Below are 57,059 nucleotides of genomic sequence, written 5' to 3'. Positions count from 1 at the left end.
GAGGTAATATGGAAAATTTCATTAAAGAGGCTAAATTAGATTTTTTCATGGATACAGCCTCTCATACAACCTTTACTGCTAACGCAGTCAAGACAATTATTAAAGCGTTAGCTTATAGCATTATAAATATTATGAAAAGATCAGTCCTGCCTAAAGATATGGAAAAAAGCAGGCTTCTTTCTATTAGAGCTAACCTAATAAAAATAGCTTGTCGCTGTGTAAATTCAGGAAGAAAAACTATTTTCAAATTATGCAAAAGTAGTCCTTATAAAAAGATTTTCGATAGCATAATGGAAAATATAGATTCTATAAGATTTTAATAGTATAAAATCAAAAATTTAAAATTAGAGTTTTCAACCAAGGGATAAGTCTATCCATTTTTAAAAACAAAATTATTTTAATTTGTTTCTGAAATTGAAAAAGCTAATATTATTTGAAATTCATTTGAGTAGAAAACTAAAATTAAGAACTTTTATTGTGGAATTTTCTAATTTCTGAATTAAGAGCCTAAATTATTTTTTTATGAATAATTCGGGTATAATTTTATTTTTATTAAATTTATAGTGTAGCGTTTAATTTATGAGGTATATGTAAAAAAGAAACTAATAGAAAGGATGTGCAAAGTGGAGAATTTAAAATTCAACCCCCAAAATATAGATAAGCTTATTAGTGAAAAAAGGAAAAAAGAGCTTCCTCCTCTTGAAACTCTTGAAAAATTCATGAAAGGAAAAACCTATAAAGGAACCTTTGTGGACTTTGGATGCGGAGTTGGATACTTTACATTTCCTGCTGAAAAATATTTCGAAACAGTGATTGGCGTTGATATAGAGCCAAAGATGATAGATTATGCACTAAAGAATATTCATGAAGGCTCTAGTGCAAAGTTCATATTGTCCCATGAAAATTCCACAGCTCTGCCAAGCAGTATAGCAAATGTTGTATTTATGTCCAATGTTTTTCACGAAGTATATAATCCAAAACTTGTTGTAAATGAACTAAAAAGACTATTAAAAGAAGAAGGAGAGCTTTGGGTATTAGAGTGGAGCAAAAAAGAAATGGAAGAAGGTCCACCACTTGATCATAGAATATCCAGAGATGAGCTTATAGAAATGATTGCAGATGATGAAATCAAATTCATAGGAGATATTCACATAAGCGATAAATTTTATGGAGCTAAGTTCACCATGAATGAAGAACTTTATCTAAAATTTTATAAAAACGAAAAATTGTAATTTAATTTTAATTTTATTTTTTCTCTTATTTAGGTTAAAATAAATTTATACTTAAATAAAGAGAGGTTTTAAAATGAAAAAATATATAGCTATACTTGGCAGTATAATAATAGCTTGCACCTCAAGCTATAGTGTATCCTATGGAGCTTCCCCTATAAAAATAGAAATTAATAATATTCCTATGAATATAGAGGTTGCTCCTGAAATTGTAAATGGAAGAACTATGGTTCCATTTAGGTCTATATTTGAAGGTCTGGGAGCAAAAGTGGAGTGGAACGAAACTACAAGAGAAGGAAAGGGCATACTCCAAAATGGAAAATGGGTTTCTTTTTCAAATGGAAGAAGATTTGCAAACAGTAATAAAGGCTCTATTGAGATAGATTCTCCAGCCATTATAAGAAATGGAAGGCTTCTTATCCCTGTAAAGGCTGCCTCAGAAGCTCTTGGTGCAGATATTTCTTGGAATCAAAGCAAAAGACTGGTTTCTATCGTTACCCCAAACAATCAAACTGCTCCAGCTTTTAAATCTTTAAATCCTAGGGAAACAACTCAAACTCCAGCGCTATCACCAGAAAAATCATTGGTTTCATCTACAGGGAAGACCGTATTTATTGGACAAAGTAAGAGTGATTTGATTTCAGTCCTTGGAAGTCCAAATCGAATAGACACTTCTGAAAAAGGATATGAGGTATATATCTATAACTCAGATTACTCAAAATACATCCAGCTTGGAGTCCATAACGGAAATGTTATTGAGATATATACAAATGCTAAAGATTGGATGGGAGATAGCTCTAAGATAGGAGTGAAGCTATCTGACGACTCTAAAAGCTTTAATAGAGCATATACTCAAAACGTAATTAATGGTTTTGAAAGACAGGTATTTGACCTTACCAATAGCTATAGAGTGTCTAATGGATTAAAGCCCTTTGAATACTGTGAAACTGCTAGTACAGCTTCAAGGCTTCATAGTCTTGATATGGCGAATTTAAAATACTTTTCTCACACATCACTAAGTGGCACTGAGCCTTGGGACAGAATGGCTCTTCAGGGAATTAGATATTCTTCTGCAGGTGAAAATCTAGCCATGGGTCAGCAAAATGCAGCTGATGTTGTGGAAGCTTGGATAAACTCAAGCGGTCATAGGAAAAATTTACTTGGAGATTTCAAAGCTCTAGGAGTAGGAATATATAGCCAAGGAAATGCTTCTGGTACATATTATACTCAAAATTTTTATACAGCTAGATAACATTATTAATGCCCCTCGGAAATCCGAGGGGCATTTTGTGATTTGGTTTTTATATTAGTTTGGACTAGCTAGTTTTTAGACTTTAATCTTACTAGGCTCTTATTTTCCTAAAAATCCCATAAGTATTCCACCATATTGAACAAATATAGGAGCAAATACTAGTGAAACTATAGTCATAAGTTTGATAAGGATGTTTATTGAAGGTCCAGAAGTATCCTTAAATGGATCACCCACTGTATCTCCAACAACTGCAGCTTTGTGAGCTTCTGAACCTTTTCCGCCATGTGCACCTGATTCGATGTACTTTTTAGCATTATCCCAAGCTCCACCTGCGTTAGCCATCATTATTGCCATAAGAACTCCAGTTACAAGAGCTCCACCTAAAAGTCCTCCAAGAGCTTCTGTTCCAAGAAGCAGACCAACAACTATTGGAGAAAGAACTGCAAGAACTCCTGGAAGTACCATTTCTCTAAGTGCCGCTGCTGTAGATATATCAACACACTTAGCATAATCTGGCTTTCCAGTACCTTCCATGATTCCAGGTATTGTCTTAAACTGTCTTCTAACCTCTTCTATCATTTCAAATGCAGCTTTACCAACCGCTTCCATTGTAAGAGCAGAGAATAAGAAAGGAAGCATTCCACCTATAAACATCCCTGATATAACTTCTGGGTTTGTTAAACTGATTGAAGTAAGACCTGTCGCAGCGGTATAAGATGCAAATAGTGCAAGTGCTGTAAGAGCAGCAGAACCTATTGCAAATCCTTTACCTATAGCTGCAGTAGTATTTCCTACTGAGTCAAGCTTATCAGTTATAGCTCTTACTTCTTTAGGAAGTTCGCACATCTCTGCTATTCCACCTGCATTATCAGCAATTGGTCCATATGCATCAACAGCTACAGTCATACCTGTAGTTGCAAGCATTCCAACAGCAGCAAGAGCAATTCCATAAAGACCAGCAGCAATATAAGCTCCAAGTATACCCACAGCGATTATGATAAGAGGCCATAAAGTAGACTCCATACCAACAGCAAGACCAGAAATTATAGTTGTAGCTGGTCCAGTTTCTGATTGCTGAGCAATTTTCTTAACATGCTTGAAATCAGCTGAAGTGTATACCTCTGTAATTTGTCCTATTGAAAGACCTACAGCAAGACCTATAATTATAGCCCAGAAACCTGAAAGATTTCCAAGGAACATATTTGAAAGAACAAAAGAAGCTAATATTGTGATTCCTGTAGCTACATAAGTACCCATTTTAAGTGCTTTATGAGGATCTGAATTGTCATCACCTTTAACAAAAAAAGTTCCTATTATCGATGCTATTGTTCCTACTCCTGCTACCGCTAGAGGGAATATAGCTCCAGCGACTCCATATGCAGTTCCTGCAGTTGAAGTAGCTAAAAGTCCTAAAGTAATTGCAGCTATAAGAGAACCTACATATGACTCGAAAAGGTCAGCTCCCATACCAGCAACGTCCCCAACATTATCTCCAACGTTATCAGCTATAACAGCTGGGTTTCTTGGATCATCTTCAGGGATTCCTGCTTCTACTTTACCAACAAGGTCAGCTCCAACGTCAGCTGCTTTAGTGTATATACCTCCGCCCACACGACCAAATAGAGCTAGAGATGATGCACCAAGTCCAAATCCAGTAAGAATTTCTGCTGTTTGAGAAGGATCATTTCCAAGTGCAGTAAGTACAATATAAAGTCCGCTTACTCCTAAGATACCAAGACCAACAACAGACATTCCCATTACTGCTCCACCTGAGAAAGCTACTGAAAGAGCCTTGTTCATTCCGCCTTCTTTGGCTGCATTAGCTGTTCTTACGTTAGCCTTTGTTGCAACCTGCATTCCAAAGAATCCTGCAAGAGTTGAAAAAATAGCCCCTACTAGGAAACAAATTGCTGTTAAAATGTTGATTCCAATAGCAAGCACTACAAATAATACCACAATGAAAATAGCAAGGGCTTTGTACTCCCTTGTAAGGAAAGCCATAGAACCCTCGTGTATATAGGATGAAATCTCCTTCATTCTTTCTGTACCGACATCAACTTTGTTGATTTTGCCAGCTAGAAGGAATGCAAATACAAGTGCCAAGACTCCTACGGCTGGAGCCCATATTAAGTTTTGCATTTCTTGTTACCTCCCAATTAAAAGATTAGTTATTGAATTGCTACTAAAATTATAGCCAAAATTATAAAAAGCACTGCACAAACTGTTGTCATTTTTCTTAAGATAACATCCATGCCTCTTGCTTTGTTACCCATAAGCTGTTCAGCTCCACCTGAAATCGTTCCAGAAAAACCTGCACTTCTTCCAGATTGAAGCAAAACACTAGCTATAAGTCCTAAGCTGACTATTATTTCTAAAATCATCAGAAAAGTCCTCAAATCAAGCACCTCCTCACTAAGTATACACTCTAACCATACTTTCATATTTTATCATACGAGTTATTATAAAGCAACAAATTAACTGTGTTGTAATAATTGAAAAATAGAATATTAGTTCTGCCTTTAATATAACAAAAAATACCTCCAAGTAAATAGTATAATTTTAAATAATTACACTTTTCACTTGGAGGTATTTTTTCAATAAAGTTCTATTATTATAATAAAATATTTATTTCGCTATCCGCTTTCAGAGTTTCAATTATTGTTCTAAATTCTGCATTTTGCTTTTCCTGCATAATTTCAAACTCAAGATCATTTTTTATCTCTTCGTATGAAGGGAAATCCTCTTCAGCTTCGGTTCCTTGTATTTCTTCAAAGTATCTGTCATATGCCTCTTTGCTTTCTGCTTCTGATACCTCTACATTTTCTGTAGCTTCGTTAAAGAAACGCTCTATATGCATCTCTGTCTTTAGCATTTTTTTAAGTCTTTCTTCTGTAAGAAGATTCATCTCTAAAATCTCTTCAAAATCCTCCTGTGAAGAAAACTGCCCCTTTAGGCTTTCAAATTCCTCTTCTACCTCTTCGTCAGTCACAGAGTGTCCATTTTTGATAGCTTCTTGAAGAAGTATTCTTTCCTCAACAAGTATATCAATCGCTTCTTCTCTTATCCCTTCAAGAACTGCTTCCTCCTGTTCACCCTCAAGAGATAGTCCTTGCTGCTCATAATTCATGCTGATTCTTTGTACTGTATAATCAAAATCTTCTTTAGATATTTCTTCTCCGTTTACAATAGCTGCTGCTTCCCCTGCTTCAACGTTCTCATTTCCCTCAGGTGCTGACTCTTGACTACATCCTATTGCAAAGATTGAAACCATAGCCGCAAGCATCAATACACCAATAATTTTTTTCTTTAAAATCATAATTAAATTCTCCTTTTTATTATGGCATTTAGCCATTTTTCTTCATGTCCTTCTCTTTTGTCCATTGTAAGCCACATATGCTCAAGATCGAACCCCCTATTTTGTTCGATTAGTTCCTTGAACATAGATTCAGTATAGCAGGAAAAAAGCCGTTTTCCAACCATAGTTTCCCCAGTTCCATACTTAAAGGATAAATAACAAACTCCTTCATCTTTTAAAGCTCTTCTTATCTTTTCTAGGATTTTAGACATTTGTTTGGATGGAAGATGCAAAAGTGAAGCACATGCCCATATCCCATCAAACTCCTTGTTAAAATCTATTTCCTTAAAACTCAAATTGAGTACTTCCTGCCCTATATAATCAGATGCAAGTTTGCAAAGTTCCTTTGAGCCATCCATAGACGTAACTCTATATCCTTTTTCTATAAAATACTTACTATCTCTCCCTGAGCCGCATCCAAGGTCAAGAACACTATCTCCTTCTTCAAGATATTTCTCAAATTCTTCATATACATCAGACATATCTATATGTGCAGTTTTATCAAAGAAGCTTGATGTGTTTTCATCATAATATCCAATGCTTTCTTTCTCTCTTTTCCAGATTTGATAACTATCTAAATCAGAGCCAATCTTTCTAAGCAGAAATCCAAGGACCACAACATCATCAATAAATCCCCCAGGCAAAAAATCAGGAATGGTATCAATAGGAGTCACAAGATAAATAAATCCTATCACTATTATTACAAGTGAAGCCTTTGGAATCTCCTTGTATTCCCCTTTAATCCAATCCTTCATAAGTGAAAAAACTAGCTGTAATTTCTCCCAAATTTCATCAAGAGCTCCTCTTCTATTTGATTTCGCAGTTTCCATTGCAGAATCAAGAAGTTTTATTGCTTTATTTTTGTCTTTAAGTATCTCTTCCGCCTTAGTTGTATTAGTCTTGTAAAATGTGGATTTGAATTTAGACAATATAGTATCTACAGTGCTGTTGCTTATTCTCAATTTCTTCATCTCCATCTTCTATTTTAAATTTCTTAAAGCATAATACTATGTATCTTAAAGTATTATACTATATACCATGGTAAAACAAAAATCTTTATACTGTCAAATCCCGATTTTAAAATGAAGCTTTCTATTAGTTCATTTTGATATATACTATGTATAATGGGTATATTAGTACTTAAAAATATTCTTTTTATGATTTTATTTTTTGACTATAAAAATCACTATAAACACATTGGGAGGTATGTTATGTTTAAAGATTTTGAAAAGCAAAGCCCTACTATAGATGTAAAAACTTTTGTGGCAGAGGGCTGTCATATTATAGGTAAGGTTACTATGCTGGAGTATAGCAGCGTATGGTTTAACTCAGTGGTAAGAGGAGATGTAAATTCCATAACAATCGGACGATATAGTAATGTGCAGGACAATAGTACTGTCCACGTAGGAGACAATCATCCAACTATAATAGGGGATTTTGTTACAATTGGACACAGAGCCATAATTCATGGATGCACAATAGAAGACCATGTTTTAATAGGTATGGGAGCGACAGTATTAAATGGAGCAAAAATTGGAAGAGGAAGCATCATAGCCGCTGGAGCTGTTGTAAAGGAAAATTTTGAAGTGCCTGAGTTTTCTTTAGTTGCGGGAGTTCCTGCAAAGATAATCAAACAACTTCCAGAAGATATATCGAAAATTCATTCTCAAGCAGTGAAGTATAAGACTCTGTGGTCAGAAAGATACGGCACTACTCCAGATATAGATGGAGAAAGATATAATGGAGAAGAGATTGTATAGAAAAATCAAATCACTAATATATTAAATCTTGTTTTATTCACAAAAAGCTGAAGAAATATATCCTTCAGCTTTTTGCTATTTATCTAATTTAATTCACGCCCCTATGGGCTGATTTTGAAGTTCTCTTTTATTGTGTTCTTCTTTGTAATCTCCCCACATATCAGTAGCTTTAATCATCATCTGTCTTGGGACTGCACTCCTAAGAGCAAATAAATCTCCATACCATCTTCTGGCATCCTCAAAATAATCAAGTCTTCTGCTAAGATCTGCAATAGTATATATTATAAAATACTTTTGATATCCCACCGATTCAAAATCTTCATTTGAATATGTGAACTTATAGTTTTGATAGCTTATTTCCAAGAATTTTCTCTCCATAGCAGCCTCTTCTAACTCTCTATATAGCCAAGCTACCTTGAGTGCTAGTCCCGCAATCACATACTTGGGTTCAGATATTTGACTCGCTATGTGAAGTGCTAACTTGAATACCCTAATTCCATCCTCCATAGACCTTTCAGAAGTATATTTGTTAAAATCATTGATATTCATAAAATAATCCAGTATTTTTCTTATTTTATCTTCGTTGAGCTTTGTATTCGCTTTTTCTCCAAATGCCATTCCGCACTGAGGGCAAACATTTATTTCATAAATATATGGATTTATATTTTTATAAATCTTATGATTGTCAGATTCTATTTTATCTACTTTTAGCCTAGTGCTGAAGGGCTTTTTAGTTGTAAAATCAATTTTGCAATTTGGACAAGAAACTTTTTTATCATATAGTAAATTCATTTTACCCCCTCCTTATATTACTATAATATAACACCTATATATTTTAGTCAATAGGTACTATTTAAAAGAAGGGACAAAGTATCATATAAATTTATTTTTAGGCAAATATAATTAGAAAAAATCTATTTACAACTAGATATTTCTGTTTTACACCTAAATTTTTGATTTTAAAAGCTCGGCAAAATCCTTCAAGCCTTGTTCATCATCAAAGACTCCTTGAGCCTTGTCTTTAGGTCCTCCCCCTTTTCCCCTATAATTATTTATATTTTCTTTAAAAAATCTTCCCATATTAAAATCTATATCTTTAGTATTTGCGGTAACCCTCTTGTCAATAAGGCTTCCAAGAACTAGACTATCTGTCTTTTCTTTTAGGATATCTTCCATCAAAAGGAGAGTTTCAAAATCTAGGTCATCATATATAAAGAAGTACTTATTGTCTTTTATATCCGCTGATCGAGCTATTATTTCCGCAATTTTTTTCTTCATCAGGGATAGAGATTTTTTTACTTCATCTAGCTCAGACTTTTGTCTTAGTGCCTTGTCTATGATTAGGTCTTCCTCAGATGAATATATTTTCTTTAGAGTTTTAATTATATTGTTCTTTTGCTCATAGTCCTTTAGAGCTCTTTCTCCGCAATTGAAGTATACTCTAGTCATTCCTTTGTATGCCTCTGTCTTTAGGATTTTTATTATTCCTATTTCGCCTGTTCTTTTTACATGGGTACCTCCGCAGGCACAACAGTCAACATCACCCATCTTTATTACCCTTATATTCTTATCAACAGATACTTCTTTCCTTACAGGAATACCTTCTATATTTCCATTTTCGCTAAATATAGCCTCTACTTCTATATCTTCGTATATACTTTTATTTGCTTCTCTTTCAGCCTCTTCTATTATCTCATCCGTCATAACCTTTATATCTATATCAATAGTTACATAGTTTTCCCCTAGTCTAAATCCTTTGTTGTTGCCCTTAAAAAGTCTGTAAAAAGTACCTGCAAGGACATGCTCTCCTGAGTGCTGCTGCATATGGTCAAATCTTCTTTTAAAATCCAGCTTGCAGATCACTTCTTTAGTTTCAGGTTTTTCAGTCACCTCATGATATATTACAGAATCTTTTATCCTTACATGAACCACAGGAATATCATCTATATATCCCATGTCTGAAGGCTGCCCTCCACCCTCTGGATAAAAAATAGTCCTATCTAAAACAATCTCTATTTTTCCATTTTCTTCAATAATATCAATTATATTTGCTTTTGCTTCTTTTATATACGGGTCACTATAATATAGCTTTTCAGTCAATTAAGCCACTCCCTTTTATTTCTTAAATTAATAAAATTATTTTATTTAATACAACTATTTTGTTATTTCCCTCAGTTTTAAAAATCTATATCCAGTTTTTAAATTTTAATATAGCTAACTTATATCTCAATTTCTAAAACTACAGGGCAGTGGTCAGATCCCATCACCTCAGGATGAATCTCAGCACCCTTTATATTGTCTTTGAGTTTTTTTGAAACTACAAAATAATCGATTCTCCATCCAGCATTGTTTGCCCTTGCGTTGAATCTATATGACCACCAAGTATATGCCCCTTCAACTTCAGGATGAAGGTATCTAAAAGAATCTATAAAATCAGACTCCAAAAGCTCTGTAAATTTGCCCCTTTCTTCATCTGTAAAACCAGCATTTTTTCTATTTGTCTTTGGATTTTTAAGGTCAATTTCCGTATGTGCTACATTTAAGTCTCCGCAAAGTATGACAGGCTTTTTCTCATCAAGCCTTAGAAGATATTCCCTAAAATCATCCTCCCACTGCATTCTATACTCAAGCCTTGCAAGCTCAGGCTGAGAATTTGGGGTATATACATTTACAAGATAAAACTTTTCATACTCAGCTGTGATGACTCTCCCTTCTGTGTCATGATGCTCTATATCAAGTCCATAGGTTACAGAAATAGGAGTTTCCTTGGTAAATACTGCTGTTCCAGAATATCCTTTTTTTATAGCATAGTTCCAGTACTGATTATATCCCTCAAGTTCAAGCTCTATTTGCCCCTCCTGAAGTTTGCTTTCCTGTATACAAAAAATATCAGCATCTACTTCCTTGAAATAGTCCAAAAAACCCTTTTTTACACAAGCTCTAATCCCATTTACGTTCCAAGATATTAATCTCATATATATTACGTCCTTTCCATATTTCGTTTTGATAATCTTTGCCATTATAGAATACCACATTTACAATTTCGTAAACAACGTATTGATTTTTTATAAACATATGGTTATAATGTTTATAAATTTAAAAACAAAAGGAGGTTTTGTTTATGGAAAAAATTTCAGAACTTTTTTGGAAGGCTTCCTGCAAAGATATGGCAAAAGGATATATAAAAGATAAAGATACAAACAAATATATCTGCCTAGTCTGCGGAGAGTCTTTCGAAAAAGGAGTAATATACAAGGAAGATGAAAAGTATTATGAAGCAGAAAAGTATGCCCAGATTCATATAGCCAAAGACCATGATTCTATGTTTGACTACCTTGTAAATCTAAACAAAAAGGTCACAGGGCTTACAGATACCCAAAAAAGTTTACTTCAGTTTTTTTATGAGGGACTTAGCGACAATGAAATAGTAAAGGAAAAGGGAGGAAGTCCTTCAACAGTTCGAAATCAAAGATTTACATTGAAGGAAAAGGAAAAGCAGTCTAAGGTATTTTTAGCTATAATGCAGCTACTTGATGAGAAAAATAAACGGGACGAAAAAGATGACTTTGTCCCTCTTCACAGAGGTGCCACCATGATAGATGATAGATATGCAATAACAAATGAAGAAAACGAAGCTATACTAAAAATGTATTTTAAAGAAGGACTTGACGGGCCCCTTAGTACATTCCCAATCAGAAAGGAAAAACGTAAGATTGCCATCCTTCGTCATCTTATCAAAAGATTTGAAAGGGGAGCATATTACACAGAAAGGGAAGTAAATGAGGTTTTAAAATCAATATATTCTGATCATGTCCTTATAAGGAGATACCTTATAGAATATGGATTTATGGATAGAGAAAATGATGGCTCTAAGTACTGGGTCAAGGAATAGTGAATTTAAAAAAACATGTGAAAGAGGGTAAAATTCTCAGTCACATGCTTTTAGAATCTGCGTTTGTACTTTTAAGGATTTACCATAAATGCATCCTTTTCGTATTTGTATCCTCCAAAGTCTATATACTCTGCTACTTTGGCTCCCTCTGGAAGGGTTACGTCTTTTAAAGCATATTCTTTAAATATGTTGTACCCCATCCTATCCACTATATAGCCTACGTGCTCTTTTGGAAGGGATCTATCTATATAGTCATCTACGAAACTATATGTGTTTTTTATTACCTTCACTATAGTTTCTTCATCTATCCACTCTAGGAAGGTTCTGGCTACTCTTGGGTTTTTCTTTCCTGTCCTCCCCATGATTACCATTCTGTAGTATTTCTTCTCATTTCTGCTCCAAGCCTGAGTAGGACAAGTAAGAGCGCACTCTCCACATCCTATGCATCTTTTTTCGTCCCTTACTACTTTTCCATTTTTCATTTCAAGGGCACCAGTTACTCTTTTCTTACAGTTTTTTACACAAGCTTCACATCCTACGCACTGGCTGTAATCATACTCTACTTTAGCAGTTCCTATTATTCCAAAGTCCTGCATATGAGCCTTGATACAGTCGTTTGGACATCCTGTAGTTGCTATCTTAAAGTGATGATCGTGGGGAAATACAGCCTTTTCTATCCTTCTAGCTAGGGCTGTTGTGTTGTAGTTTGCGTATGGACAGACCTTGTTTCCTATACATGATGATATGTTTCTAGTTCCTGCAGCAGGGTAGCCTTTTCCGTCTTCTACTCCCTCTACTCCCTCTTCTACTAGAAGGTTCTTTATTACAGGGTTAATCATTTTATTTACAGCTTCCATATCTTCAAAGTCGATTCCAGCTATCTCAAATCCCTGCCTTGTAGTGATATGAAGTTTTCCATCTCCGTATTTTGTGGCAACTTCATAAAGTATAGGTATTATATCAGCTGGCAATTCTCCACCAGGCACTCTAATCCTTATAGCTGTCTTACCTCTATGTTTTGTAATCCTAAATGCATTTTTCTTTATCTTTTTAGTATTTAAATCCAGCACAATTTCCCCTCCTAATCTATAAGATTGACAGCTTTGTCATATCTAAATACTGGTCCTTCAAGACATACGTATGTCTCATCTATCTTGCAGTGTCCACATTTTCCAAGTGCACATGACATTTTTCTCTCAAAGGACATCCAGATTTGTTCTTGCTTTAGACCTATCTTCGAAAATCCAAGGGCAGTAAATTTCATCATTGGTGGTGGTCCTACTATTACTACATGGGTGTTTTCCATGTCCTTCATCAGCATCTTGTTGATATGGTCTGTAACAAATCCTGTGCTTCCTATCCAGCCTTCTTCTGGTCTATCAAGGGTTATGTTTACAGGGAACTTCTGGCTCCATTTATTTAGCTCATCTACAAAGAGTCTGTCTTTCATTGATTTGAAACCTACTATTACTCTAAAGCTCTTTAGCTTGTCAAGGTTGTCATAGAAGTGATTTATAAAGTTTTTTACAGGTGCAAGTCCTGTACCACCTGCAACTAATATCAGTTCTTTACCATAGTGGTCTTCTGGGCTAAATCCATTTCCATAAGGCCCTCTTATATAAAGCTTGTCTCCTATTTCTTTATTGAATATCTCATCAGTAACTTTTCCAACTTTTCTAATAGTCATCTCAAGTTCACCATCTTTGAAATCACTTACAGAAATAGGGGCTTCTCCTGCCTTTGGTACTGATAGTTGTACGAATTGACCGCTTTTTAGATTCATATCTGATTTTACGAAAAATGTATAGTCTATATCAGTTTGCTTTACTATTTTAGTTATCTCAGCTGGTACTGGAATATATGGATTTTGCATGATTAAAGTACCTCCTTGCCTGTTTTTTCAGTTACTTTATTGATACAGTTTGCAAAGGATATATACTCAGGACATCTGTCGTCACATCTTCCGCAGCCTACGCACATATGGTCTCCAAATTTCTTTTTATAATCATATACCTTGTGCATAGTCTTATATCTCATCCTTGAGCCATAATCATTTCTAAAGCTATGACCTCCTGCCATGTCTGTAAATTTGTCAACATGACATCCTGCCCATACTCTTCTTCTTTCCCCTACTTCACTATTGTCATCATATGAAATATCTGTAGTTGTAAAGCATGAACAGGTAGGACATGAGAAGTTACATCTTCCACATCCAATACATCTCTTTGCATAGTCTTCCCACATTTCATCGTTGAAAAATGAAGGGTCTATATTTTCTGGATTTGGAGTAGCTACCTTTGTATCGTTTTCAAGTACAAATGAGGTCTCAAATGGGATTTCATTTTGACTTTCAAAATATTTAGCAAGGCTTTTATCCTTAATCTCTACTTTTACATTTTCTTCCCTAAAATCTATTCCCATGCTATATTCTTTTGCAATATTTGTTCCCATAGATACGCAGAAACAGTTTTCAAAGCTCTTTGGACATCCCATAAGAACAAAGCTCACTTCGTCTCTTTTTTTCTTGTAGTATGGATCTTCTATAAGTCCATTTTTAAGGAATATATTGTCTACTCTATCCATAGCATGGATATCACAGGCCCTTAAAAAAACCAGTCTTTTCTTAGATGTATGTACAGGCTCTATAACTTCATCGTTTTGAATGTGAAATAGCGTCTCAGTAGCTGGAAATACTACTTCTTTTGCAGAAAACATAGATTTTTGTCTATACTCTATATCATTTAATGTTTTTACTTTTTTATATTTTATGTTGTCAGTATCAGAATATCTTCCTCCGCCTTTTACTTTAAAAGGTGCAAGGATTTCATATTCCTTGGAAAGCTCAACTAAAATTTCGTCAAACTTAGCATTTGATAGTTCGTAACCCAAAGTAATTCCTCCTCTTATTTTAATAATTGTTAAAGCAGTAACAATAAGTTATCATTTTTTAAAAATTTTTTCTGTGATAATTATCACAGGAAGGGATAATATTAAAAAATGCACCTAGGTGCATTTTTATGTTTATAGAGAAATATTGTATTTTTAAGCTGTTTTTTTAGCCTTGCCAGAATCATTTTTATCAAGTCCTAGATATCCGTATACAAAACCTACGAACACTATTCCCCCTATCATGTTTCCAAGAGTTACAAAGCTTAGGTTTTTAATAAGACCCATCATAGTAATAGTTGGGTCAGATGAAGCAAACATACCCATAGGAAGTAGTGTCATATTTGCTATACTATGCTCAAATCCAGAACCTACAAAAGCAAGAAGACAAAGCAATATGATTACAAGTTTTGCTGCATCATTTTCTGTTCTTTGACATGTGTAAATCGCTATACATACCATAAGGTTGCAAAGTATTCCTCTGATTATTAAAGCTGTGATAGGAAGATTCATTTTAGTAGCTGTTGCAGAAACTAAAAGTGAATTTGTAGGATCAATATCTATTAGTCCAGATAGCTTCATAAGATATGCAATAATAAGTGAGCCTACAAAGTTTCCAATAAAGCTAAGTATCCAAACTGCAAGAGTATCATCAAGTGAAGCCTTGCCTTTCATCATTCCAATTGTCATTATCATATTGTTTCCTGTAAAAAGCTCAGCCCCTGTAAACATAACAAGAGTAAGAGCTATGGAAAACACTGAACCCATCACTAGTCTTAATGCTGGAGACCCTGCCGCTGCAAAAGGTGATGCTATCGAATAACTCGCCACAACACCGATTCCAACAAACATTCCCGCCATTATAGACATTATTATGTACTTTATTAAATCTTTTCGTCCTTCTACTCTAGCAATTGCCATCTGCGAGACTTTGTCCGCCGCCTTAACATTCATCATAAAAAGCCCTCCCTAATCATCCTTAAAGATTATCTTGTTAATAACATATCAATAAAATAACACTGTTTTAGGGGAAATTCTGTGACATTTATCACAGTTTTCAAATATAAATTTATTTCGATAAACTATTTCTTAAAAAGAAGTATCCAATCCTTTTTAATCTTTTCTAAGGACATAAAAAAGCACCTTGAAGTTTAAAAAACTCCAAAGTGCTTTTAATATGATTAGTCATCAAGCTTTACATAATTCAAAAGTGCACTTCTATCTTTAATCACTATCTTATGCCCTTTTAAATAAAGTACATTTTCATTTTCCAGTTTTTTAATAAATCTACTTACAGTCTCTCTTGATGTCCCTACCATAGCACCTATATTGCTTTGATTTATAGGCAAATCTATAAGTACGCTATCGTCTTTTAGGACTATACCATAATCTCTTGAAAGTTTCCAAAGCCTTGAAGCTATCCGCTGTCCTGTCTTTAGCCTCCCAAGGTTTAGTGCTTGCCTTTGAGTCCTTCTGACTTTTTTGCTCAAAGATTTTAAAACTAATAGATTAAGATTAAAATCTTCCTCCATGAGTTTTAGGAGGTCTTTTGCCATTATGCTTATAAGTATACTGTCCTTTAAGGCCCTAGTGCTGTTTGATGTCTTTTGAAAATCCACAGCAAGTTCGTTTATAAACTCCCCCTCACTAAATATATAGAGGATTTTTTCTTCTCCCTTTTCTGAAAACTTAGAAAGGATGGCGTATCCTTTTAGGACAATAAATATAGGGACATCAGATTGTCCTTCAAGGTATAAAATAGTATCTTCATTAACAACATGCCCTCTTGAAAGGTTGATAAGTTTTTTCTTTGTAACGTCATTTAAAGTTTCCCAACCCTTGAGATTTTTTATGTGAGGCAAAAAACTCTGCAATATACCACCTCTTATCATTCTATATGTGAGAGATAAAAATAGTAAGAAAGCCTAAGAGTAAAATCTTCCATAGTAATGAAATCATTAGATTTAGGATCCACTGGATTAAAGTCAAGATCAGTAGAAGCTATCATTTTATTTTCTCTAAAATACATCCTATACCCTATGGGCTGTCCTTTGTCATTTTTCTCGCCGATATTTTCTGTTGGAACGGCAAGTATGAAAACAACTTGATTTTCCCAATAATAAATCTCAAAATTCATATCTCTATCTCTAGCCTCTATTTTATAAAGGTCAGTATTTTTTCCATAGCTTGTTACATGCATCTCTAGATTGTCATCAAACCACGAATACTGGTCAGCTTCATTGAGCATACTTTCAACTTGAATAAATTGACTTGTTATGGTGTCTATATTTTCTTTTAATTTCATTGCTGGGCTGAGTCTATTATTTTCAGATTCATTTTCCAAAGGGACTTTTTCTTCAGTATTTGTCTCTACTTCATTTTCTTCAGGAGTCAAACTTCTTGGCTCTTCTTTCTCATTTTCGTAGGACTTTTTTTCCTCAGTCTTCTCATTGGTGATTTCATCTACCATGGACTCTCTTAAAACATCTTCATTTGATTTGCTAAAAAACTGAATGGCAAAATATGCTGCTATTATTGCACTCAATGCTAGTAATATTATAATAATATTAGTTTTTTTAGAATCCATCTATATCAGCCCTTCTTAACTTTATTACATTTCCGTGAACAGTTATATACTTTTATCTTATGTTGGGCTCTCTATAGGTAGAGTAGAAGTTATCCGTCCTACCATCTATGGTTCTAGTTAGCTGATATCTTCTTTCTCCTGTGTTCTTTACACTGATATTCACATCTTTATTATCAGCTTGACTGCCATAAATCTTGAAATTAATTCTTGAGTTTTGGACAAATGCTTGAATATATATTGGGCTATTTAAATTATTTTTAAATTTAAAATCAGAGCTTGAAGATACCATTGCGTCCGTTCCTCGAGGTACATATGCAACAGGCAGAGAATGAGGTCTTCTTTCTGTAATTTGAAGTCCAGATCTAAGTACTCCATTAAAAAGAGTTGTGGATACCTGACATATCCCTCCTCCTACACCTTCCACAAATTCTCCAGAAACTATTACAGGAGCATATTGATATCCCCTTGCAGTAGTTATAGGTCCTATTGTCCTATTAAAAGAGAATTCTTCTCCTGGCATTAATATCGTACCATCTATACTTGATGCTGCAAGTGATATATTTTGAGATCTTCCTTTTACATTGCTGTCAAATCTAGTGGAAAATTCCGAAAGAACAAAGTTTATTTTTTTCATTTCATCTGTAGTTCTCTTTGGAGCCTTCCCAAAATAAAATGCTGCCTCATAAGGAGTGTAATCCTTGTTTTTAACTCTCATTATTATTTCTTGTCTTACGGTGTCCACATCCATATCGATTCCAAGGACCGATTCTGTAAGAGATGTTCTCTCACCTGTCATGCTAATTTTTGTAGATGCATCAACAGCTTTTATACTTAATGTATCTGCCATTTTAGAAAGCTCTCTCGAAAACACTACTTCGTCCATTTGAAGGAGCATCTCTCCTCCATATGGATTCGGAAGAAATTTGAAAACCTTTGTGGCATCAAATGAATAAGATTTGCCAATTCCATTTACAACCTCAAGAGTTCCTATATAGTCATCCGCTATAGTACCAGATGCAAAACTTTCATTGATAATACTTCCCCTTGAGATTACATCAAATACACCTGCTGTTCCAGAGGTTGACGTAATCAAAGTCGCTAAAGCAAAAGCTAGTATATATTTATTGTATTTCATAAAATCATTCCTTTCAGGTCAAATGCCATGTCAAAATAACAAGTATTAATATTTAAAATAACCTGCTTAATAGATTAGTTTTTATTAATCTATAATCAATATGTTATATTAATGTATTCTTAAATATAATAATATTATATTTAAGATAATACAATGAATCTTTACAAATATATTAACATCATACCCACAACTATGACATTTCAACAGATTACGTAAAAATGAATAAAATAACAATAAATTTTTTTTTTACAAATTTAATAATAAGAAAAAGCCACTAATCCTTTTCAAGACTAATGGCTTTGAACTCAAAGCTTAGTTATTTATGAACCTCCCCCCACTGATGCAGTAGCTCAGTGGGGGTTTCCTATCATTAAAAGCTAGGCACTTCAATAGCAAAGAAGGTTTGCTTCTTTGTTTCATGCAAGGCATGTGAATATACTAAGCTTTCTAAATAGGCAACACTGTCTAAGTGGGCGGGAACACGCCATCTACTACTTCTAGCTTACGCTATCCGTAGATACTTTGTTTCTTTGATATCTCCAATGTATCTAATGTCTTTATACAAATGCTTAGATAGTATGTTTCTAGCACCATGAATATCCCTATGGGCTGTATAACTGCAACTGCATTTGTAATTTCTAGTAGAAATCTTTTTCTTTCTACTGCAAACAGGACATGTTTGACTTGTATAGCTTTCATCTATCTCATTAAGAGTTATGTTACTGCTTTCTAGCTTATATTTAAGGTAATCCTTTAGCTTTCCAAAGTTCCAATTGGATAGTTTTTGGTTTACCTTTTTTGTCTTTTTGCCCTTTGTGTTTCTTTGGACCCCTTCAACCTTACCAATGACAACTTCTTTAACTCCTTCATTTACAGCAAAATCTACAAAGTTTTTAGTTGTTTTATGAAGAATGTCTTTAATTTGAGCGTCTGATTTGGATAATACATATTGCTTAGCTTTGCTATATTTTTTCCACTGCCTTGAGCCTTTCTTACACTTACTCATTAACCTTTGAAGCTCGGCTACCTTTTTGTTTCTTAGCCTATTTACTGACCTCATCTTTCTTCCAGTTATAATTAGGGCGTTTTCACTTTTAGTATATGAGGCAATTGTATGGATTTCTCCAAGGTCAATACTGCAGATATTATCTCCAGTATTTCGACTTATAACTGCTTCATCATCATATGTTATTGAAACCATAAGCTTTCTGTCATAGATAAGCTCTATTTCTTTAATATCATTAGCTGGAAGGTTTTTTACCCATATTGTAATAGGCTCCCTTCTTTTGCCATTTCCTGTGCCCATAGATAAAGTTATTTTTCCATTTAGATGAACTGTAAATGCTTTGTCTACCCATTTAGTATTGAAGTTTTTCTTTTTCTTGTATGGATATTTGTTTTTAAGACCAGCCTTTCTTGCTTTAAAGGTAGCGTCTCTTGAAAATAGATACTTATGACAAACAGCTTGTACTGATTGACTATGAAGGGGATATTTATCTTTTAGTTCCTTTTGAAGTTGAGTTTTACCTATCCACTTACCATCATTATTAAGTGAATACTCTTTAGCTATTTTAAGGCAGCTGTTATATACCTCAGCTGAAATACGATTACACTCAAATAGTCTATCTAGATTGCTCTTAGTTGTAACAAAATCAGTCTTTAGGCATTTAATCATGAAAATCCTCCTTTCTCTTAGATTCACAAAACATATGTTCTTCTATATCTACCCAAGTATTTCACTCAAAAAACTGGGTTCTTAATTATTTTTTTGTTTTAAGACAAAAAAGCAATTCATCCCCCCACTGAATTTAAGAAAAAACTCAGTGGGGGACTTCTTGCCTAAATTCTGTTAAAGTATAGAGTTAAGGGCCTGATTAAGGTCATTTATTATATCCTGAGGGTCTTCAAGTCCTACAGAAAGTCTTATCAGACCGTCACTGATGCCTGCCTTTGCTCTTTCTTCCGGCGTGTATGGAGAATGAGTCATTGAAGCTGGATGCTGTATAAGAGTCTCTGCATCTCCAAGACTTACTGCAAGTACGCAAAGCTCTACACTATCCATTACTCTTTTCCCTTTTTCTATATCCCCTTTTATTTCAAATGCTATCATAGCTCCTGGCAGGCTCATCTGCTTTTTGATTACTTCATGCTGAGGATGATCTTCAAAGCCAGTGTAATAAACCTTGTCTACAGCTGGATGGTCTTTAAGGAAGTTTGCAACCTTTACAGCATTTTCGCAGTGTCTTTCCATTCTGATATGAAGAGTCTTCATACCTCTAGCTATAAGAAACGCATCAAACGGGCTAAGAGTAGCTCCAGTCATATCTTTAACTCCAAATAGTCTAACCTGATTGATAAACTCTTGCTTCCCTACTACAAATCCTGCAATTACATCTCCATGTCCGTTAAGGTATTTTGTAGCCGAGTGGATTACTACGTCCGCTCCAAGCTCTATCGGTCTTTGGATATAAGGAGTACAGAATGTATTGTCAACCATTACTATACAGCCCTCGTTTTGATGAGCAATTTCACTTATAGCAGCAATATCAGCTATATCAAGTGTTGGGTTTGCAGGTGTCTCTAGATATACAACCTTAGTATTTGGTCTCATAGCATCCTTTACTTTTTGGGGGTCTTTCGTATCTACAAATGTAACCTCAACTCCAAATCTTGTAACTCCATGGCTTAAATAAGCATATGTACATCCATAAAGAGTCTCCGCTGCAACTATATGGTCTCCTGCTTTAACAGCTGTCCAGATTGCAGAGCTTACAGCTCCCATACCAGAACCCATAGACATAGCAGCTTCTGCACCTTCAAGCAAAGCTAGTTTTTCTTCAACTGGCGTGTTTGATGGGTTTCCAAGTCTTGTGTATATGTATCCGCTTTCCTCAAGGGCAAATCGTCTTCCTCCTTGCTCAGCAGAATCAAACATAAATGTTGATGTCTGATAGATAGGAGTTGTCAGTGCTCCCATTTCATTTTTTTGATATCCACCATGTATTGTCTTTGTAGCAAATCCCATGTTTTTTACGTTAGCGCTCATAAAATACCTCCATCAATTTTTATAATAAATATAATAAGACAGTTTTCCCCATAAGAACCATTTCATCTACACGTGGGTTTACTCTTATTTGTTATTAACATAACTAATAAGTATTCGCAAGTTTCATGCCATATTTTTATCATAGTATTTTTCGCAATTTTCTATAATCTGCCCCTAAAAAAACTTTTTCCGGAATCTTAAGTTTCCAATTTTGTATATTTTAGGAAACTTTAGTTTCCAACGGTATCTTTAGTTTCCATTCTTATGTTTAATTTTTGAATTTTTTTAATTAAAGCAGTGTGAGATATACCTAATTCTTTTGCTGCTTTTCTTATAGATTTGTTTTTTTGAAGGGATTTTTTTAATATTTCAATTTCAAGCTCCTTCACCTGTTCTTTTAACGAAGCCATTTCCTTATATTGTAAAAAATCCTCATTATAATTTTCATTTGGTTTTTCGTCCACAAAAATATAATTATTCGTAAGTATATTTCCCTCACATAGATTTACCGATCTTTCGATAGAGTTTTCAAGCTCCCTTACATTTCCAGGCCAGTCATATTCCATCATGTAGTTGATATAGTCCATACTAGCACTTACTATATCCTTTCCAACTTTTTTATTCATCTTTCTTATGAAATGACCTATAAGAAGAGGTATGTCCTCTTTGCGCTCTCTAAGGGGTGGAATAGTTATAGGAATTACATTCAATCTATAATAAAGGTCCTCTCTAAATTCTCCCTTTTTCATCATTTCATCTAAATCCCTATTAGTGGCACATATTATTCTCACATCTACTTTTTCTTCTTTGCTACTTCCAATCTTCCTTATAGTTCCCTCTTGCAATACCCTAAGAAGCTTTGACTGCACCCCCAAAGAAAGCTCCCCTATTTCATCTAAAAAAATAGTTCCTTTGTCCGCTTCTTTAAAAAGTCCTTCCTTTCCTCTTTTTAGAGCCCCTGTAAAACTGCCTTTTTCGTATCCAAAAAGCTCACTTTCTATGAGAGCATCAGGAAGAGCCGCACAGTTCACCGTAATAAATCTTTGATTTTCTCTTTTGCTTAGTTTTTTTATAGCTTTAGCAAATAACTCTTTACCGGTCCCACTCTCTCCTTTTATGAGGACAGTGGAGTCACTCTTGGCTATAGATGAGCAGATTTTTTTCACCTTCTCAAGAGATGTACTACTTCCAACTATTTCCTTAAAAGACCCCGATTCATCCAGAGACACTATTTCTGCAATCTCCCTAGCTTTTTGAAAATCTTTGATTGTAAGGACAGAGCCTATAGGGTTGAGGTCGTCGTCCTTAACTGCTCTTCCAGTTGCAAGGTACCTTCCATCCACTTTTTCATTGGAAATAGAAACTTCTACATTTTCGTAACTTTTCCCACTAGTTATAAGTTCCAAAAGACTGCTTTGTTTTCCAATAAAGCTTTTTATGTTTCTTCCTAATATTTCATTTTTTTCATAACCAAATAGTTTCTCACAATAGCTGTTGAAAAACTCTATTTCTAAGTTCGCACTTAGAGCTATGACCCCTTCATCCACAGAGTCAATTATAGCCTTAAGCTTCCTTTCGTTTTTTTCATACCCCATAAGCTCAAGCTCTCTAACACTTATCACATCTTCTATTTTTTCTAGTTCTTCAATCAATTCTAGCTTTTCCTTTTTCTTTATATCTTCAATCATCACACAGATTTTTTTTGAAAAAACTTCCAAGGAATGAAGATTTATTTTAGAATCATAAATTGCTCCAAGTATTTTTAGAGTGATTCCCATTTTATCTTGGGTCTTTATTTCAAGACGGATATATTTAGTCATAAAATCAACCTTTCTTGATTGCTCTTTAATCCTTCAATATATTCATTATATTACAAAACAACAGATACCACCTTCAAATACAAATTTTAAAACTAAAATAAATAAAAATTCTTTATATTAAAAAAAGCCGAAACAATCGCTCCGACTTTTTTCATCCACTATCTATGGCAGTTTATATATTTTTCTTTTCTACCTTTTCTTCCCATTAATTCAAGTCTCTCGTTGTATTCTTTGTCTATAGTTACTCTTTTTGCAGCTTCAAGAAAATATTGACCTTTGGGTATTTTTTTCTTTATAAGGATATCAATTAGATTTCGAGCAGCATTTTCTTTATCGAAATGAGAATGGTATTCCCTCGTACCATTTGTGTTGACCACAACAAAATCTCTTTTCGTTTTTAGAAGCTTATACTCCTGAATAACATCTAATACCCTAGCCACATTATCACCTCTTAGTTAGTATTTAAGATAATTAATTTAGGGATTTTCAAATCATAAATCTCACTTGAAACCCTTATCTTATTAATTATCTTATTTTACAAATACCCATCTATTGTTAAGAGGTGATTAAAAGGATGTTAAATTCATTTTAAGATATATTTTTACTTATCCCCTTTTCTTTATTTTCAAAGCTAGAAGGCTTACCTTTTTCAAAGTTGTCTTCAAAGTCATTAGTAGCTTTGATTATAAGAGATGACATTCCAAGTAGTGCAATAAGATTTGGAATCACCATCAGTCCATTAAATGTATCTGCAAGCTCCCATACAAGCTCTACTTCCATAGTTGTTCCAAATACTATACAAAATAAAACAATAACTCTGTAAAGACCTATTCCTTTTTTACCAAATAGATATCTTATATTTGACTCTCCAAAAAAGTACCATCCAATTATAGTAGATAGAGCAAAGAAGAATAGACATATGGCTATAAATATAGAACCAAACCCTCCAAAACCATTTACAAATCCTTGCTGAGTTAGAGCTGCTCCAGAAAGTCCAGTACCCAAAGCTTCAGTAGTAAGTATTACAAGGGCAGTCAATGTGCATACTATTCCAGTATCAATAACTACACCCATTATCGCAACAAGACCTTGCTTGCCTGGATGTTTTACCTTTGCAACAGCATGGGCATGAGGAGTAGACCCCATACCAGCCTCATTAGAGAATAGCCCTCTAGCTATACCGTATCTAAAAGATTCCTTCACAGTAGCCCCAATAAGTCCACCAGTTGCCGCCATCGGATTAAAAGCACCATATATTATCATCTGAAAAGCAGGCACTATATTTTCAAAGTTCATAAATACTATAACAAGACTTCCAACTATATAAAAAGCCGCCATAAATGGAACTACCATTTCTGTAAACTTTGCAATCCTGCCTATACCTCCCATGATTATAAGTCCCACTATTATAGCCACGAAAATTCCTACTCCAACAGCAGGTACATCAAACGCCCCAGTAACAGCTTGACTAATCGAGTTTGACTGAACCATATTTCCCATGAAACCAAGGGCAAGAACTATAGCTACAGAGAAAAATCCTGCAAGATACTTATTCTTAAGACCATCTCTTATATAATAAGCCGGCCCTCCAGTAACTTCACCATCAACTCTTGTCTTGTAAATCTGAGCAAGCACAGCCTCAGCAAATATAGTTCCCATCCCAAAGAATCCACTAATCCACATCCAAAAGATTGCACCAGGTCCTCCAGCAGCTATAGCAGTTGCTACCCCAGCTAGATTCCCAGTACCAACTTGAGCTGCTATCGCTGTAGATAAAGCTTGAAAAGAAGACATTCCATCTTCGTCAGCTGCATCACTTTTCTTGAAAATTCCTCCAAAAGTTTCCTTAAAAGCTTGACCAAGCTTTCTTACTTGCAAAAATCTCAACTTCCAAGTAAAAAGCACCCCTGTTCCTAATAAAAAAAATAACATCACCGGTCCCCAAAGCACACTATTAATACTATTTACAATCTGAAATAAGTCCATCATTATGCCCCCTAAAATATTTAAGTTATAATTTTAACGATATAAGATTGTTAGTAATGCAAATAAATTTTTATACATTGCAATTGTTTGAATATTAGTACATTTGTTCGTGAGATTTTAATTGTAATAAAGTAAAACAAAATAGCAAACACCTGATTTTGCAGCATTTTTCTGATATATTTACTTACCCACCTCCTATTATTACTCTTTGTTTATTTTGTTATTTAATTATCATTATTTTAATAATACTATTATTCTGATTATTTATCAACACTATTATTTCAAATATTTATAATTATTATAAATATTTGAAATAATAGTGTTTTACTTAACCTGTGAACACGAACTAAAAATATTATCAAGCGGACTGTTTCCTGTAATCAACAGATGAAAGTCCTTTTAATTTCTAAAAATTTCCCACAAAAAAAGTCTACACTAAATGTAGACTTTAAGGACAAATCACGTATTTTCTCGCCCATAGACAATCTCCACAACTTGGAGTGAGTCCATAGCAATCTTCTGAAGTATCTTCTGTATAACTACAGCCTTTGATAAGATCACAATCCATACATGATGGATAGTTTCCTGTATGAACCCTATATTTGAACCTCTTGTACTCTTCAGAGTTCCAAATATCTAATAGTGATTGGGTTTTAAGATTTCCAAAATAATGAGCTTTTACATTTTTTTCTCTTCCAAACACATATTCTTTATAGGAATGAGCAAATCTATAACAAGGAGATACATTTCCATCAGCAGTAATTAATGTGGATACCTTATCGATAAAGTCGCAACCCCTATCTGTCTTGAGTTCACCATTTCCCATAAGAAGCCTCATGCCATATCTAAAAGATTCAGTCCTGAGATTCTTTTTAAGAATATTCATCTCTGGATTTTCTCCTTTGTCTTTATAGAGTATTTTGTCCTTGTAATGCTCACTTTGTGGTATTACATTTGAAAAAATAAATTTAGAAGCTTTTAGCTTTCCTGCTAATTTTATTACTCCATATACCTCATTTATATTATCTTTTGAACCAACAAACTGAATTTGTATATTTGGAGTCTTGGACTTTTTTTCTTTTTTCTTTTGGTTAAGCATCTCTAAAGACTCTATAATATCTTCAAGAGCTGTCCCTCTTATATCATAAAATTGTTCTGATAGTCCATCTATTGATATAGTTAGAGTATTTACCGTATCTATAAGTAGCTCAATATTGTTTTCATTTATCATAGTGCCATTTGTAGTAATTTCTATATTATAGTCTCTTAATGCATGGATAGCTTCCTCAAAATACCTACAAAACATAGGCTCCCCTATACCTCCAAGAACCACAGTTTCCAGATTTTGCACTTGCTTCAAATCCTCCACTAGCTTGTCGAAATTTCCCTTTTCCATATCCCTCGCTTGATCAAGCCAACTACCTCTATAGCACATCTTGCAATTTAAATTACATCTGTCTGTAAGCTCTATATATACTTTTCTTATTGTAAAGCTATCTGGAAAAACTATCTTATATCCTAATTCTTCCATACCTCCACCTCTTTTTTTTCTGAATATTCTATATTATTCATTTTATCATAAATTATCTAAGGGCGGCTCGTTTCTTTGACTTTAAATAATAATAAAAGTGAAACTCCTAATGTCATGGCCTCTGCAATAGGAATAGTAAGCCATACACCATTAATCCCCCAAATAAAAGGAAGTACTATAAGGTTAAAAAGTACAAATACTAGACCTTTAAACAATGAAAGAGTATTGGATTTTTTTGCTTCTCCTATAGCTTGAAAGTATGCTATAGAGACAATGTTGCAACCAATAAATAGAAATCCTGTAAAATAAATCCTAATACCTGTCTTTGTGAGATCTATAAGATATTTTTCCTCTACACTAAAGAGACGAATTATAGGTTCCGAAAAAATACCTGCAACAAGGAAAAACATCATTCCAATTGAAAATGCAGAAATAAATCCAAGCTTTCTAAAATCTATTGCCCTTTTATATTCCTTTGCCCCATAATTGATGCTTATAAGAGGCTGCATAGCTTGAGCAACTCCTGATAAGATAGCTACCCCTATCATAGCAATATTGGCTATAATGCTATATGCTGCAATTCCAACCTCCCCTAAGAGTCCAAGTATTCTGTAGTTGAAAGATATTATTACCACAGCTCCAGAGACTTCTGTAAATGAACTTGAAAGCCCAAGCTTTAAAATACTTGAAGAAATTTTGCCATTTATTTTTTGGAGTCTAAACCTTAACGATCCGCCCTTTAATAAAAATCTAGATCCTATTATTGAAAGAGTTACGATAGGTGCAAGTCCTGTAGCTATTGCAGCTCCTCTTATTCCCATATCAAATATAAATATGAATATATAATCAAGGACTATATTTGTCATATTTCCTGCAATTACAGCTATCATAGCAAGTCTTGGAGCTCCATCATTTCGTAAAAAAGGAACCAGTATTCCAGAGAGTATAAAGTTGAATCCAGCCAAAAGTATTACCTTGAGATAGGCATCTGTCAGGCCTAATATTTCTCCTTTTGCTCCAAAAAAAATAGAAACCTCCTTAGAATAAATAAATCCAAGTATAGATATGATAAGGCCTACAAGTACACCTAGGGATAATGATGCAGAGAAGATGTTTTGAGCTTCTTTATGATTTCCCTTTCCAATGTTTATGGCATAAAGTGTAGCTCCTCCCATTCCAATCAAAAGGGATATCGCATTGTATATATTATAAACTGGAATAGCTATTCCAAGGGCAGAAAGACCGTCTTGACCTACTCCTTTTCCTATAAATATGGTGTCGCAAAGGATATTTATAGATACTCCTATCATTGCGAAGATGCTAGGAAGTAAAAATTTCAAAAAAAGACTTTTCTGTTCTGATTTTAGGATTGATTCTATGTTCATATGTCTCACCCCAATAGTTAACTCTTTATATTTTTCTTAATTAATGTGCTATTTTCAAAAATGCATTAAAATATATTGTAACACAAAACCTCTGTTTACTGACAAAAAAGAATTCAAAACAAAAAGAACCTAAAATTTAGGTTCTTTTTTAGAAATAAAGATATCAATTTATGCAGATTTCTCACTTTCTAATTTATCTTCTGCTATTTGAGAGTCTTCTCTAAGTGCTTTTAAAAGTGAAAAGCAAGCAAATACCATAACTATTGCAAAAGGGAAAGCTGCAGCAATAGATGCTATCTGAAGTACGCTAAGCCCTCCTGCCATCATCAGAGAAAAAGCCATTAGAGATTGTATGCATCCCCATATAAGCTTCTTTTGAGTACTTGGGTTTAGGTCACCATTTGATGACATCATACCAAGTACAAATGTTGCTGAGTCAGCAGATGTTACAAAGAATGTGCAAAGAAGTACTACAGCAATCATGGATATAAGACTTCCCATTGGCATGTTTTGCATTACCACGAAGAATGCCGTTTCTGTAAGTGCAATTGCCTCTGTTGCAATCTCAGGCCCTAGGCTGATTCCAATTGTTCCAAATATTGCAAACCAAACGAAAGATCCAAGAGCAGGCACAAGTGTAACACCAATTATAAACTCTCTTATTGTTCTTCCTTTTGATATTCTAGCTATGAATACCCCTACAAATGGTGCCCAAGCTATCCACCATGCCCAGTAGAATATTCTCCAGCCGCCAAACCAGCTGTTGTCTCCAAATGGTTCAAGATTCATACTTTCCTGAATTATATTTCCTATATACATACCTATTCCGTTTGTAAGTGAGTTAAGAATCATTACTGTAGGTCCAACTATAAGCCCTAAAATCATAAGTATGGTAGCAAGTCCTATATTCGCATTTGAAAGGATTTTTATCCCTTTATCAAGTCCGCTTATTGCAGAAATCATAAAAAGAACTGTAACTGTAACTATTATTATTATATTTACTGTTGTATTTATTGGAATTCCAAATAGATAATTTAGTCCTCCATTTATCTGAAGTACCCCAAGACCTAGAGATGTTGCAACTCCTGCAACTGTAGCAAATATAGCAAGTATATCAATAGCCTTTCCTATTGGCCCTCTTGCTTTTTCCTCTCCTAATAGAGGGATGAATATACTGCTTATAAGACCAGGCTTTCCTCTTCTAAACTGCATGTACGCAAGAGCAAGAGCTATTACTGAATAGTTAGCCCATGGATGAATACCCCAGTGAAAAAACGATGTATAGATAGCAAAGTTTGCAGCTTCTGCAGTTCCTGCTTCAAGATTCATTGGTGCCATATAATGATTAAGAGGCTCTGCAACTCCCCAAAATACTAGACCAATACCCATACCTGCTGAAAATAGCATTGCAAACCATGAAAGATAGCTGTATTCAGGTTTTGAGTCATCTTCGCCTAGCCTTATACTACCAAACTTACTTACTGCTATGGCGAACATAAAAATAACAAAGAAAAACATTGCCAAAAGATAAAACCATCCAAAATTATTGGTCAAAAATGCAAAGATTCCATTTGCAACCTCTCCAAAACCTACAGGAGAGAGAATTCCCCAAAGAGAAATAGAAAAGACCACTACTAGCGAGATTAAAAATACAGAATTATCCTTTTGTTTCATCTTGCTTTCACCCCTTTACTAAATTAAAAATCTAATCTAAGGGAGAAGCTCTTCTCCCTTAGCCACCATGGATTTTTAGTGTAAATATCTTAAAAGCATACTTAGATGATTTATATCTTTACCTTAAATACAGTCTGCTCTTTAATATCTGTTGTTAGTGCATCAAGAGCCACTCCCACTCTATGATGTCTTAACTTGAACTGTTCCTCTTTTGTAGTATTTGGGTCTCCAAGAGGGTAAGGTATAGATATTGTAGGTACTATTCTGTTTGATCCCACTGTTTTTGCAACTGGAACCAGGTTTGCCATCTGTACTATTGTAATCCCAGCTTTTTCTATTTCTTTGTTCATCGTTGCCCCGCAACGAGTACACGTACCTCAGGTGGAGGTTAGGATTACAGCTTTAATTCCTGCTTCTATAAGCTCTTTTGCTATTTCCTTTCCCATTCTAGAAGCTTCAGCCTGAGTAGTACCAGTCCCTACTGTAGAATAAAAGTATTTATAAACCCCTTTTATCTTACCTTCTTTTTCGTAAGCTCTAAGGGCATCAAGTGGAACTATTACATCAGGATCTGCATTTGCTGCTGCTGGGTCAAATCCTGCGTGTATTGTCATATATTCTCCAGCCACCAAATCATAAAGCTCCGATACTTCATATCTTCCCCATTTGGTTGCCGATGCTGATTGTATTCTATCTGGGTTTCCAACGGGAACTATCCCCCCCGAAGTAACTACAGCTACTTCAAGTTCTTTAAGCTCCTCAGGTGTTATAGCAGGTGCTATAGGAACATATTCCGATGGTGGTATTGGAAGCTCTGTCTTAAATGGCTCGTCATTTATTTTCTTAAGGAGCATATCAATTACTCTGTCTGCTGCTGGAGTCTTAGAGTCTAGCCAAACCTGCTTTCTGATTCCTCTTCCAAAATATCCTTCTTTTTCTGCTGATAAAAGCTCTTCATTGTTTAACATTTTAAGGGCATAGCTAGACATTGCCTTTATATCTTTTCTCATAGCAGCGGCACTAGCTCCACCTTTAAATATTATCATTTCCTTTTTGAACATCTCTACCCCTGGATTTTCTTCATTCATAGAGGTGAGTACAGGCACATCAAAGTTTTCCTTTACTGCCTTACAGATATTTCCGCAGGCAGAACCATATCTTCCTGCTCTAAATGCCGGACCAGCAAAGAATATGTCCATTTCTTTATCTTTTAAAAACTCTAGTATTCTTGATATAGCCTCTTCCTGATTCGAACCCATAAAGTTGTCACCACAAATTATTGTGTGAGTAATCTCTACATCATCTCCCAGCTGCTTATTAAGCTCAAGTGCTGGTCCTACAAGCCCTTCTCTTATTTCTGGTTCATGAGAAGCCATTTCTTCTCCGCCTATTTGTCCAAAAAACTGATTTATATAAAGTATACCTTTTTTCATTTTAGCCCCTCCTAGTACTCCACCATGGTTTTAGTAGACCATCCCGCAACTCTATCTCCGCAGAACATAGCATTGTTTTCCATTATTATAGACCCGTCTTCCCTTACAGAAGGTCCCAGTACTTCATCATTTGCCCATCCCCCTGAAAGACCATCTCTTCCAAGAGCTTCTAAATCTCCTATCACAGTTTCCATAGGAGGAAGCATTATAAACTCTGATACGTTTCCACAAGACACTATAGCGTTTGCTTTTTGATCAAGTGTTACAAGAGGTTGAGATGCTCCATCTCTTCCTGTACATTCGTTTGTAAGACCTATGGTTTTTACTCCTGCATCTTCAAGTGCTACTATGCAAGCTATAAAGTCAGCATCTGGGTTACCATATCCTTCTTCTGCAACTACAGCAGCTTCTGCTCCTAGAGATTTTGCCATTTGTGCTACAAAAAGTGCAGCTCTTTCTTTTTGCTCAAGAGCAACATTTAAATTGGACATTATAACTCCAATAAAGTTTATTGTTTTGCCATGTTCTTCATAGAGTCTTTTTATCATAGGATAATTTTGGAAATCGTATGTAGACCACTTTGATGAACAAGGCATGAATGAACCTGATATTATAGCTCCATCAAGTACCTCATTTGGATGCATAAACGTTGGAAGCATATGATTTGCATCCCATCCATATACAAGGTCGTTGTATCCCATCTCTTCCATTTGTGATTGAGGCTGCATTACAAATACAACTCCTGGTAAGGATTTTTCTTTTTCAGTTCTTTTAGTTAGAGGATGAAGTTCAAAACACTCCACATCTTCAGGAACAAGTTTTGAAACCGTTTTCCCAAGGTACTCTGAAAGTCTCATCCCAGCCCATCTTAGGGCTTTATTTTTCTTTTGCTGCTCTCTTTTTTCAAAATCCTCATTTGTGTCCGCAACTAGGCAGATGTTTATAAGCTCAGAAAAAAGCGTATATTTAGCTCCTTCTCCACTCATATCTATAAGTCCATCTTGGAATCCACCCCATTTTTTTCCAACTACTAAAACGTTTGAATTTTTTAGGGCATAGGTTTTTCCATTTCCATCTTGAAGAAGCTCTCCTGTTACACCAGGAAATACTGGCCCGCCAGAAACTCTAAACCTTGGCTCAATCGCTTCTTTCACAGGTACAATACGAATATTGTCACCAGGCTTTGCAATTACAATATCAGCTTCTGTAATGTTTTCATCTTCCATTGCAACTTTTAACGCTTCTTCTTTGTTTATGGTAAGAATACCGTCTTTAAAGGCAGTCTCATCACCAAAAACCGCATCTTTCACATAAAAATTACCTAGTTCCAGTTTCATTTCGCTTTCCTCCTTATTAAATATATTGTTCTCAATTAGTAAAATTATGAGATATAATGGTTTTATATCAAGACAAAATAATTTTGAAATTTACAGATAGTGGGGAAAATTATGGAAAAATTAGATAAAAAGCTTATACAGAAAAGACGAATAATGAAATATTTTATAGAGGCTACATACGAAATTATGGAAGATGAAGGAATAGATATGGTAACTATAAGAAAAGTATCCGATATTGCTGGCTACAATAGTGCAACCTTATATAATTATTTTGATAATATCGACCATCTTATGGCTTTTGCTTCATTAAAATATCTGAAAAGCTACGCAGATAATCTGCCAAAATTTACAAGTACTGCTAAAAATCCCGTGGAAAAATATTTGAAAATTTGGGAGTGCTTCTGCTTCTATTCCTTCCAAAATCCAGTATTATATCATAAGATATTTTTTGAGGAATTTGGAAATTCATTAAACACTTCTTTGAAGGAATATTATGAGATATTTCCAAATGAGCTTACTAAGGAAGAGGCTGAAGAGTTCAATGAAATGATGCTTCATCATAATATATATGATAGAACAGAAGCATCTCTTGAAAAATGCGTGAGGGAGGGTTATTTTTCCAAGGATGATATTAAAAGCATTAGTGAGGTATCTCTTTTGATATATGAAGGTATGCTGGATAGAATAATATCTAAAATGCATAAGATTGAAGTAGAGGAAGCTGTCACTAAGACAATCCTTCACATAAAAAATTCCATTAGCTTTTACTTAAAAAAAGAAGTGCTAGCTAACTAGAAGTTTTACAAATTAAAACCCCACCCATGAGCAATATTTTATTGCCTGTAGGTGGGGCTTTAGCTTAATTTATTTTTTTGCCTTCTATAAATACACTTTTTATAGAAATTTCTTTGTCAAATAATATAATATCTGCATCCTTGCCTTTTTCTATACTTCCTTTTTGATTTTCAAATCCTATGACCTTTGCAGGGTTAATAGAGACCATGTTTACAATTTTGTTGAGGGGATAATCTGTGCTTTCAAAAAAGTTCTTTACAGCAAGATTGAGAGTTAATACGCTTCCTGCCAACTGTCCATCACTAAGTCTTGCACTCCCATCTTTTACTATGACGCTCTGTCCTCCTAGGTCGTAGCATCCATCCTTCATACACCCAGCTCTCATAGAATCTGTTATTAGACATATACGATTTTCTCCTACAGCCTTTATTAGAAATCTAAATAACTCTGGATGAACATGTATCTTGTCAGCTATGAGTTCACAGGTTATTTCACTATTAAAAACTGCACCTACAACACCTGGGTTTCTATGATGAAGGGGAGTCATAGCATTAAAAATATGTGTACTATGAGATATTCCTCTTTCTATAGCTTCCATAGCTTCTTCATAAGTTGCATTACTATGCCCTATAGAAAGAACTGCAGATGAATTTTGTTTTATTAAGTCCATAAAGTCAAAGCTACCCTTTATTTCTGGAGCCATCGTAATAATCTTTATAATATCAAGATAGTTTTTTATAAATTCATAATCAGGCTCTATAATATACTCTGAATTTTGAGCTCCTTTAAAAATCGGATTTATAAATGGGCCTTCAAGGTGGACGCCTAATATATTTGCTACATTTTTGGTTTCAGTGCTCATAGCTTTTTTTATGGTATCTAAGGCTTTTATTATATGACTTTTTTCCATTGTCATAGTGGTTGGTAAGAAGCTAGTAGTTCCATAAGCTGCTATGGTCTTACTTATTTTTTCAAGTGCGTTAATATCTCCATCCATAGTATCAAAACCCCCAGAGCCATGGATGTGTATGTCTATGAAACCTGGAGAAATATATAGATTATTTGCATCTATGATTTCTGTGACTTCATAGTGATTAATATCCTCTACCTTGCAAATCTCTCTAATTTTAGTGTCAAAGAGCAAGACTCTATCTTCTAATATTTCATTTTCCATTAATATTTTCCCATTAATAAGTGCTTTCATGATTTCAAACCTCTCTTTTTAGATGAAAATCAATCAATTAATGATGCTGCTTCCTTATCTACTACTAAAACTACATCACTATGAGTCTGAAGTATAGAAGCCGGTATATGAGTGTCTACATATCCACTTACCATAGCTTTGATGGCCTCAGCCTTGCTTTTTCCACTGGCAAGCATTATGATTTTTTTTGACTTCATTATGGTTTCAAGACCTACAGATATGGCTTGCTTTGGAACATCTTCTTTGTTTGCAAAAAATCTGCTATTGTCACTTATTGTCTTCTGGGAAAGGTTGACAAGGTGAGTCTTTACATTTAGCTTATCTGCAGGCTCGTTAAATCCTATATGCCCATTTGAACCTATTCCAAGTATTTGAAGGTCAATTCCTCCAGATACTTTTATTTTTTCATCATAAGCTTCACATTCTTTTAATACATCTTCTGCTTTTCCATTTGGAATATCTGTGTTTTCTTTCAAAATATTTATGTGCTTGAAAAAATTTTCATTCATATATCCATAGTAACTCTGGTCATCTTCCTTTGAAAGTCCATAATATTCGTCAAGATTGAAGGTTTTTATTTCGGAAAAATCAAGTTCTCCATCATGAAACATCTCTACAAGGCAGTTGTACATACCAAGAGGAGTCCCACCTGTAGCTAACCCTAGAATACTTTTAGGATTTATTATAACCTGACTTGCCACTAAAAGAGCAGCTTTTTTGCTCATAGCTTCATAGTTTTCTTCTATATATATTCTCATTTTTTTCTCCCCCTATATTTTAAAGTCTTCTACAATTTCTCTGGTGTCTTTAATATACTCAAATATTTCACTAAAATTATTTCTAGCTATTCCTATGAAAAGTATATCTATAATCGTAAGCTGGGCTATTCTCGATGCAATCGCCCCAGATCTCAAAGTTTTTTCTACACTTGCAGTAAAGAGCTTGATATCTGCAAGGTCACTTACAGGATTTTTCCCATAATTAGTTATAGATATTGTTATCGCTCCCCTTTTTTTTGCAGCTTCTAAAACCTTTATTACTTCAAGGGTTCTTCCACTATGGGATATTGCGATTGCTACATCATTTTTTCCCATATGAATTGCCGATGCCATCTGAGTATGACTATCCATATACATGCTGGATTTTTTATTTATTCTCATCAGCTTGTATTGTAAATCAAGCCCCACAAGTCCTGAAGCTGCAACACCATATATATTTATATGGTTTGCATTTATTAAAGCTTTTATGGCTTTTTCGATTTCGTCTTCATCTATGAGACTTAGGGTTTCCTCTATGGCGTTCATATTTTCATGCCCTATTTTATATATTATATCCTTTGTGGAATCATTTACACTTACAGCTTCATATACCCTTTCCTGACTTTTGTCTCTAAGAACCAAATCCTTGGCAAGCTCCATTTTCATATCTTGAACTCCAGTATATCCAAGCTTTCTTGCAAATCTTACTACACTTGGTGCGCTGGTCCCTACTGCTTCCCCAAGTTCAGCAGCCGATAAAGAACTTATCCTTTCTTTGTTATTTAAGATATAGTTAGCTATTCGTTCTTCTGTAGGGGTGAAAACTTTATAGCTCTCCCTAATTTTTAAGATACAGCTCAATTTTTTTCCTCCTGCTTAAAGGTTTTTAATTTTCTAATCAATCAAAAATTCAAATTTATCCCCTGGTTTTATTTGATTAATCAACAGAGATGATTCTGATAAATCTCCAATTATATTTATTCTATCATCAGACGGAAGATTTTTCATGACTATTTGTAATTCTCTTTCATATCTAAGATATCCTTCATTGTCTATTGTCAGAAAGTACTTTAATCTTTCTCCTGTATTTCTTTTTTTGATTGAACTGGTCTTTTTAAGTCTTGCCTCTTGGGACCTTATTGTAAATTCACCTGGGTCCATCCTATTCGTATGTACTCCAGATAGTACATCCATCTCTTCTTTTGTGATATTCTCTGCTTTTAGAGGGATAGTCCAGATATCTTTTTTTATTTTAGTCATATCATTTATTTCTTTATCTGATGCAAATGCATCTCCTATTATAACTATATCTACTCCAGCATTTAATAGATACTGAGCTGATAATAAAGGTCTTATTTCTCTTGTGGATTCTAGGGTAGGAAGGCCCTCATATATAGGCCCTCTTCTTTCATTAAGTGAGGATACAAAGGCCATAATGCTGAAGCCGTATTTTTTAAAAACACTGTTTCTTTCTTTAAGAAGCGTGTATGAAATTCCTGTATCTTTTCTTGGATAATAGTTATGACCAACTTCTATATTTTCAAGGTCTGCCCCTTTTTCTATTAACTCTTTTAAATAGGCTTCATCTATTGTACTTGCATTAATCTGAATTTTGAATTCCTTGTTTTTAGTTAAATCAGTTATTTCCTCTATTGAAAATCCAAAATCTAGTCTTAGGGAATGAATATTATAATCCTTTATTTCTATTTTTTCCATAAAACCTTTTGAAATATCTGCAATAATTTTCATATCAAGTTCTTTAGTTTTTTTTAGTATTTCTTTGGTCTCCTCATACAGTCTCTCTTGAGCTTCCGGAATATGAAGAGATGTAAAAACTGTATCTATCCCATATTTTTTTGCATTTTCAAGATATTTCAGATTGTCTTCAAGGCTATAGTCCATTCCTGTATATATTGATATTCCAAACATATTATAATTCTCCTTTTAATATAGATCACTAAAGATAGTTTATTTTTAATGAAGCTTAAACTTACATCAGATAAAAAAATTCATGCTAAAGGTTTATATATTCAAAAAGTTTGGGTGGAGACTATATAATCTCTACCCAAACTTTTATTTTATATTAACTATACTCCTGCCACATCAGAATCTTTAATAAAAATTCTAGTGATTATAAATCCTCCTATATATGAAATAAATATTCCAATAACATAGTGAATCATTGAGCTTGGTTGCATAAGTGGTACTGCAACAAGACCTGAAGGTCCCCATGCTGTAGCCATTACTTGAGTGGCCATTACATAAGCTCCTCCAAACCCAGCTCCAAGACCAGCCGTAATAAATGGCTTTCCAAGTGGAAGGGTAACTCCATATATCAGTGGCTCTCCTATTCCAAGAATACCAGCTGGAAGGGCTCCTGCAATTACTTGCTTCATCCTATCGTTTCCAACTTTTTTACATATCATATAAATCGCTATAGCTGCCCCTACCTGTCCAGCTCCTGCCATTGCAAGTACAGGGAAAAGTGAAACTCCTCCGAATGCTTCAAGCTGGATAGCATATATAGGAATCAGTCCATGGTGAAGTCCAAGAAGAACCATTGGTAAAAACAGTGCAGAAAGTATATATCCAGAAATAACACTTACCACCATATTATCAGAGCCAATAATAACGCTCAGTGCACTAACTAGCCAGTCTGATGCTATTCCTGATAAAGGCATTATTGCAAATACAAATATTAATGCTGTAATAAGAAGGGTTACTATAGGTGTTATTATCAAGTCAAGTACATCTGGTACACTCTTTCTCACAAATTTTTCTATTTTTGAAAGAAGATATACTCCTATTATAACCCCTACTATCCCACCTTTACCTGTGGTTAAGATAGAGTTTAGTGGAGTTTGAGCATCATAAAGACCAAATATTTCTGATATACTTACTATCTGAGCAGAAATGGACATCGCTCCAACCATTCCACCTAGACCTTCAGTTGCCCCAAATCTTCTTGCTGCATTGACCCCTGTAAATATAGCAAAATAGCCAAGGAAACTACTTCCAATCAATGAAAATAAAAGACGTGTTACTTCCCAAAACTGACTGTCCTGAGGAAGTCCTCCCTGTTGCTGCATAGTACCTATAAGACTACTAAATCCGTTGAAGATACCAGCCGCAATAATTGCAGGTATAAGAGGTACGAATATTCCAGCTATAGTTTCAAGGGCACTTTTTAATTTACTTTGCTTCTGCCCTTTTTTGATTTCTTGTTTGTTGCTTTGCCAGTCCTCTGTAACATGAGGCTGTCCATATAAATCCAAATCTTCATTTAATATATCAGCAACCTTCTTTGCCTTTCCAGGTCCCACTACTATTTGGATAGTTTCTGCTTCGACTACTCCCATAACTCCTTCTACGGTCTTTAGCTCATCTAGCCTTACTTCTCCTCTCCTCTTTACTTGTATTCTGACTCTAGTCATGCAGTTAGTGACATTAATAATGTTTTCTTTACCGCCTAAAAGCTCAATAATCCTAACAGATAATTCCTTGTTCGTAATAGAAGACATAATAGCACCCCTTTTTCCGTTAATAAAATATTTTAATGAATATCTTCAATTGCCTTTCTTATATGACCTTTATTTTTTTCCAGTATATCTTTAGCTGATTTTTTATCTGATATTTGGGAAAGTATCATAAAAATAGTAAGCTTTACATCATAGTCTGTGAGTACAAGATACTCTTCAGCCTCTTCTCTAGATACAGAAGTAGCCTCCATTACAATTCTCTTTGCTCTTTCCACAAGCTTCAAATTAGTAGCACTTACATCCACCATTAGATTTTCATATACCTTACCCAGCTTTATCATAGCTCCTGTAGAAAGCATATTCAGTACCATTTTCTGAGCTGTTCCTGCTTTCATTCTTGTAGATCCAGTCACAACCTCAGGGCCAACAACTATGGTTATAGAAAGGGTTGCTAGCTTTGACATCTTACTCTCACTATTGCAACTTATTGAAATAGTCTTTGCTCCTATAGAATTTGCGTAGTTCATTGCCCCTATTACATATGGAGTTCTGCCACTTGCTGCTATCCCCACAAGTACATCTTTTTCATTAAACCCTATGGCTACAAGATCGTTTTCCCCGTCTTCCTCACTATCCTCTGCCCCTTCAACAGCCTTAAAAATAGCTTCCTCTCCTCCGGCAATAAGACCTTGGACAAGAGATGGGTCAGTGCCATATGTCGGAGGGCATTCAGATGCATCAAGTATACCAAGTCTACCACTTGTCCCTGCCCCTATATATATGAGTCTTCCTCCTAAGCTAAGCTGCTCAGCTATTATATCTACTGTCTTTGCTATATTTTCAAGCTCTTTCTCCACAGCTAGTGCTACTTTTTTGTCCTCAGCATTGATGGTTTTCATCATATCTATAGTTGAAAGATTATCTATACCTAGGCTGTTTGGATTTCGCTCTTCTGTAGTCATTGTCTTTAAATCTATACTCATAATATCCCTCTCTTCTTTAACTTTAATCAAAACTAAAATCTATTATTTTGTTTTAAGAAATTTCTGTAATTATATTATATGTCATTTGAAATATTATTTCAATATTTTTTTGTATTTTTGTAATTTAATTACTACGTAATTGTCTTATATCTTTTAAAGATATTCACTTAATTTATTTCATAAAAAAACAGGCACTAATTATAGTGCCTGAATCATTGTTTTGTTATATGGAAGGATATTTCTATACCACAATATTCAATATCTTTCCTGGAACATATATTATTTTTTTAATTTCTTTTCCATCTAGCATATCTTTTACGATAAGGTCTGATTTTGCCATAATGATTATATCCTCTTTGGAAATATCAGCAGCAACTACAATCTTCCCTCTAACTTTTCCATTTATCTGAACCGGAATTTCTATAGTCTTTTCTACAAGCTTGGACTCATCATGCTCAGGCCATTTTGCTTCGTTTAAATCTCCTCCAAAATCCATTATACTCCATATTTCTTCAGTAACATGAGGAGCTACAGGGTTTAGAAGGATTAAAAGAGTCTTGTAGTCTTCTTTTGTGATTCCTTTAGCATCATAAAATTCATTCACCAAAGACATCATAGCTGCAATTGCTGTATTAAATTTTAGGGTTTCGAAGTCTTCAGTTACCTTTTTTATAGTCTTGTGAACTGAAACTTCAACTAGCTTGCTATAATAATCTTCTGCCTTTATGATATCTTTAAGCTTCCATACTCTTTCTATAAATCTTCTGCAGCCTTTTATTCCTTGGGAAGACCATGGAACACTTTTTTCAAAGTCTCCTATGAACATCTCATACATCCTAAATGTATCTGCACCGTATTCTTCAACTATATCATCTGGGTTGACTACATTTCCTCTTGATTTTGACATTTTTTCATTGTTTTCACCAAGTATCATACCGTGAGATGTTCTTTTGCTATAAGGCTCTACCTCTGATACAGCTCCTACATCATAAAGCACCTTGTGCCAGAATCTTGAATATAAAAGGTGAAGAGTCGTATGCTCCATTCCACCATTATACCAATCTACAGGCATCCAGTAATCAAGTGCCTCTTTTGAAGCCAGCTGTTCATTATTGCTTGGATCTGCATATCTTAAGAAATACCAAGATGAACCTGCCCACTGCGGCATAGTATCAGTTTCTCTATGGGCATGACCATTACAACTAGGGCATGTTGTCTCTACCCAGTCTGTTATTTTAGAAAGTGGAGATTCTCCATCATCAGTCGGCTCATATGAATCAACTTCTGGAAGAGTTAGTGGAAGCTCAGACTCTGGAATTGCAACCCATCCACACTTTTCACAGTGTACAAGAGGTATTGGCTCTCCCCAGTAACGCTGTCTTGAAAATACCCAGTCTCTAAGCTTATAGTTTACTTTTTTTCTTCCTATTCCTATTGACTCAAGATAATCTGATATCTTTTCCTTTGCAGTCTTTACGTCAAGTCCATTTATGATATCAGAGTTTACAAGTGTTCCGCTATCAATATCCGTGTATGCTTCTTCATCTACATTGCCACCAGAAACTACTTCAACTATTGGAAGGTCAAACGCTTTTGCAAACTCGTGGTCTCTAGTGTCATGTCCTGGAACTGCCATTATTGAGCCTGTACCATAAGTCATAAGTACATAATCAGATACAAAAAGAGGTATTTCTTTTTTAGTAAGAGGGTTGATTACAGGAATTCCTTTAATTCTTACCCCTGTCTTTTCTGTACTCATCTCAGTTCTTTCAAACTCAGATTTTCTAGCAGCCTCTTCTTTATATGCCATTACTTCCTCAAGATTTTCAATCATTGAAGCTTTTTCAGTGATTATTGGATGTTCTGGAGATATTACCATATAGGTGGCTCCGTATATAGTATCAGGTCTTGTAGTAAATACAGTTAAATGAGTGTCTGCAACTGGAAAATCAATCTCCATTCCGTAAGATCTTCCTATCCAGTTCTTTTGCTGGATTTTTACTCTTTCTATATAATTAACTGTATCAAGGTCATCTATAAGTCTATCAGCGTACTCAGTAATTTTTAACATCCACTGATTTTTCTCTTTTCTTACTACCTCTCCACCACATCTTTCACATTTACCTTGGATTACTTCTTCATTTGCAAGACCAACCTTACAGCTGTTACACCAGTTGATAGGCATCTTGTTTTTATAGGCAAGACCCTTTTCGAAAAGTTTTATAAATATCCACTGAGTCCATTTGTAATAGTTTGGGTCTGTTGTATTTATTTCTCTCGACCAGTCAAATGAAATACCAAGTGACTGAAGCTGTCTTTTGAAGTTTGCTATATTTTCCTTAGTTACTTCCCTTGGATGAATCTTATGTTTTATGGCATAGTTTTCTGTTGGAAGACCAAATGCATCCCAACCGATTGGATAAAGGACATTGTAACCACCTAGTCTTCTTTTTCTTGCAACTATATCAAGTGCAGTATAGGAACGTGGATGCCCTACATGAAGACCATGTCCAGATGGATATGGGAACTCTACAAGGGGGTAAAACTTAGGCTTTTCAGAATCATTCGAGGCATGAAATACGCCTTTTTCTTCCCAAGCGTCCTGCCATTTTTTCTCAATTTGTTTATGGTTGTATCTTTCCAAAATTTATCCTCCTCTCAAAATGCTAGCCATTTTGATTTTTATTGTGAATTAACCTAGGGTTTAATTTACTCTATGTTTTATTCTAATAGATACGTTAATTACAAGCCCCACTGCAATCATACTAGTAAGCATTGAGCTACCCCCATAGCTTATAAATGGGAGAGTAACTCCAGTAACCGGCATGATTCCCATTACCATCCCTATATTTTGAAATATCTGATAGGTAAACATGGATAAAACCCCAGTTACAATCAAGGTACCATAAAAGTCCTTTGCCATTACTGCATTCTTAAGAACTCTTATAAGAAAAAAGAAAAATAGTAGTACTACTACACTCATTCCCATAAGTCCAAACTCTTCTCCTAAGACAGCAAAAATAAAATCTGACTCTTGGACAGGTAGAAAGTGTAATTGATTTTGAGTTCCTCTAAAGAGTCCTTTTCCAAAAATCTGTCCTGAACCTATCGCTATCATTGATTGGATGACTTGGAAGTTCCCTGGAAAGCTTGGATCAGATGGATTCAAAAATGCATCTATTCTTACTCTTTGATGAGGTCTAAGTACAAATCTATATATCATAGGCATTGATGCAAGAAAGAGACCTGAAGCCATACCTACGATTTTCATATTAAGTCCTGATATAAAAAGCATACTAAATGATATTACTATAAATACAATGCTTCCTCCAAGGTCTGGCTGTCTCATCATAAGTATAAATACAGGAAGTATATAAAGAGCAGGAGGAATTAAGTCTTTCCATGTATCAAAATTTCCCCTTCTCTCTTCTACAAATGCTGCAAAACTGATTATATATGTAATCTTAACTACCTCAGATGTCTGAAGGTTCATTATTCCAATATTTATCCATCTTGTAGACCCACCCACATTTATCCCTACTCCTGGAATAAATACTATTGCAAGAAGCACTAGCCCGATGCCATAAAATATCCAGTGATACCTTTTCAAATCTCTATAATCAAAGAACATCATACCAATTATTGATACTATTCCCAGACCAAACGATATGTTTTGTATAATGAATTCTCTAGATATATATCCCTGATTCATCTTTGTGGCACTTGCTATAAGAGTGATACCGCACAGATGAAGCAAAAGGACCGTAAGAATAAGCTTATAATCCAAATCCTTTAGATTCTTAAAAATCATCATTTCCTCCAAACAATACTAAACCTTAAAAAACACTAAATATTTTTCATTAAATCAAAAATAATCTAACTACTATATTACTTCAATTTCTCCGTAAGTACAAGAGGAGCATGTACCTGAAATTATTTAATTTCAGGTACATGCTCCTTTTTCAATATTTCTATTTTTCTCTTTTGAGTCTCTATAATATTATCCAGCATTTCAACAATTTATTCTTTTGATTTAAGATAGATTTTTTTGAGATTTTTCTTTTTTAACTTTTTGGAATTTTTCTTACTCTCCCTTTTAATTACTTTTAAGATTTTTTTTATATAGGCTTCCATATCTATTATAGAAAATTGTTTTAGGATGTCTTTAAACTCTTCATCTCTATTTGAAAACTCTTTATCAAGATATTTTATATAGGAGGATACTTTATCATCAATTTTAAAGTCTTTTATAAGCTCCTTCTGAATCTGTATGTCCCTCATTTTTCCTAAAACTTTAAATACTTTTTTTATATCTTTAGATTTTAGCTTTTTTCTGTGATGAAAATATAGTTGTATGTTTCGATAGAGGTTTCAAATCTTCTGTAAGCTACCCTCATATCATGTATGTTTTTCATATTTGTATTTTTAATAGTTTTGTTACAATCTGATTATTTTATAGGATATATTATATGAAATTCTATGCTTCTATATTTCTTCTTATCTCTTCAACCATTGCATTTATACTATCTCTTGCCACATAATCATAGTCTCTAAGTGGATTTCCTTTTGGTTTTACTCCTCCATTTGCAATTCTTGAACCAAAAGATATGAAAAGTCTATCTTTAAGTGTCAGCTTTTTAGAAACCAGCCTTCCATGAAGAGGATAGTGTCTATACCTATCATGCATATCTTCCGGAATGCTCAGATTGAGTATTCTCTGTAAAATTCTGTCCTCAGTGGGATGAGTTCCAGAGACTGTAAAAAGATATATAGGTTTTTTTAAGAGGATTTCCCTATTTTCTTCAAGCCAGTCCGATATTCGAAGTCTCCCTGTGTATACTGAGCTTCCAATAACTAGGACATCATAGTTTTCCAAGTCTTTTTTTTTGATATCGTCTGAGCATGCAAGACCAAATCCAAGGTCTTCTGCAATCCAATTTGCATATTCCTCTGTACTTCCATATCTTCCTTTGAAAACTACAAGACCTTTCAAGCTACCACCCCATATATAACTAAATTAAATAGTTGTATACCATTAAAAAGTGACTAGTACTTCCTGCCAAAACAAAAATATGAAATATTTCATGGAAACCAAAATGCTTAAAGTTGATTTTAGGCCATTTTAGACCATAAATTACTGCTCCTACTGTATAGAATACCCCTCCCAAGCCCATATAAACGAGTGCTCCTGTAGGAAGTACCTTGGAAAGAGGATAAATAGCAATAACTATAAGCCAACCCATGGCAGTATATATAGCCGTAGAAAACCATCTAGGAGCATCCATCCAAAATAGCTTTAGAATAATTCCAAGTATCCCTATAGTCCAGATAATCGCAAGTAATGTAAAGCCCCAGCTTCCCTTAAGCGCCGTGATACATATAGGGGTATATGTACCTGCTATAAGTACAAATATCATCATATGGTCAATCTTTCTTAGAATTAAGTTTACCTTGTCTGAAATATCAAGCATATGATACACGGTACTTGCCGTATAGAGAAGTATCAAACTTGCCCCAAAAATAGAAAATCCTACGATATGGGTAGGAGTCCCTAATTTAATCGCTTTTGTAAGCAAAAATACAAGTCCTACAATTGATGCAATCGCCCCTGCCATATGTGTAAGGCAGCTTACTGGGTCTTTTATATTTTTAATATATTTAATCAAACAAAACACCTCCAAATCTTTCTTAATATAAATTATATTCCAAATACAAAAAAAAGTCTTTACGAAATTTACATCAAAAAAAATTTAGACTGTCTTTAATGGGTATATCAACTATTAATAGCAATTTGTAAAATTTATATTAACAAATACTTTAAAAATCTGGGAGGGATAGTTTATGGAAATCAAGTATGAGCGTGAGACTTCCAAAACTTTTGAGGAGGCATGCGAGAGTCTTAAAATCAATCTTTCTGACTCTGGATTCGGAGTTCTTTGGGAGCTAAATTTTAAAGATAAGCTTCAAGAAAAGGGCTTGGATTTTACTACGAATTTCAAGATTTTTGAAGTCTGTAATCCTAAACAAGCCAAAGAAATTCTTGATTATAATATAGAAATCGGATATTTTCTTCCTTGCAAAATGGTTGCCTATGAAAAAGACTCAAAGGTTTACCTAGGTATGCTAAGACCCGAGGAGCTAATCAAGCTATCTGGAGCAACAGGCGTATCGGAAGTAGCTAAGTCGGTGGAGCGAACTTTAAAATACGCTATTGATAAGTCATTATAGATAGTTATTAAATAATTGAAAAAAGAACTATATCTAGCCAGATTTTCAATCTAAGCTAGATATAGTTCTTTTTTAGTTATAGTTCTTTTTTAGTTATGGTTCTTATTTATAAATTATATTTGCTTTTTAGATACTATTTTCTTCAAATCTTTATAATTTATTATATAGCTGATATTATGTGAACATCTTCACCGATTTTATCATAATCAAAAGGTTTATTGATATTTCCTAGGAAGCCTTTTGCCCATGCAGTTCTAAGTATATAAAAGTTTTCGACATTGCCTCCTACTCTATCCCAATGACCTTTATGAAGGCATCTTGTAGTCTTCCACATAAACTCTTCATCTGTGGAAGAAAGAGAATCACTTACTCTATCACATGGCATCCCTTCAAGTAAGAAGTCATTCATAACATTATAAGCTTGCTCTGGAGATATTACAGATTCTTCATAGGACTTTCCAGCGGCTATCCCTTGATTTTTAAATATCTCTTCAAGACTTTTTATATTTTCTGGGTTTTCACTTAGTATCTTTGTAACTAGACTTGCCATTCTCGATTCAGATTTTTCAATTTTATCTTGAAGCCAACCATGAATATTTCCAGTATCTATAATTTCTTCTAAAGGTCTGTCTTCTGTAGGAGCTCCTATTTGACCATAAAGCTCTTCTTTCCATGAAGTAACATCATATCCTTGCTTTGTTCCAAACTCCATTATTTCAAGCTCTAATGCCTCAAACCATTTTATTTTATTAAATAACCAATAATGTATTTTTCCTAAAAATAAACTCATTTCAAATTCCTCCTAAGATTTATCATTTTAATAATATTCTCTATCTAGCTCTTATATAATACCAAGTTAGTCACTTGGATTTCCGTAACAAGTGTTACCACTTTAAATAAATTTTTTAAAGTTTTTTTACATAAAATCACTTTTATCTATTTATTATTATTTAACAAATGGATAAAATGGTATATATACCAATATAAAGAGTGGTTTTAATTGACTAAATTGTGTTTTTAGTAAATTTTTATTTAAAATAAATAGAATTAAGAGGTGGATTATGAATGAGAAGGGTTTATCTCCAGGTGACATTCTTAAAAAAATCAGAAAAGAACTTGGCTTTAAGCAACACGAGATAGCAGGAGATGATATCACTAGAAACCTTATCAGTCTCATCGAAAACAACCGTGCTTCACTAAACAGAGGGAATGCTGAAATCCTTGTACGAAATATAAACAATTTGTGCAGGATGAAGGGCATAGACCTTGAGCTTGAGTTTAAGGACCTTTTTATTTCAGGAATATATGATGCAAAAAGCAAGGCAATCACATACACAGAGTTTTTAAAGGATGTCATAAGAGAGAGAAAAGTAATAAAAGAATCCGATATAAATGAAATCTCTGTTTTTCTCAGTAAATGGGATCTTCTTCCTCAAAACAGCTTGCTTTTTTCTCTAATAGGTGACTATTATAGGACTTTAAACAAATGCAACAAGGCATATTTTTATTACATTAAGGCCTTTGAGAATGTTGTGAAAATAAAAAATGATAATTCTATGCTTGTTTCTCTTTGCAAAAAAGCTGTGGATTGTGGCTTTAAACTCGGAAGACTTTCTGAGTGTCTTGAATTCTTAGATATAACCGAATCTCATCTTCCAGCCAAGGATTTTGAAAACCTAAGTCAAATCTGGTTTCAAAAGGCAACTATAAAGCTAAAACTGAAAGATTATGACAGTGCTTTTAAGGAAATCGAAAGTATAGAAACCCATATAGAAGGTGAGGATTTTCTTAGATATATAGACCTTGAAATCTTAAAATATACCCTATATAAGGAAACTGGGAATCAAAGAAAGGCTGTTGATATATTAAAAAGTCTTAAATCAAAAATTCCAGATACAGATATTGATATGAACCTTCTAATCAATTCCTACTTTTTGGATATATATTATCCTAAAAAGAATCTACCAAAACTAAAAATATATCTAAAATATTTTGAGGAAAAGATTGATGAACTTGAAGATAGCAGTCCTTATGATATCCAAATACTTCGCTCAGCGGCCTTTGGATATTTAAACATGAAAAAAATCGAAAGTGCTAGAGAATATCTATCTATGGCATTTATAAGATCCGTGTCTATATCTGATTATATTTCTTTTAAAAATATAGCTTATGAGATTATAGACAGTAATTCTAATGAGTTTTGTGAAGAACTTAAAAATATGCTCGTATTCTCTTTTAGAAATAGTATGTCTGAAATGGAAGACTCCCTTATAATCGATTCTTTCAATTATTTTAAAGAGATGGGGAAAACAGAGTTTATACTTGAGGTTTTATCAAATAAAAGATCTGCTAAATAAGTGAGGTTTTCATGAAAAAAACATCATATGGAAAATCCAATGACTTAAATCTAAAGCTTCTTATAGCACTTGCAAGGACAAATCAAGAGATATTAAAAAAACAAATTCCCTTTATAAAAGCAAATGGCCTTACCCTCACACAGTTTGGAGTACTTGAGCTTTTATATCATAAAGGCAGTCTTAGGATATGTGAGATTATAGAAAAAACCTTATCTACAGGAGGAAATATGACTGTGGTTATTAATAATCTCAATAAATCAGGATTAATAGAAAGAACTTTAGACCCTCATGATAAAAGAGCTTTTCTTATAAATATAACCCCAAAAGGAGAAGCTCTTATTTCTAAAATCTTTCCTAAACACCTAGAAAATTTGGAGCTTATACTCAATGGACTAGATGAAGATGAAAAATCAAAACTTATTTTACTTTTGAAGGGGCTTAGTAAAATATAGATTTTTATTTTATATCCATCCAAAACATTAAATTTTCTTCTAGATTTTACTGTATATAAGCCATTCTCATTTCCTACGGAGAATGGCTTATAGTTTTTTTCCTTTCATTCCCAGATTATTGTTTGTTATATAACGACATATAGTATATTTTTTTCATATTTTTCACACAATACTATTGAAATCCTTTTCCTTTGATGATACATTTTATTTAGGTATATTTTATATCCTAATATTATTTTTGAAGGAGGATTATATGAAAAAAATTGGTTTACTTCCTAGACTTATAATAGCAATTATACTAGGTATTATCTTGGGAAGCATCCTTCCAGAAATCGGCGTTAGAGTGCTAGCTACTTTTAATGGCATATTTGGTCAATTTCTTGGTTTTGCTATACCACTTATCATTTTAGGCTTTGTTGCTCCAGGAATCGGTGATCTTGGAAGCAATGCTGGAAAGATACTTGCAATAACTGCTGGTATTGCTTATCTTTCAACAGTTTTTGCTGGATCGTTAGCTTTCTTAGCTAATGCTGCAGTACTTCCAATGTTCCTTACTCAAGGTGCATTAGGTGCAGATTTTGCTAATGGAGACGCTGCTATGGCTGCCCCACTACTTGAGCTGTCAATGCCTCCAGTAATGGGAGTTATGACTGCTCTAATACTTGCCTTCACATTAGGTATAGGAATAGCTGTAGTTAACTCTACTACAATCAAAAGCTTTATGAATGAATTCCAAAGTATAATTACAAAGCTTATCACTGGAATAATCATCCCGCTTCTTCCTATTCATATTATGGGAATATTTGCAAACATGACTTTTGCAGGACAAGTTGTACAGATACTAAGTGTATTCTCTAGAGTTTTCGTACTCGTTATAATACTTCATTTCACTGTAATTGTACTTCAGTACATTATTGCTGGAACTCTAGCTGGAGCGAATCCATTCAAGCTAATCAAGACTATGATTCCTGCTTACCTTACAGCAATAGGAACACAGTCTTCTGCAGCTACAATACCTGTAACTCTAGCACAAACTAGAAAAAATGGTGTTAATGAAGGGGTTGCTGACTTTGCAGTACCACTTTGTGCAACTATTCATCTTTCCGGAAGTACAATAACTCTAGTAAGTTGTGCAATTGCTATAATGATGCTTAATGGTATGGAATATAGCTTTGGTACATTCTTTGGTTTTATACTTGCCCTTGGAGTTACTATGGTTGCTGCTCCTGGAGTCCCAGGTGGAGCCGTAATGGCAGCTCTTGGTCTTCTTCAGACAATGCTTGGCTTTGATGAAACTCTTACTTCTCTTATGATAGCTCTTTACCTTGCACAAGACAGCTTCGGAACTGCTTGTAACGTTACTGGTGATGGCGCTATAGCTATAATGGTGAACAAGATTTCAGGACATAAGCTAGTCCCTCATGAAGAGGATGAAATCATAGCATAATTTTAAAACAATAAAAAGGTAGATGGAAATTTCACTGAAATTCCATCTACCTTGAGACTGTAAATAATTTTGTGTATGATAATACCTCTGGATTGAGATAAAATATAATCAATCTGGAGGTATTTTAATTATGGCTAAAATCAAAAGAGATCCAAAGCGAAGGGAAGCTATTCAAAAATTTATTGAACTTTATCAGCCTGAATCTGTCGAAGACATCTATGAAAGTCTCAAGGATATGCTTGGTGAAACCATTGAGCAAATGCTTGAAACTGAGCTTGAAAGTCAAATTGGTTACCCTAAGGGAGATAAGCCTGAGGCGGCTTTAAATTCCAGAAATGGCTACAGTACAAAGGTTCTTAAATCAAAAGCTGGTGCTGTTCCAATAAATGTCCCAAGGGATAGATATGGTGAATTTGAACCGAAGGTTGTTAAGAAGTATCAAACTGATATTTCTCACATTGAAGAACAAATAATTTCCATGTATGGCAAGGGTATGACTGTAAGAGATATATCAAAGCATGTTCAAGATATATATGGTTTTTCTGTTTCTGAAGGCCTTGTATCTCAAATAACTAATAAAATATTACCTACAATAACGGAGTGGCAAAACAGGCCTCTTCAAGAGATTTATCCAATAATATTTTTAGATGCCATACACTACAATGTCAAGCAAGATGGTGTAATTGCTAAAAAAGCCGTATACATCATTATTGGGATAGATATCGAGGGAAATAAGGATGTTTTAGGTATGTGGGTTGGGGAAAATGAGTCTTCTAAGTTTTGGCTAACTGTAATTAATGAACTTAAAAATCGTGGTGTTAAGGATATACTTATCGCGTCGATAGACGGTTTAAGTGGCTTTTCTGATGCTATTCATGCTGTCTTTCCTAAAACGGAAATACAGCGCTGCATAATTCATCAAATAAGAAGCTCTACAAGGTATGTTAATTACAAAGATAAAAAAGAACTTGTAAAAGATCTTAAAGATGTATATAAGGCGACTAGCCTTGAGGTGGCTGAACATAATTTAGATATATTTTCTGAAAAATGGAATAAAAAGTATCCTTCTTGTGTAAATTCTTGGCAAAGTAATTGGGCACATCTTTCTTCTTACTTTAAGTATCCTCAAGAGGTTAGAACCATAATTTATACTACAAATGCTATGGAAAACTTTAATAGACAGCTTAGAAAGGTAACAAAGAGCAAATCCATATTTCCTAGTGATACTGCTCTTTCGAAGAGTCTTTACCTTGCAATGCTTGATTCTACTTCGAAATGGACATCTAGAATTAGAAACTGGGACTATATATTAAATCACTTAGCTATCTATTTTGAAGGAAGAATAGAGATTTAAATTGTATATTAAAAGGCTGTCAAGAAATGAAGCCTCTTGACAGCCTATTTGTCGTTGTGTTTCAATGTTTTTAAATTGATGATTATATTTAGCTCTTAAAACTTTTCTTTCAATCATCAAACTTTCTTATGATTATCCCAATTCAGAGGATAAAACACAAATTATTTTACACTTCCTCTACCTTTTTTATTTTATCTAAATCTATTTAACAAAATCAAAGAGATTCTTTATTGCAAGGGTTCCTGCTCCAATTAGTCCAGCATCTTCTCCTAGTTTTGATTTTACTACTCTAAGCTTTTCTTTATTGTTATAAAGGGTTCTCTTTCTTATTTGATTATTTATTTCTGGGTAGATAATATCCCAGGCATCTGAGACTCCTCCTCCGATTACAACTCTTTTTGGATTCAGTATATTTGCAATAAATGATATGGCTTTTCCAATATATATACCAGTTTCCTTCATCACAATTTGTGCCTCAAAATCATTTTTTAAAGCTAAATTATATACTTCCTTAGAATCAAAGTCATCTACGATATATTCATTTTTTCCGTTATTTTTTTTTAATTCATTAAACCTTTTTACTATACCTCCTGAAGATGCCAGAGCGTCAAGACATCCTACATTTCCACAATTGCAAATACTGCTGTCCTCTAAAGATATATGCCCTACTTCCCCAGCTCCGTTTGAAGAACCCTTATAAAGGGAACCATCTACATATATTCCTGATCCTATCCCTGTACCTATGTTGATAAATAGAAAGTCGTTTATATCTTTTCCATTTCCAAACCACTTTTCTCCAATAGCCATAACCCTTGCATCATTTTCTATATAAACCTCTACATCAAACTCTTTTTCAAATATTTCCTTTATAGGCAAGTCTCTCCATCCAAATGCAGGAGCATATAGGGATACTCCATTTAACGAATCTACTAAACCATGGACTCCTATACCTATCCCTACTATTTTGTCTATTTTTATTTTTTCGTCTGATAAGAGGGAGTATATAGATTTTTTCATAAAGCTTATCATACTGTCTTTAGTCATTGTTTCTTCAAAGCTTTTAGTATCCTTTTTTAAAATATTGCCATAAAGATCTATAATTCCAAATCTTAGTTTTGTAGTCCCCATATCCAGACCTATTACATATGCTCCTTCTCTATTGATTTCAAGAAGTATTGGCCTTCTTCCCCCAGATGAGCTTCCTGAGCCTTTCTCTTTAATTAAATTCATTTGAATCAATCTTTTTGCAGTAGAAGAAACAGTCGCTGGAGTGAGCCCAGTAAGCTTTGATATGTCAGCTCTTGATATTTCCTTGTTATCTCTTATTATTTTAAGAACATTTGATGTATTTATCTGCTTAATCAGGTGTTTGCTCCCTTTATTTATTTGCTTCAAAATACTCATCCTTTACTATTTTGCTCTCATAAGCCTCTATATTCATTGATAAAAACTCAATTGTATTTGAGGTATGGTTTGTAATAATATAATATTTCTCGCTACCTAGAGTTCTTGGGTAAACCTCAAGGCCCTCTGGACTATCGATATAACTGATGTTTTTATCTATCAATATTTCACTGGCTATATCAGACACTATATCCTCATCTATCCCAGCTCCTATATAATATGCCTTTCCTTGTCCATACTCATTTACAGTGATGCAGGCCTTCCCTTTATAAAAATAGTCATCATAGCTATATAGTGCTTTGGCTGTAGTTACTTCGCAGATGTCTCTAAAAACATGACAGCTCCCTGTTTTTCCTTTTTCAGATAAAACTTCGCAGCTTTGACCATCGTTTAATGCTTCACTTTCATAAATTTCTATTCCGCATAGCTTTGAAATATATGAAGGGAGAATTTTTCCAAAAATTATATTATTGTCCTTATCTTTAATTCCACTTCTAAAGGAAAAAATAATCGTATTTCCCTGGGATACAAATTTTTCGAGTTTTTCTGAAAGAGTTTTGTCTACTAGTTTCATTACAGGCAAAATAAGAACCTTGTATTTTGAAATATCTGAGCTTACAGGAATTACATCTATGTTTATATTTTTCTTATAAAAAGGCCTATATAGTCTAAGTATTTCTTTTGTAAAATCAAAATCACTACTTTGGGTTTGAATCTTCCATGACCAGATATTTTCATGGTCGTAAAGTACTGCTACCTCAGAATCTATAGGAGAATCAACTAAATCACAAAATTCTTTTATCTCATTGAAAAATGAGCTTGCTTCTTCATATTTTCTTCCAAGTTTATTGTTATGGTCTATTATCCCATAACAGTATTGCTCCGCTCCTTTATTCATTCCTCTGTATCTAAAATAGAGCATATTAGAGCAGCCATGGGCAAAAGCCTGATAGGACCACATTTTGGCCTGCATTGGTCTAGGAAGATATCCAATCACGTCATGGCCCTGGGCTCCCATAAGCTGCTCTACAATCCAAAAGTTCTCCCCTTTTAATCCTCTGATAAAATCAAGAGAAAGAGCTGTCTGTGCGTTATGAACAGGCTCTTTTAAGCCGCCCCATACAGGGTAATTGTCGTAAGACACAAAATCAAGAGGCTTTGCAGTTTCCTGATGATTAAAACACTTGTCAAAAAATCCTCCAGCTAGATTTGTGGTTACCTTCTGATGCTTTCCTTTATATTTTTTTACTTCTTCAATATTTGCATAGGCAAAGCTATTTAAGGAATATGATCTGAACCTATACCAGTCTAAAATCAAAGATGGGTTGTGTACTGTTATGGTTTTTTTAGGTATAGGTACTTCACTAAATGAGTTATAGGTCTGTCCCCAAAATATAGTCCCATATGTCTCATTTAGGTTATCTATATTGTCATTGAATTTATTCATCAAAAAATCTTGGAATCTATGATGACATTTTTCACAGTGGCACATATCACTACCTTCATGTCCAAATTCGTTGTCTACCTGCCATGCTATTATATTTTCTTCGTCTTTATAATGTGTTACAAGTTCTTTAACTATTTTTAGGGAATAGCGTAAGTATTCACTTGAGTTGTAGCAGTACTGTCTTCTTCCCCCAAATACCCTTTCGTTTCCATCCTCCCATTTTGAAAGTATTTGAGGATGCTTTTTATAAAGCCATGCAGGAAAGGTAGCTGTAGGAGTCCCAAACATTACTTTAATCTCTTTTTCTTTAAGCTTTGTAATTACCATATCAAAAAAAGAAAAATCAAATTCTCCTTCTTTTTTTTCCATCATGTGCCAGGCAAATTCGCCTATTCTAACAATATTTGCATTCATTTTTTTTATTCTATCTATATCCTCATCTATCAAATCAATAGACCAATGCTCTGGATAGTAATCAACACCTAAATACATATAATCCTCCCTTTGAAAATAAGCTCACTGGATTTATTTTAGGACAAAAAATCTATAAATCTTTCAATCCCTTGTTCTCCTTCAAAACTGTCCTTAAAAACTCCTGCATCCTCTAAAACCTCAAGAAAAATCTTTCCTACCTCATCCTTTATAACTTGTGTAAGAAAATTTATGTCCCTTCCCTTATAGTCTTCATATAGCTTTTCATAAAAATGGATATGGTTGGATATTTTTTTGTCTTTTGAGGCCTCCACTGGAGAAATGCCATTTCTGAGCATTTTAGCTATATCTTCAAGCTCAGTTTTTAGTCTAGAAGGTAATACAGCAAGTCCCATCACTTCGATTAAACCTATGTTTTCTTTTTTTATATGATGAAGGTTTTCATGGGGATGAAAAATTCCATATGGATATTCATCTGTGGTTCTGTTATTTCTAAGGACAATGTCCATTTCATAATCATTTGCCCTTGTCCTAGCTATGGGAGTTACCGTATTGTGTGGAGTATTATTTGAATAACTTATTATTTCAAGGCTTTCGTCACTATAATTTTGCCACTTTGAAAATATATAAAAAGCTCCTTCAACTATGTCGTCCATGCTCTTGCTTCTTAATCTTATTGCAGCCATAGGCCAATTTAAAACCTCAAAATCAACATTTTCAAACTGAAGTAATTTAAAGGTTTTCTTAGACTTTGCTTTAGCCATTGGAAATTCATAATTTCCTCCTTGAAAGTGATCATGGGAAAGTATAGACCCTCCAACTATAGGCAGGTCTGCATTTGAGCCTATAAAATAATGAGGAAATTTGTCTGTAAATTCTATAAGTCTTTTAAATGTATCTTTGCCTATCTTCATAGGTGTATGTGTTTCATTTAAAACTATACAGTGCTCATTGTAATAAACATAAGGAGAATATTGAAAATACCATTTTTCATTATTTAGAGTCATAGGTATGAGTCTATGATTGCTTCTTGGTGGATGGTTTTGTCTTCCTACATAGCCTTCATTTTCTATACATAGAAGACATTTTGGATAGTCTAGGCTTTTCATGGACTTTTGCAATTCTATCTCTTTTGGGTCTTTTTCTGGTTTGGAAAGATTTATTGTTATATCTAAATCTGCATACTTAGTCTTCGTTTTCCATTTCAAGTCTTTTTCGATTCTATTCTTTCGAATGTAGTTTGATGAAATGGATAGATTATAAAAATAATCTGTTGCAGCTTTTGGGGATTTAATATACTGTGATTTAAACTCTTTTATGACTTCAGATGGTCTTGGCATAAGAGCATCCATTAGTTTAGTATCGAATATATCTTTAAGGGTCAAGGAGTCTTCCTCTATAAGATTATTTTCAATGGCAAAATCCAAAATACCATCTAATATTTCCCTAAAAGAGCAATCATTAACTTTTAATGAATCTTTATTAAAATCATTTAATTTAAGTATTTCTAAAATTTTATTTCTAACATATATCTTATCTTCTTCAAAAAACAGATTATGGTCTAAGCCATATCTTAAAAGACATTCTATATAGGAAAAAATATCCATACTTTACCCCCTCACTCTTCACATATAAAATCAAAATATTTCCTTTGCTCCATCCTCTACACTTACAATATAAAAATCAGGAGCATATCCTATTTCTTTTTTATAGCTTTTTCCAACTTCTTTTATAAAATCTTCTACACTTTCTTTAAGAACAAGGGTTACTGTACATCCTCCAAAGCCTGCACCTGTCATTCTTGAGCCAATTACTCCCTTGAAATTTTGAGAAAGCTCCACTAAAGTGTCTAGCTCTTTACCTGTGACCTCAAATTTTTCCTTAAGGGATTGGTGGGACTGGTTCATAAGTCTACCAAATTCATGCAAATCAGATTTTTCAAGGGCATTTACCGCATCTAGTGTTCTTGCATTTTCATATACCACATGCTCTGCCCTTTGTCTGTCTATTTTGTTTTTGATTAGATATTTATATTTTTCAAAGTCTTCTATAGTAACCTCTCCTAGAGCTGATATGTTTAGTTTTTCTTTAAGGTTTAAAAGGGCTCCTTCGCATTCATTTCGTCTTTCGTTGTATTTTGAATCTGCAAGACCTCTTCTTTTATTTGTGTTTGATATTATAAGGGAATATTCCATAAGATTAAGCCTTGAATATCTGAATTCTAATGTCTTGCAATCAAGAAGTATAGCGCAGTCTTTTTTTCCCATTCCGATTGCAAACTGATCCATTATCCCGCTATTTACGCCAATATATTTGTTCTCTGCTCTTTGACATAGGGTTGCAAGCTTTGGTATATCTATATCAAGGTTTAATATATTATTTAAAGCTACCCCAGTGACCATCTCTATTGA

General features: G+C 34.1%; 51 protein-coding genes (1 of these 51 only partly in view). 11 read left to right on the top strand and 40 right to left on the bottom strand.

The genetic code is table 11. The annotated features are described in order from the left end of the window. The 3 genes from J2Z35_RS03740 to J2Z35_RS03730 all read left to right on the top strand — a co-directional run. On the top strand, positions 1-320 hold a 320-nt coding region (locus tag J2Z35_RS03740), incomplete at its 5' end, for a transposase (protein WP_209659500.1). 303 nt (positions 321-623) lie between these two features. Further along, a complete protein-coding gene (locus J2Z35_RS03735) occupies positions 624-1,232 on the top strand; it encodes a class I SAM-dependent methyltransferase (protein ID WP_209659498.1) in 609 nt (202 codons plus the stop codon). Between the two features lie 73 nt (positions 1,233-1,305). Next, the gene (locus tag J2Z35_RS03730; RefSeq protein WP_209659497.1) at positions 1,306-2,481 is read left to right on the top strand and encodes a stalk domain-containing protein; all 1,176 of its coding nucleotides are present in this window, start codon (positions 1,306-1,308) and stop codon (positions 2,479-2,481) included. Positions 2,482-2,580: 99 nt separating this feature from the next. Here the strand turns inward: J2Z35_RS03730 and J2Z35_RS03725 are convergent, their stop codons facing one another. The 4 genes from J2Z35_RS03725 to J2Z35_RS14650 form a co-directional block, all read right to left on the bottom strand. Then, a complete protein-coding gene (locus J2Z35_RS03725) occupies positions 2,581-4,620 on the bottom strand; it encodes a sodium-translocating pyrophosphatase (protein ID WP_209659495.1) in 2,040 nt (679 codons plus the stop codon). Between the two features lie 29 nt (positions 4,621-4,649). Then, positions 4,650-4,886, bottom strand: coding sequence for a preprotein translocase subunit SecG (gene secG, locus J2Z35_RS03720; protein WP_334300520.1), 237 nt, complete (start codon positions 4,884-4,886; stop codon positions 4,650-4,652). A gap of 206 nt (positions 4,887-5,092) precedes the next feature. Then, positions 5,093-5,797, bottom strand: coding sequence for a SurA N-terminal domain-containing protein (locus J2Z35_RS03715; RefSeq protein WP_209659491.1), 705 nt, complete (start codon positions 5,795-5,797; stop codon positions 5,093-5,095). 2 nt (positions 5,798-5,799) lie between these two features. After that, a complete protein-coding gene (locus tag J2Z35_RS14650; RefSeq protein ID WP_245330743.1) occupies positions 5,800-6,807 on the bottom strand; it encodes a methyltransferase domain-containing protein in 1,008 nt (335 codons plus the stop codon). A gap of 240 nt (positions 6,808-7,047) precedes the next feature. On the opposite strand from J2Z35_RS14650, the gene J2Z35_RS03700 reads away from it, so the two are divergent. Continuing rightward, entirely contained in the window at positions 7,048-7,596 is a 549-nt protein-coding gene (locus J2Z35_RS03700; protein WP_209659489.1) for a gamma carbonic anhydrase family protein, read from the top strand. 93 nt (positions 7,597-7,689) lie between these two features. Here the strand turns inward: J2Z35_RS03700 and J2Z35_RS03695 are convergent, their stop codons facing one another. From J2Z35_RS03695 to J2Z35_RS03685, 3 genes are all read right to left on the bottom strand, one after another. After that, positions 7,690-8,388, bottom strand: coding sequence for a DUF2225 domain-containing protein (locus tag J2Z35_RS03695; RefSeq protein WP_209659487.1), 699 nt, complete (start codon positions 8,386-8,388; stop codon positions 7,690-7,692). 153 nt (positions 8,389-8,541) lie between these two features. Beyond that, positions 8,542-9,696 (bottom strand): alanyl-tRNA editing protein, encoded by a 1,155-nt coding sequence (locus J2Z35_RS03690; protein ID WP_209659485.1) that lies wholly within the window; start codon positions 9,694-9,696, stop codon positions 8,542-8,544. Positions 9,697-9,815: 119 nt separating this feature from the next. After that, positions 9,816-10,571 (bottom strand): exodeoxyribonuclease III, encoded by a 756-nt coding sequence (locus tag J2Z35_RS03685; protein ID WP_209659483.1) that lies wholly within the window; start codon positions 10,569-10,571, stop codon positions 9,816-9,818. 146 nt (positions 10,572-10,717) lie between these two features. Here J2Z35_RS03685 and J2Z35_RS03680 point away from each other — a divergent pair, with 146 nt between their 5' ends. Continuing rightward, positions 10,718-11,488 (top strand): DUF2087 domain-containing protein, encoded by a 771-nt coding sequence (locus J2Z35_RS03680; protein ID WP_209659481.1) that lies wholly within the window; start codon positions 10,718-10,720, stop codon positions 11,486-11,488. A gap of 71 nt (positions 11,489-11,559) precedes the next feature. Here the strand turns inward: J2Z35_RS03680 and asrC are convergent, their stop codons facing one another. From asrC to J2Z35_RS03595, 17 genes are all read right to left on the bottom strand, one after another. Continuing rightward, complete coding sequence (gene asrC, locus J2Z35_RS03675; protein WP_334300519.1) at positions 11,560-12,561, bottom strand: sulfite reductase subunit C; 1,002 nt, start codon at positions 12,559-12,561, stop codon at positions 11,560-11,562. 8 nt (positions 12,562-12,569) lie between these two features. After that, entirely contained in the window at positions 12,570-13,361 is a 792-nt protein-coding gene (asrB, locus tag J2Z35_RS03670; RefSeq protein WP_209659472.1) for an anaerobic sulfite reductase subunit AsrB, read from the bottom strand. Between the two features lie 2 nt (positions 13,362-13,363). Beyond that, positions 13,364-14,377, bottom strand: coding sequence for an anaerobic sulfite reductase subunit AsrA (gene asrA / locus J2Z35_RS03665; RefSeq protein WP_209659470.1), 1,014 nt, complete (start codon positions 14,375-14,377; stop codon positions 13,364-13,366). A 153-nt stretch (positions 14,378-14,530) separates the two neighbouring features. Continuing rightward, complete coding sequence (locus J2Z35_RS03660) at positions 14,531-15,331, bottom strand: formate/nitrite transporter family protein (RefSeq protein ID WP_209659468.1); 801 nt, start codon at positions 15,329-15,331, stop codon at positions 14,531-14,533. A gap of 224 nt (positions 15,332-15,555) precedes the next feature. Then, positions 15,556-16,248, bottom strand: a complete 693-nt coding sequence (locus tag J2Z35_RS03655) for a Crp/Fnr family transcriptional regulator (RefSeq protein WP_209659466.1) — start codon at positions 16,246-16,248, stop codon at positions 15,556-15,558. Between the two features lie 14 nt (positions 16,249-16,262). Beyond that, positions 16,263-16,961 carry a hypothetical protein gene (locus tag J2Z35_RS03650; protein WP_209659464.1) on the bottom strand — a complete coding sequence of 233 codons (699 nt, stop codon included), beginning with the start codon at positions 16,959-16,961 and terminating at the stop codon, positions 16,263-16,265. A 52-nt stretch (positions 16,962-17,013) separates the two neighbouring features. Then, positions 17,014-18,096, bottom strand: coding sequence for a VanW family protein (locus J2Z35_RS03645; RefSeq protein ID WP_209659462.1), 1,083 nt, complete (start codon positions 18,094-18,096; stop codon positions 17,014-17,016). 502 nt (positions 18,097-18,598) lie between these two features. Then, the gene (locus J2Z35_RS03640) at positions 18,599-19,771 is read right to left on the bottom strand and encodes an RNA-guided endonuclease InsQ/TnpB family protein (protein WP_209659460.1); all 1,173 of its coding nucleotides are present in this window, start codon (positions 19,769-19,771) and stop codon (positions 18,599-18,601) included. A 174-nt stretch (positions 19,772-19,945) separates the two neighbouring features. Beyond that, entirely contained in the window at positions 19,946-21,142 is a 1,197-nt protein-coding gene (megL, locus tag J2Z35_RS03635; RefSeq protein WP_209659459.1) for a methionine gamma-lyase, read from the bottom strand. Positions 21,143-21,372: 230 nt separating this feature from the next. Further along, positions 21,373-22,962: a sigma 54-interacting transcriptional regulator gene (locus tag J2Z35_RS03630; protein ID WP_209659457.1), complete on the bottom strand. Its 1,590-nt coding sequence runs from the start codon at positions 22,960-22,962 to the stop codon at positions 21,373-21,375. Between the two features lie 158 nt (positions 22,963-23,120). Then, positions 23,121-23,402, bottom strand: coding sequence for a hypothetical protein (locus tag J2Z35_RS03625; protein ID WP_209659455.1), 282 nt, complete (start codon positions 23,400-23,402; stop codon positions 23,121-23,123). 148 nt (positions 23,403-23,550) lie between these two features. After that, positions 23,551-24,951 carry an alanine/glycine:cation symporter family protein gene (locus J2Z35_RS03620; protein ID WP_330623368.1) on the bottom strand — a complete coding sequence of 467 codons (1,401 nt, stop codon included), beginning with the start codon at positions 24,949-24,951 and terminating at the stop codon, positions 23,551-23,553. 445 nt (positions 24,952-25,396) lie between these two features. Continuing rightward, the gene (locus J2Z35_RS03615) at positions 25,397-26,479 is read right to left on the bottom strand and encodes a tungsten cofactor oxidoreductase radical SAM maturase (RefSeq protein WP_209659453.1); all 1,083 of its coding nucleotides are present in this window, start codon (positions 26,477-26,479) and stop codon (positions 25,397-25,399) included. A 56-nt stretch (positions 26,480-26,535) separates the two neighbouring features. Then, positions 26,536-27,864 carry an MATE family efflux transporter gene (locus J2Z35_RS03610; protein ID WP_209659451.1) on the bottom strand — a complete coding sequence of 443 codons (1,329 nt, stop codon included), beginning with the start codon at positions 27,862-27,864 and terminating at the stop codon, positions 26,536-26,538. 168 nt (positions 27,865-28,032) lie between these two features. After that, positions 28,033-29,538 carry a glycine betaine uptake BCCT transporter gene (locus J2Z35_RS03605; protein WP_209659449.1) on the bottom strand — a complete coding sequence of 502 codons (1,506 nt, stop codon included), beginning with the start codon at positions 29,536-29,538 and terminating at the stop codon, positions 28,033-28,035. A gap of 110 nt (positions 29,539-29,648) precedes the next feature. Next, positions 29,649-30,971, bottom strand: a complete 1,323-nt coding sequence (gene grdH, locus J2Z35_RS03600) for a betaine reductase selenoprotein B (RefSeq protein WP_209659446.1) — start codon at positions 30,969-30,971, stop codon at positions 29,649-29,651. 11 nt (positions 30,972-30,982) lie between these two features. Continuing rightward, positions 30,983-32,308, bottom strand: a complete 1,326-nt coding sequence (locus tag J2Z35_RS03595) for a glycine/sarcosine/betaine reductase component B subunit (protein WP_209659445.1) — start codon at positions 32,306-32,308, stop codon at positions 30,983-30,985. Positions 32,309-32,419: 111 nt separating this feature from the next. On the opposite strand from J2Z35_RS03595, the gene J2Z35_RS03590 reads away from it, so the two are divergent. Continuing rightward, positions 32,420-33,103 carry a TetR/AcrR family transcriptional regulator gene (locus tag J2Z35_RS03590; protein ID WP_209659443.1) on the top strand — a complete coding sequence of 228 codons (684 nt, stop codon included), beginning with the start codon at positions 32,420-32,422 and terminating at the stop codon, positions 33,101-33,103. A gap of 64 nt (positions 33,104-33,167) precedes the next feature. Here the strand turns inward: J2Z35_RS03590 and nagA are convergent, their stop codons facing one another. From nagA to trhA, 11 genes are all read right to left on the bottom strand, one after another. After that, entirely contained in the window at positions 33,168-34,307 is a 1,140-nt protein-coding gene (nagA, locus tag J2Z35_RS03585; protein WP_209659442.1) for an N-acetylglucosamine-6-phosphate deacetylase, read from the bottom strand. A gap of 29 nt (positions 34,308-34,336) precedes the next feature. Next, positions 34,337-35,065, bottom strand: coding sequence for a glucosamine-6-phosphate deaminase (gene nagB / locus J2Z35_RS03580; RefSeq protein ID WP_209659421.1), 729 nt, complete (start codon positions 35,063-35,065; stop codon positions 34,337-34,339). A gap of 12 nt (positions 35,066-35,077) precedes the next feature. Continuing rightward, positions 35,078-35,926, bottom strand: a complete 849-nt coding sequence (locus J2Z35_RS03575; RefSeq protein WP_209659419.1) for a MurR/RpiR family transcriptional regulator — start codon at positions 35,924-35,926, stop codon at positions 35,078-35,080. 33 nt (positions 35,927-35,959) lie between these two features. Next, the gene (locus tag J2Z35_RS03570; protein WP_209659417.1) at positions 35,960-36,994 is read right to left on the bottom strand and encodes a MupG family TIM beta-alpha barrel fold protein; all 1,035 of its coding nucleotides are present in this window, start codon (positions 36,992-36,994) and stop codon (positions 35,960-35,962) included. Between the two features lie 158 nt (positions 36,995-37,152). After that, complete coding sequence (locus tag J2Z35_RS03565) at positions 37,153-38,586, bottom strand: PTS transporter subunit EIIC (protein WP_245330742.1); 1,434 nt, start codon at positions 38,584-38,586, stop codon at positions 37,153-37,155. 32 nt (positions 38,587-38,618) lie between these two features. Beyond that, positions 38,619-39,527, bottom strand: coding sequence for an N-acetylmuramic acid 6-phosphate etherase (gene murQ, locus J2Z35_RS03560; protein ID WP_245330741.1), 909 nt, complete (start codon positions 39,525-39,527; stop codon positions 38,619-38,621). Positions 39,528-39,768: 241 nt separating this feature from the next. Further along, positions 39,769-42,171, bottom strand: coding sequence for a leucine--tRNA ligase (gene leuS, locus J2Z35_RS03555; RefSeq protein ID WP_209659415.1), 2,403 nt, complete (start codon positions 42,169-42,171; stop codon positions 39,769-39,771). Between the two features lie 60 nt (positions 42,172-42,231). Then, positions 42,232-43,338: a rod shape-determining protein RodA gene (gene rodA / locus J2Z35_RS03550; protein WP_209659413.1), complete on the bottom strand. Its 1,107-nt coding sequence runs from the start codon at positions 43,336-43,338 to the stop codon at positions 42,232-42,234. A gap of 209 nt (positions 43,339-43,547) precedes the next feature. Continuing rightward, positions 43,548-43,808: a hypothetical protein gene (locus J2Z35_RS03545; RefSeq protein WP_209659411.1), complete on the bottom strand. Its 261-nt coding sequence runs from the start codon at positions 43,806-43,808 to the stop codon at positions 43,548-43,550. Between the two features lie 196 nt (positions 43,809-44,004). Continuing rightward, positions 44,005-44,520, bottom strand: a complete 516-nt coding sequence (locus tag J2Z35_RS03540) for a flavodoxin domain-containing protein (protein WP_209659410.1) — start codon at positions 44,518-44,520, stop codon at positions 44,005-44,007. 19 nt (positions 44,521-44,539) lie between these two features. After that, a complete protein-coding gene (gene trhA / locus J2Z35_RS03535) occupies positions 44,540-45,193 on the bottom strand; it encodes a PAQR family membrane homeostasis protein TrhA (RefSeq protein ID WP_281063613.1) in 654 nt (217 codons plus the stop codon). A gap of 175 nt (positions 45,194-45,368) precedes the next feature. Between trhA and J2Z35_RS03530 the strand changes: the two genes are divergently transcribed. Next, positions 45,369-45,755, top strand: coding sequence for a DUF302 domain-containing protein (locus J2Z35_RS03530; RefSeq protein WP_209659408.1), 387 nt, complete (start codon positions 45,369-45,371; stop codon positions 45,753-45,755). A 160-nt stretch (positions 45,756-45,915) separates the two neighbouring features. Here J2Z35_RS03530 and J2Z35_RS03525 read toward each other — a convergent pair whose 3' ends face one another. After that, positions 45,916-46,545 carry a hypothetical protein gene (locus J2Z35_RS03525; RefSeq protein ID WP_209659406.1) on the bottom strand — a complete coding sequence of 210 codons (630 nt, stop codon included), beginning with the start codon at positions 46,543-46,545 and terminating at the stop codon, positions 45,916-45,918. 271 nt (positions 46,546-46,816) lie between these two features. Here J2Z35_RS03525 and J2Z35_RS03520 point away from each other — a divergent pair, with 271 nt between their 5' ends. From J2Z35_RS03520 to J2Z35_RS03505, 4 genes are all read left to right on the top strand, one after another. Next, the gene (locus tag J2Z35_RS03520; protein WP_209659404.1) at positions 46,817-48,112 is read left to right on the top strand and encodes a helix-turn-helix domain-containing protein; all 1,296 of its coding nucleotides are present in this window, start codon (positions 46,817-46,819) and stop codon (positions 48,110-48,112) included. Between the two features lie 11 nt (positions 48,113-48,123). Continuing rightward, entirely contained in the window at positions 48,124-48,564 is a 441-nt protein-coding gene (locus J2Z35_RS03515) for a MarR family winged helix-turn-helix transcriptional regulator (protein ID WP_209659403.1), read from the top strand. A 253-nt stretch (positions 48,565-48,817) separates the two neighbouring features. After that, positions 48,818-50,011, top strand: a complete 1,194-nt coding sequence (locus J2Z35_RS03510; protein WP_209659401.1) for a dicarboxylate/amino acid:cation symporter — start codon at positions 48,818-48,820, stop codon at positions 50,009-50,011. Between the two features lie 130 nt (positions 50,012-50,141). Further along, positions 50,142-51,365 (top strand): IS256 family transposase, encoded by a 1,224-nt coding sequence (locus J2Z35_RS03505; protein WP_245330740.1) that lies wholly within the window; start codon positions 50,142-50,144, stop codon positions 51,363-51,365. A gap of 201 nt (positions 51,366-51,566) precedes the next feature. On the opposite strand, the gene J2Z35_RS03500 is transcribed toward J2Z35_RS03505, so the two are convergent. The 4 genes in view from J2Z35_RS03500 to J2Z35_RS03485 are tightly spaced (at most 38 nt apart) and all read right to left on the bottom strand, a layout consistent with a single transcriptional unit that may run on beyond the window. Then, complete coding sequence (locus J2Z35_RS03500) at positions 51,567-52,760, bottom strand: ROK family transcriptional regulator (protein WP_209659398.1); 1,194 nt, start codon at positions 52,758-52,760, stop codon at positions 51,567-51,569. Next, complete coding sequence (locus J2Z35_RS03495) at positions 52,744-54,708, bottom strand: beta-galactosidase (RefSeq protein WP_209659396.1); 1,965 nt, start codon at positions 54,706-54,708, stop codon at positions 52,744-52,746. Before J2Z35_RS03495 ends, J2Z35_RS03500 begins: the two co-directional genes overlap by 17 nt. A 38-nt stretch (positions 54,709-54,746) precedes the next feature. Next, positions 54,747-56,255 carry a UDP-glucose--hexose-1-phosphate uridylyltransferase gene (gene galT, locus J2Z35_RS03490; RefSeq protein ID WP_209659395.1) on the bottom strand — a complete coding sequence of 503 codons (1,509 nt, stop codon included), beginning with the start codon at positions 56,253-56,255 and terminating at the stop codon, positions 54,747-54,749. Between the two features lie 30 nt (positions 56,256-56,285). Further along, positions 56,286-57,059 carry the 3' portion of a galactokinase gene (locus tag J2Z35_RS03485; RefSeq protein ID WP_209659392.1) on the bottom strand. It continues 390 nt past the right edge of the window, so the window shows 774 of its 1,164 coding nt (coding positions 391-1,164); its start codon lies beyond the right edge, outside the window — the gene reads right to left on this strand; its stop codon occupies positions 56,286-56,288.

It is taken from the genome of Acetoanaerobium pronyense, assembly GCF_017874355.1.
GTDB classification, from domain to species: Bacteria; Bacillota; Clostridia; order Peptostreptococcales; family Filifactoraceae; genus Acetoanaerobium; species Acetoanaerobium pronyense.
Note: the sequence above shows the minus strand (reverse complement) of the source record. Positions and strands in the feature narration are given on the sequence as shown.

Bases quoted from the DNA above. Each gene is read 5' to 3' on its own strand.
- murQ (WP_245330741.1), bottom strand. From the start codon at position 39,527: ATGAGTATAGATTTAAAGACAATGACTACAGAAGAGCGAAATCCAAAC.
- J2Z35_RS03620 (WP_330623368.1), bottom strand. From the start codon at position 24,951: ATGATGGACTTATTTCAGATTGTAAATAGTATTAATAGTGTGCTTTGG.
- J2Z35_RS03610 (WP_209659451.1), bottom strand. From the start codon at position 27,864: ATGAACATAGAATCAATCCTAAAATCAGAACAGAAAAGTCTTTTTTTG.
- J2Z35_RS03520 (WP_209659404.1), top strand. From the start codon at position 46,817: ATGAATGAGAAGGGTTTATCTCCAGGTGACATTCTTAAAAAAATCAGA.
- J2Z35_RS03605 (WP_209659449.1), bottom strand. From the start codon at position 29,538: ATGAAACAAAAGGATAATTCTGTATTTTTAATCTCGCTAGTAGTGGTC.
- J2Z35_RS03495 (WP_209659396.1), bottom strand. From the start codon at position 54,708: ATGTATTTAGGTGTTGATTACTATCCAGAGCATTGGTCTATTGATTTG.
- J2Z35_RS03590 (WP_209659443.1), top strand. From the start codon at position 32,420: ATGGAAAAATTAGATAAAAAGCTTATACAGAAAAGACGAATAATGAAA.
- J2Z35_RS03680 (WP_209659481.1), top strand. From the start codon at position 10,718: ATGGAAAAAATTTCAGAACTTTTTTGGAAGGCTTCCTGCAAAGATATG.
- J2Z35_RS14650 (WP_245330743.1), bottom strand. From the start codon at position 6,807: ATGAAGAAATTGAGAATAAGCAACAGCACTGTAGATACTATATTGTCT.
- J2Z35_RS03595 (WP_209659445.1), bottom strand. From the start codon at position 32,308: ATGAAACTGGAACTAGGTAATTTTTATGTGAAAGATGCGGTTTTTGGT.
- J2Z35_RS03725 (WP_209659495.1), bottom strand. From the start codon at position 4,620: ATGCAAAACTTAATATGGGCTCCAGCCGTAGGAGTCTTGGCACTTGTA.
- rodA (WP_209659413.1), bottom strand. From the start codon at position 43,338: ATGATTTTTAAGAATCTAAAGGATTTGGATTATAAGCTTATTCTTACG.
- J2Z35_RS03695 (WP_209659487.1), bottom strand. From the start codon at position 8,388: ATGAATTTACTATATGATAAAAAAGTTTCTTGTCCAAATTGCAAAATT.
- J2Z35_RS03515 (WP_209659403.1), top strand. From the start codon at position 48,124: ATGAAAAAAACATCATATGGAAAATCCAATGACTTAAATCTAAAGCTT.
- J2Z35_RS03570 (WP_209659417.1), bottom strand. From the start codon at position 36,994: ATGTTTGGAATATCAATATATACAGGAATGGACTATAGCCTTGAAGAC.
- J2Z35_RS03650 (WP_209659464.1), bottom strand. From the start codon at position 16,961: ATGGATTCTAAAAAAACTAATATTATTATAATATTACTAGCATTGAGT.
- J2Z35_RS03525 (WP_209659406.1), bottom strand. From the start codon at position 46,545: ATGAGTTTATTTTTAGGAAAAATACATTATTGGTTATTTAATAAAATA.
- J2Z35_RS03510 (WP_209659401.1), top strand. From the start codon at position 48,818: ATGAAAAAAATTGGTTTACTTCCTAGACTTATAATAGCAATTATACTA.
- nagB (WP_209659421.1), bottom strand. From the start codon at position 35,065: ATGAGAATATATATAGAAGAAAACTATGAAGCTATGAGCAAAAAAGCT.
- J2Z35_RS03685 (WP_209659483.1), bottom strand. From the start codon at position 10,571: ATGAGATTAATATCTTGGAACGTAAATGGGATTAGAGCTTGTGTAAAA.
- J2Z35_RS03565 (WP_245330742.1), bottom strand. From the start codon at position 38,586: ATGTCTTCTATTACGAACAAGGAATTATCTGTTAGGATTATTGAGCTT.
- J2Z35_RS03730 (WP_209659497.1), top strand. From the start codon at position 1,306: ATGAAAAAATATATAGCTATACTTGGCAGTATAATAATAGCTTGCACC.
- J2Z35_RS03505 (WP_245330740.1), top strand. From the start codon at position 50,142: ATGGCTAAAATCAAAAGAGATCCAAAGCGAAGGGAAGCTATTCAAAAA.
- galT (WP_209659395.1), bottom strand. From the start codon at position 56,255: ATGGATATTTTTTCCTATATAGAATGTCTTTTAAGATATGGCTTAGAC.
- J2Z35_RS03640 (WP_209659460.1), bottom strand. From the start codon at position 19,771: ATGATTAAATGCCTAAAGACTGATTTTGTTACAACTAAGAGCAATCTA.
- megL (WP_209659459.1), bottom strand. From the start codon at position 21,142: ATGAGCGCTAACGTAAAAAACATGGGATTTGCTACAAAGACAATACAT.
- J2Z35_RS03615 (WP_209659453.1), bottom strand. From the start codon at position 26,479: ATGGAAGAATTAGGATATAAGATAGTTTTTCCAGATAGCTTTACAATA.
- nagA (WP_209659442.1), bottom strand. From the start codon at position 34,307: ATGAAAGCACTTATTAATGGGAAAATATTAATGGAAAATGAAATATTA.
- J2Z35_RS03700 (WP_209659489.1), top strand. From the start codon at position 7,048: ATGTTTAAAGATTTTGAAAAGCAAAGCCCTACTATAGATGTAAAAACT.
- asrB (WP_209659472.1), bottom strand. From the start codon at position 13,361: ATGCAAAATCCATATATTCCAGTACCAGCTGAGATAACTAAAATAGTA.
- J2Z35_RS03660 (WP_209659468.1), bottom strand. From the start codon at position 15,331: ATGATGAATGTTAAGGCGGCGGACAAAGTCTCGCAGATGGCAATTGCT.
- J2Z35_RS03715 (WP_209659491.1), bottom strand. From the start codon at position 5,797: ATGATTTTAAAGAAAAAAATTATTGGTGTATTGATGCTTGCGGCTATG.
- J2Z35_RS03630 (WP_209659457.1), bottom strand. From the start codon at position 22,962: ATGACTAAATATATCCGTCTTGAAATAAAGACCCAAGATAAAATGGGA.
- J2Z35_RS03545 (WP_209659411.1), bottom strand. From the start codon at position 43,808: ATGAGGGACATACAGATTCAGAAGGAGCTTATAAAAGACTTTAAAATT.
- J2Z35_RS03645 (WP_209659462.1), bottom strand. From the start codon at position 18,096: ATGAAATACAATAAATATATACTAGCTTTTGCTTTAGCGACTTTGATT.
- J2Z35_RS03530 (WP_209659408.1), top strand. From the start codon at position 45,369: ATGGAAATCAAGTATGAGCGTGAGACTTCCAAAACTTTTGAGGAGGCA.